This is a genomic window from Pusillimonas sp. (genome assembly GCF_044464525.1).
Classification (GTDB): Bacteria; Pseudomonadota; Gammaproteobacteria; order Burkholderiales; family Burkholderiaceae_B; genus Pusillimonas.
The window spans coordinates 56,916-113,619 of record NZ_JBIQLE010000005.1; the positions used below are offsets into that span (position 1 = coordinate 56,916).

Consider the following 56,704-nt stretch of genomic DNA (forward strand, 5'->3'; position numbering starts at 1 on the left):
CCGCCCACGCCGAGGCGCCCCAACGCGCTGTGGAGGCCATGCATTCCATGGCGCCCGACGCATCGCTATGGACGATCACCCTTCCCGGCCCGCGCAACCCCACTATCCAGGCGCGGTGGTTCGAGCAGGGCGAGCGGCGCAGCAAGTTCGGCGGGCAACGCGCCGTGCTGGACGGAACCACGGCGCGGCCGCTGCCCGTACGTGAATCACGCGGCGGAGACTTTCTGTATCGCTTTCATTTCGAGCTGTATGGCATGCCCCGCGTGGCGGCCCGCTGGATCGTCGGCATCGCCACGATGATGATGCTGGTGGCGATCATCAGCGGGATCATCACGCACAAGAAGATTTTCGCGGACTTCTTCACCTTCCGGCCGCGCAAGGGGCAACGCTCGTGGATGGACGCGCACAACGTCCTGGCCGTGCTGGCGCTGCCCTTTCACCTGATGATCACATACAGCGGCTTGCTGCTGCTGATGTTCATGCTGATGCCCTGGGGCGTGGACAGCGCCTACGGGGGCGACCGGCAGACTTTCTTCTCGGAACGGGGCAATCGAGCGGTTGCCGGCGCGCAAACGCCCGCCACCGAAAAAGTGCCGGCGCCCCTGACCGCCATCGCCCCCCTGGTTCGGCAAGCTCGGGACAGGTGGCCCGGCGGGCTCGAGCAGATTACAGTCACCGACCCGGGCACCAGCCACGCGATTGTCGAGCTGCGTGAACGGGGCGCAAGCAGCCTGCTCGACCGGGGCAGAAGCGAACGGCTGCTGTTCGACGGCGTAAACGGAACGCCGCTGGAGTCGCCCGAACAAGCCGGGCCCGACGCCTTCTCGGCCATCTACAACGTTTTTTCCAGCCTCCATCTGCTGCGCTTTGCCGACACCTGGCTGCGCTGGCTGTTCTTCGTCGGCGGTGTGCTGGGTTCGGCCATGATCGCCTCGGGCATGATCTTGTGGGTGGTCAAGCGCCTGCCGCAGCGCCGCAAGCACGGCAGCCACCTGGGTCACCGCATGGTCGAGGGCTTGAACGTGGCAAGCCTTGCGGGCCTGCCAGTGGCCATCAGCGCCTATTTCTGGGCCAACCGCCTGCTGCCCGTCTCGATACAGGCGCGCGCCGATTCCGAAATTCTGGTGTTCTTCCTGGGCTGGGCAGCCTGCCTCATTCACGCTTTCCTTAGGCCGCATCGCAAGGCATGGCGGGAGCAGCTAAGCATCCTCGCCCTTTTGCTGGCCCTGCTTCCCTTGTACGACCTGCTTCAGGGCGCCGGCCGGCTGTCAGTGGCGCTGTCCAATGGAAGCTGGGTGGCGGCGGGCATGGATCTTACACTGCTAGGTTTTGCAGCGCTGGCGGTTGCAGGCGTCTACTTCATGAGAGCCGGCAGACAAAAACCGGTCCGGCGGCCGTCAAGGTCGGCAGAAGGCATCGAAGGGGCGGCGCCATGAACTGGACCAGTCTGCTTCTGGGATTCTGCGGCTTGACCCTGCTGGCCCTGAGGATGGAGCGGCATCGGGAACAGGTTTGGGGAGATCGGCCGTTGGCGGCCGCGCCTTTCGTCTTCACGAGCGGCGGTTGGCTGCTGCTTGGCCTGGCCGCCATACCGCCCATCAGCCGGCATGGCGCATCCATAGGCCTGGCGGTATGGGCGGGCGAACTGACCATCGCCGCAATGGCGGTGGTGCTCTTGCATACGTACGCACCGCGGCGGGTTCCGTCAGTGCTCGCGGCGGTCGCTGCTGTGGCGCTTGCGGCGACGCTGATTACCGAAAGCCTTATGTAAGCGGCGATCTCGTAGAATAGAGAGCTTTGCCATCTCTCGAGTAGGAACCACATTCATGAACGCCAGCCGGAACGGCTCCATGGTCCTTGTGCTGGGCATGCTTGCCGCCACCGGTCCGATGGCCATAGACATGTACCTGCCCAGCATTCCCGCCATGGCCGGAGCGCTGAACGCCGGCGAAGGGGCTGTGCAGCTTACGCTGATGACTTTCTTCGTCGGCCTTATGCTGGGCCAGCTGGCCTACGGCCCACTGTCGGATAAGTACGGCCGCAAGCCCCTGGCATATCTGGGCCTGACCATCTTCACCCTTGGTTCAGTCGCCTGCGCCCTGGCCACGGACATTTCCCAATTGCTGTGGCTGCGATTTTTGCAGGGCATCGGCGGATCCATCGGCATGGTCATCGCTTTTGCCGTCATCAAAGATCATTTTTCCGGGCCGGACGTGGGAAAGATGATGTCGCTGGTGCTGGCGGTACTGGGGATCACGCCGGTGCTGGCGCCGCTTGGCGGTGACCTGCTTCAGAACATCGGGTCATGGCGCAGCATTTTCTGGTTCATGGTAGCTTTTGGCATCGTGCTCATGGCGATGGTAGCCACGCTGCTGCCCGAAACCCGCAAGCCGGCCGAGCGGCAAAGCTTCGTACTAGGACAAACCTTCCAAAACTACGGCCGCATCTTCATCGACCGGCGGTTCATTCCTTTTACATTGGCGCTATGCACGGCCCAAGCGGGCTTCTTCGCCTACCTTGCCGGGTCGGCCAGCGTGTTTATTTCAGAGCACGGCCTGTCTCCCACACAGTTCAGCCTGATTTTCGGCGTCAATGCCATAGGCTTGATGGCGGCGGCGCTGCTCAATCCCACTCTGCACCGGCGCATGGGCCCGATGGGCACTTTCCGCTACCTGGGTATTTTGTATTTCGCGGTATTGGCGTTGCTGCTTGTCTATCTGCTGCTTGGCGGCGCGAGCATCATCGTATGGAGCGCCGGCCTGTTCGTTGCTGTGGCGTCGCTGGGCTTTCTTATGCCCACGGGCAGCCAACTGGCCTTGATGCAACAGGGCCAATATGCGGGCACGGCCTCGGCGCTGATGGGCTCGATGCAGTTCGGCTTTGGCGCGCTGATATCCGGCGCCTCGGGGGCCCTGGCCCATTTTGGCGGGCTGGGCTTGACGACGATCATGGCCGCCTGCGCCTTAATCTCGATGCTGATCTGCCTGTTCTGGTTTCCGAAAAAACTGGACGCCTCGGCCTAAGGCGTGACGCCGGGCGCGGCCGCAATGCTTGTCAGGCGGGCGCGGCCTCGTGCGCCATCAGCTGCGCGGATATTTCCCGTGTGGCTTGCATCAGGTCGGGCATATGCTGCTTGACCACCTCGGACACCGTGGTGACGTTGTGCATCCAGGTAAGGTTGACCACCGCCACCACTTCGTCACCGGCCCAGATCGGCACCGCGATCGAATCGCGCTTATCGTCCCATTCGCGGCGCGTGTGGTCGAAATGGCCGCCAAAATCCTCGGCCCGTGTTCCGTATCCCAGGCTTCGCGTTTGCTTGAGTATGGCCTGCACGGCCCCAGGGCGATGAGCCAGATAGTTGCCTGGCTCGTTGCTGACCCGCAGCCGCTGCAGCACCGCCTGGCGTTCGGCCTCGCCACAGAAAGCCAGATAAGCGCGGCCGGTGGCCGAGCGCAGCATATTGACCCGAAAGCCGACGGGCCCTAAAGGTATATGCGAAAAATATGACTTGGGGCTGTTGGTTTCGATGACTTCCATATGGGTAAGGCGTGGCACCGCCAAGATCGAAGGCCAGTTCACTTTCTGACATAGGCGCCCCAATATGGGTGATGCCACCTCGACCAGAAACCCTTCGTCGTTAACTTGCGGCGGGCGCGGCTGATACGTGTGGCTGGCCATGAACGCCCCATCGGCCAGGCGTTGCCACACCAGGCCCCGCTCTTCGAGCGTGGCGATAATGCGGGTGAGCGTGGCTTTGGGCAAACCGGTTGCCAGATACAGATCGTGCAGGCTGGCATTACGCGACCTATGTAGGTAGCCAAGCACCTGCAAGCCGCGATCCAGCGCTCGGATCGTCTTTACTTTGTATTCGCGCATAGATGAATTTCACCTGGTGAAAACTTGCTTTTTGATGCTAGCAGTACGACATCGAATGCGCAACACTTTGTTCATTATAAAAATTCGCTTGAGACACGCACTCGACTCAAAGGCGGTTTATTCGCCTTCAGCCCTTGGCGCCGCCGTGTTTCATCTTGCCATTTCTCGCCCGTCGCGCCTCATCGTCGTGGGCGACCCGGAGTTCCTCTCATGAGTTTCACCCACGCAGACGTACAGAACATCATCCAGTTGCTGGACGCATCGCATTTTGACGAACTGGTGCTGGAAATGGACGGCATCAAGCTCGAGCTGCGTCGCGGCGGGGCGGCTGCGCAAGCTGCAGCGCCCACCGCAGCCCCAAGGGCCGAGGCCGCCTCGTTGCCTGCTGCGTCAGCGGCCGACGTTTCGCCGGCGCAAGCCCCGTCCACTGCGGCAACACAGCCAACGGCAGCGACCGCCGGCTTGCAGGAAATCCGCGCCCCGATGCTGGGCACTTATTATTCTGCGCCCAAGCCGGGCGCGGCCCCTTTTGTTTCGGTGGGCGACCGGGTCGAGGCGGACACCGTGGTGGGCATCATCGAGGTCATGAAACTGATGAACTCCACTTCCGCCGGCATTAGCGGCGAAATCGTCGAAGTCCTGGTCAAGGACGGCGACCTGGTCGAGTACGATCAGCCTCTGATGCGGGTACGCGCCTAAGGAGCCGGCATGTCCATACAACGCGTACTGGTCGCCAATCGCGGAGAAATCGCAGTGCGCATCTTGCGCAGCCTGCGCCAGCAAGGCATCGAGTCGGTACTGGCCGTTTCCACCGCCGACCGCGACGGCATGGGTGCGCGCCTGGCCGATCGCGTTGTGTGTATTGGTCCAGGTCGGGCCACCGAAAGCTATCTGCAAATCGGCACTTTGATCCAAGCTGCGCTGGGCACCGGCGCACAGGCCATCCACCCCGGCTACGGCTTTTTATCCGAGCGGGCCGAGTTCGCCCAGGCCTGCGAAGACAACGGCATTATTTTCATCGGCCCCACCGCCGAACAGATACGCCGCGTGGGCGACAAGCTCGAAGCGCGGCTCATTGCTCAACAAGCCAAGGTTCCCATCACGCCCGGCGGCCCGGTCGGCACACTGGATGAAGCGGCGGTCATGGCCGAAGACATTGGCTATCCGGTGCTGATCAAGGCGGTGGGCGGCGGCGGCGGTCGAGGCCTGAAGCGGGCCGATACCCCCGAACAGCTGATCAAGCTGTTCGAGCTGGCCAGCGCCGAGGCGCAAGCGGCGTTCGGCGACGACCGGGTCTACATCGAAAGCTTCGTCACCCAAGGACGGCACGTCGAAGTACAAATACTGGGTGACGGCCAACGGGTCATCCATTTGGGCGACCGCGACTGCTCGGTGCAGCGGCGCTACCAGAAACTGATCGAAGAAGCGCCCGCGCCCAGCCTGCCCGACGATATGCGAGCCGGGCTGCATGAAGCCGCCCTGCGCTTCGCCCGCCACATCGGCTATCGCAACGCAGGCACCATTGAGTTCCTGGTCGACGTGCCCAGGCAGCAATTCTATTTTCTTGAAATGAATGCCCGCATCCAGGTCGAGCATCCGGTCACCGAACAGGTTACGGGAATTGATCTGGTCGCACAGCAGTTGCGCATCGCGAATGGCTTGCCGCTTGACCTGTCGCAAGATGACATACACATACGTGGGCACGCCATCGAATGCCGCATCAACGCCGATGACCCCGACAACGATTTCCGCCCATCGCCGGGCCGCATAAGCGACGCGCACTTTCCTTCCGCCGAAGGAGTGAGGGTCGACACCCACATCGAAGCCGGCGCCTTCGTTCCGCCCTTTTACGATTCAATGATCGCCAAGGTGATCGCCGTGGGCGCCACCCGCGACGAAGCGCGGCGTCGGTTGGCGCAGTCCCTGGCGCAAACCCGGATCGAAGGCGTAAAGACCAATATCCCGCTGCACCGCATGGTGCTGGAAACCCCCGAGTTCATCGAGGGCGGTGTGGACACAAACTTTCTGGGACGCAAGCTGGCGGAAGCCGGCGGCGTCATCGCATAGGCCGCAGCATGAAGCACGACTCCGTACAATTTATCGACACCTCCGTCCGCGATGGCAACCAAAGCCTTTGGGCGGCCACCGGGCTGCGCACCGGCATGATGCTGCCCATCGCGCCCGCCATGGACGAGGCCGGCTACCATTCGATCGATTTCAGCACCAGCACCCACATGGCGGTTACAGTGCGCTACCACAAGGAAGACCCTTGGGAGCGTCTGCGCCTAATGAAGCAACGCCTGAAGCGCACTTCACTTACCTTTCTTTCGACCGGCCTTCGATTCATTTCGTGGGAAACCGCTCATCCGGAATTGATGGCGCTGTCGTACAAGCTTCTGGTAAATAACGGCATCGAGCGCTTCATGGTGATGGACCCCATGAACGCGACCCAGGCCGTCATCGACAATTGCCGGGCCATGCACAAGGCCGGCGCATCTGAAATTGTCGGGGCATTGGTCTATACGGTAAGCCCCATCCACGACGACGCATTCTTTACCCGCATGGCGGCCGACTTGGCCGCCCAGCCCTTCATCGATCGCATCTATCTGAAAGACCCTGGCGGCCTGCTTACCCTCGACCGCGCTCGCACCTTGCTGCCGGCCATCAGGCAGGCCATCGGCGGCAAGCCCCTTGAGCTGCATTCGCATTGCACGATAGGCCTGGCGCCATTCACCTACGCCGAGGCGCCCGATCTGGGCGTGGGTACCTTGCATACGGCCGCGCGCCCGTTGGGCAACGGCACCAGCCAGCCCACCGTGGAAAGCGTGGTCAACAACCTGCAAAGCCGGGGCATTTCGCACAACCTCGACCTGGACGCCGTGGCCCGGGTCAGCGACTGGTTCGAAAAACTGGCCAAGGCCGAGGGCCTGCCCATAGGCGTGCCGCAGCAGTATGACGAGCGCTATTTCTCGCACCAGTTGCCGGGCGGCATGATAGGCACCATGATGCGCCAACTGCGCGAAATCCGGCAAGAACACCGGCTGCCCGAAGTCTATGAAGAGGTTAGCCGCGTGCGGGCCGAACTGGGCTACCCCATCATGGTGACGCCTCTTTCGCAGGTGGTCGGCACGATGGCCGTGATGAACGTGCTGGCGCCGGAGCGCTACGCCAATGTGCCGGACGAAGTCATCCGCTATGTCATGGGCCGCTTCGGCACGCCTTCGGGCGACGTCGACGCCAACGTACGCGATCGCATCGCACAACTTCCGCGCGCCCGCGAACTGATGGCCCAGCCACCCATGCCCGATGTCGCCGAGTTGCGCAAGCGCTTCAGCCCGCATATTTCCGACGAGGAATTCCTGCTGCGTGCCGTCATGCCCGCCGACCAGATAGACGCCATGGTCGCGGCCGGCCCCTGCCGACAAGACTACAACCCCGTGACGGCGCCGATTGAAACGCTGATCAAATCGCTTTCAGAACGGCCCGACCTGACCCACGCACACATCGAACGGGAAGGCTTCAAGATCGATCTTCGCAGCCACGCCCATCGGAATGGAGAATCTGCATGACTCGCGCCAGTTCGCCTTTAAGCCTGGACACCTTGGCAAAAGGCTACATTTTCGACATCGATGGAACATTGGCCCTGGCCGACCGCCATCTCAGCGGCTATGAGGCCTTGCCGGGCGCCATCGAACTTATCGAGCTGCTGCAAGAGCGCAAGACTCCCTTTGTGGCGTTCACCAACGGCTCCACCAAGACGCCGACGCAGTTGTCTTCGGCCCTGAAGGCCGCGGGTTTCAACATTCCGCCCTACCAGGCGCTGACGCCGCCCTCGGTGGCCGTGTCTCTATTCAAAAGCAAAGGGTACAAACGCCTGCTCGTTCTGGGAACCGAGGGAGTCTGGCGCCCCCTGGCCGATGCCGGCCTGGACATCGTGGTCTCGCCTGAGCGGGCCGACGACGCCGACGCAGTGCTTATCGGCTGGTATCCCGAATTTCGCTTGGCCGATCTCGAGGCCGCCTGCCGCGCGGTCTGGAATGGCGCGGGCCTCTACACAGTTTCGACCGCACCATTTCTGGCAAGCCGCGAAGGCCGCACACTGGGAATTTCGGGCGCACTGACGGCCGCTGTATCCAGCGTCACCGGCGCGCAGGCCACGATCGTCGGCAAGCCCGCCGCAGCGGCCTTTGAGGTGGCACGGTCATTATTGGGCCTGCATGCCCAGGAGATCGCCATCGTGGGCGACGACTTATCACTTGAAAACGCCATGGCACACGAAAACGGAGCCATTTCGGTAGGTGTGCACACAGGACTGGCGTCGCCGCAAGAGATCGCCGACCTGCCGGCCAAATTGCAGCCTCACTATTCTTTGGCCGGAGTCAACGAGCTGCTGGCACTGATACGTTGACACGACGCGCCTAAAACAAAACATAGCTTCACAGGAGACAACACATGGAAAGCAAAGCCAGAGTCCTGCTCATAGCCACCCAGGACACCAAATCAATCGAAGCGCGATTCATACGCGAACAGCTCGAAGCGAACGGGGTCGAGGTAATACATCTTGACCCCAGCATCCGCAAGGAAGTCACGCCGGCGGCGGAAATTCCGCCGTCCGAAGTGGCAGCCGGGGCAGGCAAGACCATACAAGAAGTACGCGATCTGAATCATGAGGGTAAATGCCAGGAAGCCATGACTGCGGGAGCCATCAAGGTGGCGCAGGAACTGCACGCTCGTACACCGCTAAGCGGCATCATCGCAATCGGCGGCTCGATGGGCAGCGCCCTGGGCAGCGCAGTGCTGCAGACCTTTCCTTACGGCTTGCCCAAAGTGCTTATCTCGACGATGGCCTCCGGCTTCACGCGGCCATTCATAGGCGCGCGAGACATCATCATGTTCAACCCGGTTACCGATATTGCCGGCCTCAACACCATTACGCGCACCGTGTTTGGCAACGCCGCCATCGCCACTGCGGCGATGGCCAAGGCTTACAAGCCCTACACGCGCGAGCCGCGCCCTGTAGTGGCAATGGGCACCTTGGGCACCATCGACCGTTGCACGGTGCGGGTACGAAAGAAACTTGAAGAACAAGGCTTCGAGGTTCTGGTGTTCCACACCCTGGGCACAGGCGGCATGGCGCTGGACCAGTTTGTGTCCGAGCGCGACAACGTAGTGGCGGTGGTGGAAACCTCGGTGAACGAGCACAACGATTTCCTGAACAACGGTATCACCAGCGCCGGGCCCGACCGCTCTAAGGCCGCACTGAAAAAAGGCCTGCCTGTCATCTTCGCGCCGGGAAACGCCGATTTCATGGTGTCCGGCCCCATCGACATGGCGCGCCAACAGTTTCCCGGGAAGCGGTATCACTTGCACAACTCTGCCTTGACGGCGGTGCGCACCGAGGCCGAAGAACTGCACAAGCTGGCTGCCCACCTGGGCGGCCTGATAGCAGATGCGAAGGGTCCGGTGTCGTTCTTTGTACCGCTGCAAGGGTTCTCGCATCACGACAGCCCTGAAGGCCACCTGCACGACCCATCGTTGTGCCCGGTGTTCTTTGATGGGGTTAAAGCTAGTATGCCCGAATCCGTAAATGTGGCAAAGTTTGACTGCCATTTGAATGACGAGCAGTTTGCCGATGCGCTGGTAGAAGAAGTTCTTCGTCTCGTAGGCCGGCCCGAAACTGTAGCAAGCCAATAAGAATAATATGCATAAAATAGGTTATCATGCTTAAAAATTCACAAAGCATGCTTTGACAAATTGGGCGCCGGGGCAGCGCCTGCATTTGAAACGAATAAAGGCCCACAAACCCAACTGGTTGGAGACTACTTCTATGAAGTTCACAAAATGGACATCCGCCCTAGCCGTCGCGCTAGGTTTCTCGCTCGGGCTTGCCGCCCCCTCGTTCGCTCAAGACAAGGCGCCTGATGTTATCCGCATCGGCTACGCTCTTGCCAAAAGCGGCCCCAACGCTCCCGGCGCTGACACCACTGTAAGACCCAATTACGAAATGTGGGTCAAAGACATCAACGACGCCGGCGGCCTGATGCTTAGCGCCTACGGCAAGCGCGTACCCGTTGAAGTCGTCCAGTACGACGACCGCTCCAGCACCGAAGAAGCCGTTCGCGCCATTGAACGCCTTGTCACCCAAGACAAGGTCGACCTTCTGCTGCCGCCGTGGGGCACCGCCACCAACCTGGCCGTGGCTCCCCTATTCATGAAGTACGGCTATCCGCAGGTCAGCGGCACCAACCTTACCGCCAAGGCCGACCAATTCGCAAAGCGCTGGCCCACGCAGTTCTTCCTGCTGGGCAACGCCGGCACCTACGCTGAAGTGCTAATGGACGTTCTCGATCAGGCCCGCAAAGACGGCAAGATCAACGACAAGGTCGCCATGATCGCCGTCGCCGACGGCTTCGGTGTCGAAACTTCCACTGCCACGCGCAAGGCTGCGGAAACGCATGGCTTCGATCTGGTCATCGATAAATCGTATCCGTTGGGCACCACCGACCTGTCGTCGCTGCTTAATGAGGTAAAAGCATCCGGCGCCGACACCTTCATCGCCTGGTCCTATCCGCCCGACACCATCCTGGTTTCCGACCAGGCCCGCGTGGCCGGCCTGAACCCCAAGGTGTTCTACACCGGTGTCGGCACACAGTTCCCGTTCTTCCTGGGTAAATACGGCGCCGAAGCCATCGAAGGGCAAATGAGCCTTGGCGGCATCGACGGCACCTCGGATAAAGTCAATCAGTATCGCGCCCGTCACAAGGAAGTTACCGGCCGCGACGCCGACTACTGGGGCAGCATCAACAATTACGTCGGCCTGCAAATGCTGCAGCAAGCCATCGAGCGTGTAGGCAAGATCGACCGCGAAGCCATCACCAAAGAGCTTCAGTCGGGCACCTTCGATACGGTACTGGGCGATGTCAAGCTTGAGAACAACCAGATCACAGGCATTTTTGTGGTCGGTCAATGGCAAAACGGCGTGTTCCAAGGCATCGGGCCCACTGACCTGAAGGGCGCCCAACCGGCCATCATTCCCAAGCCGGCCTGGAAATAATCCAACTCCAGGCCGGGCCTGCAAGAACGCAGGCCCGGATGCTGCGCCGGCTCTTGCCGGCGCAGCATGGTTGTCATGTATATGAAGCGCCCGGAAATCTCCGGGCCTACTTCACCGGGGGAATTACATGCTCGTCGTTGAGCTCACCTTAACCGCCCTGACGTTAGGCGGTTTGTACGCGCTGATTGCCATGGGTCTGACCCTGCAATATGGCGTGGCCCGCATCATGAACCTCTCGCACGGCGAGTTCATGGTTGGTGCGGCATTTCTGGCGTACTGGCTGGTCACCAGCCAGGGCGTGCATCCACTGTTTGCTCTGGCCATCGCATTGCCCATCGGGTTTGTGCTGCAGTGGCTGGTCTACCAAATTCTGCTTACGCCCCTTGTCAAGCGCGCGCCGTCGGCAGCAGCGCTCGAGGTGGACAGCATCCTTGCCACCTTCGGCATCTTGTTCGTCGTGCAGGGAATCATACTGGTGCTGTTCGGAGGCGAATACTACAGCTACGGTTTCCTTACCTCGCCCGTCACCATATTGGGGGCCAACGTCGCAGCCAACCGCTTGCTGGCGGCCGGTGCCGCCATCGTCATCGGCTTGCTCGTCTATTTTGTGTTGGTGCGCTCACGGTGGGGCGCGGCGCTTCGTGCCATGGCCAATGCGCCGCAGTTTGCCCATCTGGTGGGCATCAACCCCCGAGCCATGGCCGCGTTTGCATTCGCACTGGGCGGAGCCCTGGTAGTCGGGGCCGGCGTGCTTATCAGCATGTTCCTGTCGTTCAGCGCGTCGATGGGCGTGGCCTTCACCATGAAGGCCCTGGTTATCGTCATCATGGGCGGCGTGGGTAACGTATTGGGCTGCTTGCTGGCCGGCCTGTTGCTCGGCATCGTTGAAACCCTAGTCTCCAGGTTTGTCGACCCGGGCCTGACCATGGCGGCCACTTTCACCATTTTCTTGCTGGTGTTGCTACTTAGGCCCCACGGTATCTTCGGGAGGGCTACACGATGAAGCGAACCACGCTTTCTCCCGGTTTCATCCTTGTCGTCATCGCGCTTGCGGCCGTAGCGGCCTTGCCGTTCTTCGTGCAAAGCGCGTATTTCATATCCTATTCCATCAACGTACTTCAGTACGGCGTGCTGGCAACAGCCTGGACCCTCTTCTCGGGCCCCACGCGCTATATTTCGCTGGCCACCACGGCCTTCTTCGGCATTGGCGCCTACACCGTCGCGGTTTTGTCCGAAACCCTGCCCTGGTTCGCCGTGCTGGGCGTGTCCGGGCTCATCGGCATTGTGCTGGCGCTTATCGTAGGGCTGTCGACACTGCGGCTTTCGGGGGTGCACTTTGTCATCTTCACCTTTGGCCTGGCCGAGCTCGTCCGCCAACTGGTTACCTGGTACGAAGTCAACATCACACGTGTCATTGGCCGCTACATATTCCTGGACATCACCCAGGAACAAATCTATTGGCAACTGGTGGCATTGCTGGCCTTGGTGTTGCTGACCGCCTGGCTGATACAGCGCTCCCGTCTCGGGCTGGCGCTGCGGGTCATCGGCGAAGACGAACTTGTTGCACGCCACCTGGGCATGAACACCACGCGCGCCAAGGTAATGCTGTTTGTCATCAGCGCCACCTTCATGACCCTTGTGGGCGCCGTCATGTCGCCACGCTGGACATACATCGATCCGGGCATCGTGTTCAATCCCACTGTGTCGTTCCAGGTGCTCATCATGGCGCTGCTGGGCGGCGTCGGCCACATCCTCGGGCCGTTGGCGGGAGTCATCCCGCTTACCGCGCTGTTCGAGGTCTTGTCGGCCAAGTTCCCCAACCATTTCTCCATACTGCTTGGCGCGGCCTTCTTGATCATCGTGTATCTGGTGCCCAACGGCATAGTCGAGGTGCTGCGTAAATGGCTGCGGCCGCGCACCCGCAAACAACCCACGCCCGAGGCCACGCCATGACCCTGCTCAAGATAGAAAACCTCAGAAAATCGTTTGGCGGCCTCAAAGCGGTGGATGGTCTCAGCTTCAGTGTCAACGAGGGTGAGGTCCTGGGCTTGCTTGGGCCGAACGGCTCGGGCAAGACCACCGCCATGAACCTCGTCTCGGGCGCCCTTAAGGCCGATTCGGGCAGTGTTCGGCTCGGCTCCGACGAACTGGTCGGCCTGCCCTCATACAAAATCGCCCGCCTGGGCGTAGCGCGCACCTTTCAACTGGTGCGGGTGCTGGGCGGCATGACGTGCATCGAAAACGTACAGGCCGGCATGGCCTTCCGAGCCGATTCCCTGTTTGGCCAGGCGGCCGCCCAAGAGGCGCTGCAACTGCTCGACCTGGTGGGCCTGCGCCACGCCGCCGACATCCCCGCCGGCGACATGACCTACATCGACCAGAAACGGCTCGAGCTTGCCCGCGCCCTGGCGCTTAAGCCGCGCCTGCTGTTGCTTGACGAATGGCTGGCCGGGCTCAACCCGACTGAACTGCAGGTTGGCATCGAGCTCATCCGCCAGTTGCGCGCTCAGGGGCTTACCGTCATCCTCATCGAACACGTAATGGACGCGGTGCGCTCGTTGTGCGACCGCTGCGTAGTCATGTTTGCCGGCGCCAAACTGGCCGAAGGAGAAACCAGCCAAGTTCTGTCCCAGGAAGATGTCATCACCGCCTACCTCGGAGCGCCGCATGCTTGAAGTCAATAATTTATCTGTTCGCTATGGCAAGCACCTGGCACTCGACAACGTCGCGCTACAGGTCAATCCAGGCGAAATCGTCGTCATATTGGGGGCCAACGGGGCAGGCAAGTCGTCAATGTTGCGCGCCCTGGGTGGCATGCTGCGGCCACAAAGCGGGGCGGTGGCCACGCTTCAGGGCGCCGATCTGTTCGGCATGGCGCCTCACCACTTGGTCGAACATGGCTTGGCGGTTGTGCCCGAGGGGCGCGGCATTTTTCCCGAACTTAGTGTGCGCGACAATCTCAAGCTTGGTGCGCTCAACAAGCGCGCACGCGCTCTTGAAGAAGAGAACCTCGCCCGGGTCCTTGAGCTGTTCCCACGCCTGGGCGAACGTCTCGATCAGCGCGTCGGCACCATGAGCGGAGGCGAACAGCAAATGGTGGCGGTGGGGCGCGCCATTATGTCCGCCCCAAAAATCCTGCTGCTGGACGAACCCTCTTTGGGGCTGTCGCCTTTAATGTGCCAAGAGCTGTTCCGCGCCATCGAGCGTGTACGCGAGCTGGGCGTCGGCGTGCTGATGGTCGAGCAAAACGCCAACCTCAGCCTGGCCATATCCGACCGAGGCTACCTGATCGAAACAGGGCGCATCGTCGGCGAAGGCACGGCGGCGCAGCTACGCGAAGACCCTGCGGTGCAACGGGCTTATCTCGGCTCGCATTAAAAGGGGGTTCAAAGTGTATCCCCAGGCGCAAGTGTTAAGCTAAAACGCACTTTTCACTGACCATCGATCGATCATGGCCTCTGACGCCGACCACCATCTGATAGAAACTGCTGTCCAGTCTGAATCCGTCTACGAAGGCCACTTTCTAAAAGTGCGCCGCGACGCGGTTCGCCTTCCTGATGGCGCGACCAGCCACCGTGAGTACATCATCCACCCCGGCGCCGTGGTGGTGATACCGCTTCTGAACGATGGCTCGGTCCTGATGGAAAGGCAGTATCGATATCCTATCGGCCAGGTCATGACCGAATTTCCCGCCGGCAAGCTTGATCCCGGCGAAGACCCGTTGGTTTGCGCGCGCCGCGAACTGCACGAAGAAACGGGCTATACGGCGAGCCAATGGGCCCATGCGGGCGATCTGCACCTGGCTATCTCGTATTCGACCGAAGTGATTCATATCTTTTTTGCGCGGGAACTCACGCAAGGGCGCCAACAGCTTGACCAGGATGAGTTTCTTGAGGTGATCACCATGCCTGTGGATGAACTGCTGCAAGGGTGCCGCGACGGAAGAATCACCGACGCCAAGACCCTCACCTGCACACTATGGTTGCAAAATGTGCTGACGAAAGAATGGAAGCTTGATTGGCGCGATGTAAACGCATGAAACCAGGCGGGCAAGCGCCACAAACGCCCGGCAAAGTGCGTTACTCTGTTAAAACCGCTTGGTAATCCAAGTAACTGCACGCAATTTCAATCCATCAAGGAGCACACTACTTATGGCTCAAGCCTCAGCCCGCCACATCCTCGTCAGCACGGAAGAAAAAGCAAACGAACTCAAGACATCCATTCAAAACGGCGCCGACTTCGGTCAGGTAGCCAAAGAAAACTCAAGCTGCCCTTCCAGTCGCGACGGCGGCAACCTGGGCACTTTCGGCCGTGGCCAGATGGTTCCCGAATTCGACCAGGTCGTGTTCAGCGCCCCCGTCGGTGAAGTGCAGGGCCCCGTCAAGACGCAATTCGGCTATCACCTGGTCGAAGTCACCGACCGCCAGGACTAAACCGGCAACAACAAAAAAACGCCTGCTCAACTGCACAGCCCGGTAGTTGGATATTGATCCGACTACCGGGCTGCAGTTCATTGAGAGGCTTATTGATGTGCGACTCGTTGCCGTCACGCTCATAAGTGATGAAATCCTTGTCGTCGTCCACCTCGGGACGATCACCCGTTACGATGGTCTGGCCACCCCTACACGGAAGCAAGCTCCTTGCCTAGCCAAAGCGCTTGAGCGGATCCTGGCGATAATACTGCGCCAACAGCCCATACCATTCAGGCATGGCATCGGCCAGCGGCTGGGGCTGCACAAAAAACGCCTCGGAACTTACCGCGAAGAATTCCGCTTCATCGGTTGCTGCGTAAGCGTCCAACGGCAAACGGTCATACCAGGGCGCCGCCTCGTCGCTTTCGGGGTCGACATGTGGCGGGATGGCTTCTTCCACCACGTCCAGGGCCCGGTTGAACTGCTCGAACGAATTGTCCAGTATGCGTTTCCAATGTCTGGGATCGATATGGGAGTGTGCTGCCAGGCTGGGCATGCCATCGGCCTGGCCGGCGTACAGATCAAGCTTGTGCGCAAACTCGTGTATGACTACATTGACACCTTCATCGCCGGCGCGCGAAAGATCATCCCACGACAGAATGACCGGCCCGCCTTCCCAGGCTTCGCCGGACGCCTCCATCATGTATTCGTGCACCACCCCGCTTTCGTCCATGTCGCTGCGCGGAATGAGAAAGCCGCCCGGATAGACAATGATCTCCGTCCAGCCTTCATAAAGCCGGGTATCGAGTTGCAGTATGGGAAGCGCTGCCTGGATGGCGATGGAAAGCATCATGGTGTCGGAAACAACCAAGCCGCCCGCGCCGCTGAAAGACTTGCTGGCAAGCAGCCAGGCGCTACGGACACGCAATGCCTCTTCTTCATCGGCCGTCAGGCCGGTCAAAAAAGGCAGGCCCCGGACGACAAGCCGCCAGTCATCGTGAGAGATACCCGCCAAAGTGCGCGCCACATCGCGCTTTCTTGCACCCCGGCCGGCCAGCCATCTGAACATGTCTGATACCAACTGAGTGAACGCGTCGCTGATACTACCATAGGGTCCTTGCCGACCCCGTTGTCTACAATGGCCCAAACCCAACCATTACAGCAAGGAATCAAGCTTATGGACGCCGAATTCTGGCTCGGACGCTGGCGCGAAGGACGCACCCATTTTCATCAGGATCAGGTCATGCCGCTGTTGTGCAAGCACTGGCCAGGGCTACAGATTGCCACAGGCTCGCGCGTGCTCGTACCCCTGTGCGGCAAATCGCTGGACATGCCTTGGCTGGTTTCGCAGGGCTTTCGCGTGCTGGGCGTGGAACTTTCTTCACTGGCCGTCGAGCAGTTTTTCGCAGAGCATGGCCTCAAGCCCGTCACGCATGAATCCAGCCAGGGGCGGCACTACGTCGCCGGCGACCTTGAACTCATCTGTGGCGACATCTTCAACCTTGATGCACAAACACTTGCAAGCTGCCAGGGCGTTTATGACCGCGCCGCTCTTATCGCCCTGCCCGCCGACATGCGGCAGGCCTACGTCGACCACGTGTACAACCATCTGCCCGAAGGCTGCGAAGGCTTGCTGATCACCTTGGACTATCCGCAAGAGCAGATGGACGGCCCGCCGTTCTCGGTGCCCGAGAAGGAGGTTCAGGCTTTGTTCACCGCACGCACTCGGGCCAGTGAAATCGAAAGACGCGACATTCTGCGGGACGAGGAAAAATTCCTGCGCAGCGGCGTGCAGCGGCTCGACACCGTGGTGTATAGATTGCAAACGGGCCGGTGAAAGCGCGACGGAGCGCCTCCTGGCGAGCGTCCGCCGCATGGGTCGTCCTGTGCAGGACGCCAGGCCTGTTCCTGGTCTCTGCGATGGTCTTTCTTGCACCGGCTCCAAGCCTGGCGCAGGCAGCCGGCCCGCCTTCCCAGGTGGACGCAGTCACGCTGGAGACGGTGAAGGTATCGGCCGCCCTGATGGAGCAGCCGCTGTTCGACACGCCGGCCTCGGTCGACCGCATCGACGGCCAATGGCTACGCACCGCCGCCATGCAGGCGGATCTGTCGGAACGGCTTGATCACGTGCCCGGCGTGCTGATCCGCAACCGGTACAACCATGCGCAGGATCTCCAGCTTTCTATACGCGGCTTCGGCGCACGCTCCACCTTCGGCGTGCGCGGCGTACGCCTTTACATCGACGGCATACCCGCCACCATGCCCGATGGACAAGGCCAGACTTCCAATATCGATATCGCTTCGGTCGATCACATCGAGATCATGCGCGGGCCGTTCTCGGCGCTGCACGGCAACTCGTCGGGAGGCATCGTGCAGGTGTTCACCGAGAAGGGCGAGGCTCCGGCCTCCTTGTCCGCCGATTTCGCGGCGGGCAGCCACGGACAGTTGCGATACGGCTTGAAAGCCGGCGGAGCGCCAGACGACGGCGCATTCGACTATCTGGTCAGCGCCAGCCGGTACGAGACCGACGGCTTCCGCGAACACAGCGCCGCGCGCAAGAACATGACCAACGCACGGCTGGGCATGGCTCTGAACGACCGCGACCGGTTGACGCTGTTCGTCAACAGTGTCGACCTGCACGCCGACGACCCGCAAGGCCTGGAATACGACGAAGCCATGAACACGCCGCACAACGCTGCGCCCAGCGCCATGCTCTACAACACGCGCAAGACCGTTCGCCAGTCTCAGGCCGGCCTGCTCTACGATGTCCGGCTGAACGACGACAACGATTTACGCCTGATGGCCTATTACGGCCAGCGCAAGACAATGCAGTTTCTGGGCATCCCGAAAGCAGCGCAAATTCGGCCGACCCACGCCGGCGGCGTGATCGACCTGGAGCGCGAATACGCCGGCCTGGACCTGCGCTGGACCTCTCGCATGACGCTGGCGGGCCGGCCTTTCACCCTTGCGGCCGGCCTTGCCTACGACACCCTGACCGAAGACCGGCGAGGCTACGAGAATTTTGCCGGCGACCGGCTTGGAATCAAGGGCGCACTGCGCCGCGACGAAACCAACAGGCTGCGCAACATCGACCCCTATCTGCAAGCTTCCTGGAACCTCTCGGAAAGATGGGCGCTGGAGGCCGGGGCGCGCTATAGCGACATAAGCTTCCAGTCGCGCGACCATTACGTCACGGGGCATAACGGCGACGACGGCGGCGCCATCCGCTATCAGCGCCTGCTGCCGGTGGGCGCCCTGCGCTACCGAGCGGCCGACAACCTCAATCTGTATTTTGCGGCGGGCCGCGGCTTCGAAACACCCACCTTCAGCGAGGTTTCCTACCGGCCAGGCGGCTCGCCCGGCCTCAACCTCGGGCTTGCGCCTTCGAGCAACACCAGCATCGAGGCCGGCGCCAAGGCCCGCCTGGGCTCCGGCCTGCTTACCGCCGCCCTGTTCCAGACCCGCACAGAGGACGAAATCGTCGTCGCGCAGTCGGAAGGCGGCCGAAGCAGCTATCGCAATGCGGGGCGGACACTTAGAAACGGCTTTGAGATTAGCTGGTCGGCCTCGTGGAAGCGTCATGGCCAATGGCTGGTCTCCTATGCCTGGCTCGACGCAACGTACCGCGACGACGTACCCGGGGCCGAAGCGGACGCCGACAGCATCACGGCGGGCAACCGCCTCCCGGGCATTGCGCGCCATACTGCTTTCGCCTCCCTGAGCTGGGCGCCGCCCATGGGCTGGCGAGCGGGCATCGAAGGCCGTTATGTTGGACGCATCCATGCCAACGACGCCAACACGGCGACCGCCCCCGGCCATTTCACTGCTTCGGCGCATGCCGGCCATGCCTGGCAATTGGATAGCTGGCGCGTCGAGCTTTTTGCCCGCCTGGACAACCTGTTCGACCGGCGCTATATAGGCTCCACCATCGTCAACGCCGGCCAGGGCCGTTATTACGAGCCCGCTCCCGGACGCACGTGGACGGCGGGCCTTTCGGCCGTGCATGAGTTTTAAGGGAAACGGGCCGCAATCGCGAAGACAATATGAAATGAACCGGACGCATACCAGGAGAAGAACATTGATGCGCTCACCGTTGCCCCTGCCGGCATTGCTTTGCCTGGCATTGGCGGGCTGCGCCACCGTGCCGCCTTCGAGCCCCGAAAACCTGTGCCAGATCTTTCGCGAGAAGCCCGCCTGGCACAAGGCAGCCCTTGCCACCGAAAGAAAGTGGGGCGTGCCGCCGCAGGTGCCGATGGCCATGATGTACCAGGAATCGAGCTTCAGGCACGACGCCAAGCCTCCGCGCTATTACTTTCTGGGCTTCATTCCCTGGGGCCGGGTCAGCTCGGCCTACGGCTATGCCCAGGCCAAGGACGAAACCTGGGCCGATTACAAGCGCGAGGCCGGCGGATGGTTCGCCAGCCGCGACAACTTCGGCGACGCCATTGACTTCATGGGCTGGTATATCAGCAAGTCGCAACGCCTCAACGGTGTTTCGAAATGGGATGCATACGGACAATACCTCAATTACCATGAGGGCTGGACAGGCTATCGCAATCGCAGCTACGACCGCAAGGGCTGGCTCAAGAATGTCGCCGGCCAGGTGCAGGCGCGGGCCGAGCGCTTCGGCGCGCAATACCGAAGCTGCAAGAGTTCGCTCGGCCGGGGCGGGCTGTTCGGGCTGTTCTGACTATTTGTCATTACCGGCTTCCCAGCCATTTCCGCTTATTCGAGCCATTCCCAAGTCGGGCCATTTCCAAAGAGACAAGCCATGATCATCGGTACACAGCAAGACGTTACCCAAGCCGTACTCGACGAGCTCAATCGCGCGCCCGACGCTCGTTTCAAAGAGCTGATGTCGGCGGCGGTGCGGCATCTGCATGACTTCGCCCGCGAAACCAGGCTTACCGAAGCCGAGTTCCACAAAGTGTGCGCCTATGTGGCAAGGCTGGGGCAGCTAAGCACTGCGTCCCACAACGAGGTCGTGCTGGCCGCCGGCTCTCTGGGCCTGTCCTCGCTGGTATGCCTGCTTAACAACGGCGACCATGGCAACACCGAAACCACGGCCAACCTCATGGGGCCGTTCTGGCGCATGAACTCGCCCGCTACCGAGAACGGCGGCTCCATCGTGCGGTCTGAAACACCCGGAGCACCCGTTTTCGTCGACGCCTGGGTTCACGATCAAGACGGCAAGCCCGTGGCCGGCGCCGAAGTCGACGTATGGCAGGCTTCGGCCGACGGTTTCTACGAAAACCAGGACCCTACACAGGCCGACATGAACCTGCGCGGCAAGTTCACCACCGATTCCGAAGGCCACCTCTGGTTTCGCACCGTCAAGCCGGTGGGGTATCCCATTCCCGTATCGGGCGTGGTTGGTGAGCTGCTGCGCGCTCAAGGCCGGCACAATATGCGGCCGGCCCACATCCATTTCATGATCCACAAGCCCGGCTTCAAGACGCAGTTTTCGCAAGTGTATTCGTCGGACGACCCCAACCTGGAAACCGATGCGCAATTCGGCGTGACCCGCGCCCTGGTGGCCGACTATGTGCCGCACGAAAACGAGCCGGCCCCCGCCGCCGACGTAACGGGACTGTGGTACACACTGAAGAGGCATTTCATCATCGAGCCAGGCGAAGCAAGCCTGCCCAAGCCGCCCATCACGGGCAAGGCCGAAGGCCCCCGCCCCGAACGCGCGGTGCTGCAGCGGTCGAAATAATTGCAAGTACACAGAGTGCAATATGCACCAATATCCCACGGAGGCGCCCCATGTTGATCCTTATCATCGGCTTGATTATTTTTCTAGGCATACATTCGACAGGCATCGTCAAGCCCCGGCTCGCACCCCGCATGAGCGCACGGCTCGGCGAGCACGGCTGGAAGGGCCTGTACTCGATCATTGCCATCATTGGCCTGCTGCTCGTCATCTACGGATACGGACTTGCGCGCCAAGCGCCCTCGATGGCCTATATTCCCCCCGCCGGGCTGCGCCACCTGACCCACCTGCTGATGCTGCCGGTTTTCATCCTGCTTTTCGCCACATATTTTCCAGGACGGATCAAGTCGGCCGTCCGCCACCCCATGCTGTGGGCGACGATATTGTGGGCAGTGGCACACTTGCTGTCCAACGGCAGTTGGGCCGACGTCTTGTTGTTTGGCGGCTTTCTGGTGTGGGCGATTGCCGATCTCATATCCATGTCGAAGCGGCCGGCCAAGGCCATCCCCTCGGTATCGGCGGGCCGCTTTAACGATGCCGTCTGTATCGTCGGAGGCCTGGTCGTCTACGGACTATTCGTCGGTTTTCTGCATCGCTGGCTTTTTGGCGTCGCGCCGATGTAAGCCAGGCGGGCGATAAAGCGAAGGGCGGTTGGCCGGCGGCCGCCACTTGGCCAGGTATTTTGCGACTTCATGACAACAGTTGGCTACGCGCCTCTTTACAGGCCGCCCTCTTCGGATTAATAATAATTGTTCTCATTCTAATTATAGAATCGAAACACTTTTTCCGCAGACTTCCATACGCCGGTAAAAGTCATGAGGGGACCAACCAATATGTCTAGGGCCACTTATTTTCCGTGGGCTAATCCAATGATGCGTGCGCATTCGCCGCTGCGTTACGCCACCGGCGGCACACTATCCGTGTTACTGGCCTGCTCTTTTCCGGTGCTATTGCAGGCCCAAACGGTCGCCACGCCGCCGACCACGATGCAGGCGATCACTGTTACCGGCTCCGCGCCACTGAACAACGATACCCCGCCAGCCTATGCCGGCGGCCTTGTTGCGCGCGGCGGCCAGGCGGGCGTGCTGGGCAATATGGACTACATGGATATGCCGTTCACGCAGACCAGCTACACCGCCAAGCTGATCGAGAGTCAGCAAGCACGCACGCTGGGGGACGTTCTGAAGAACGATGCGTCGGTCCAGACGGGCCTGGGTTTCGGCAACCAGGCAGAAAGCTTCGTCATACGCGGGCTGCCGCTGTACAACGACGACCTTTCCTTCAACGGGCTGTACGGCATATTGCCGCGCCAGATCCTGCCCACCGAAATGGTCGAACGGGTTGAGGTATTCAAGGGCGCCAGCGCCTTCCTGAATGGAGCGGCGCCTGGCGGCAGCGGGCTCGGAGGCCTGATCAATATCCAGCCCAAGCGCGCCACGGATGATCCACTTACCCGCGGGACACTTGATTACACAAGCCGTGGCCAGGTTGGAGGCGGTGTGGACATCGGGCGGCGCTGGGGCGAAGACAATCGCTGGGGCATCCGCGTGAACGCCGCATACCGCGACGGCGAGACCGAGGTGAGGGATTCCGACATGCGTTCCACAGTCGGCGCCGTGGGGCTGGACTACCGAGGCGACAAGCTGCGGGCGTCGCTGGATGCGGGTTATCAGCGAGTACGTTTCGACCGGCCCCGGCCCAATGTGAACCTGTCCGGCCCCGTCCCCGATGCGCCCGGCACCGACGTCAATTATGGGCAACCCTGGAGCTATAGCGACCTGGAAAGCACGTTCAGCGTTGGCCGCGTCGAGTACGACCTGGCTCCGTCCTGGACAAGTTATGCAGCCATTGGCATAAGCCGCGACAAAGAAGACGGCGTGTATTCCTCCGTGACGGTCGACGGCGCAGGCAATGGCACGGCGGGAATGCTGGAAGTGCCCTACCAGCGCGATACGGTCACAGGTGAAATCGGCTTGCGCGGCGAGTTCGATACGGGCAGCGTGGGCCATCGGGTGAACCTGGCCTATTCGGCCCTGAACACGACTGCACGGCAAGCATGGGAGATGGCATTCAGCGATCTTCCCGCCATCAGCATTTATGAACAAAGCTCGGTTCCCCGGCCGGCGACAGAGCTGTCTGGCGGCGACATGGACGATCCGAACATTTCCCGCCGCACGCAGCTTCGCAGCCTTGCCCTGTCGGACACCTTGTCCCTGCTGGACGGCGATGTCCTATTGACCCTGGGCGGACGCTACCAGGCGATTACCGACAACGGATACGACATCACCACCACCGAGCAGGAAGCCCATTACCATGAGGCCATCGTCACCCCGGCTGTGGGGCTGGTGGTACGGCCGTGGGATACGGTTTCGTTGTATGCCAACTACATTGAAGGCCTGACACAAGGCGGAGTGGCTCCACTCGAAGACACCACCAACCCCGGAGAAGTGCTGGCCCCCTACCGCACCAAGCAATTCGAAGCCGGCGTGAAGGTGGATCTGGACAATCTGGGCGGCAGCCTGGGAGTATTCCAAATTCAAAAACCTGAAGCCTATACTGACCCCGCAACAGGCGTATTCGGGCTCAACGGCAAGCAACGCAACCGAGGCATAGAACTCAATATCTATGGCGAACCGATCAAAGGCTGGAGGCTTACGGGCGGGGTTACCTATATGCAGCCGAAGTTGCGCAATACCGCCGGCGGACTCAATGACGGCAACAATGCAGCCGGAGTGTCCCGCTTTATTGCCGTGATGGGTTCAGAATGGGACGTGGGCGCACTACCGGGCCTTAGCCTTCAGGCCCAGGTCCGCCATCAGGGTGGTCAATACACCAGCGCCTCGAACGAGTACAAGACAGCCAGTTGGACTCGTCTTGATCTTGGCGCCACTTATCGCACCCAGGTCTCGGGGCATAATATGACTTTGCGCGCGGCTGTGGACAACGTTACCGACCGCCGCTATTGGGCTACCGTCGGCACCATAGCCGCAAATGGCTCCCTTACCCAGGGGCGCGGCCGCATCTTCAAGCTGTCGATGTCAGCCGACTTCTAAAGACACACACCCCGTGGCCGGCTCGCGTAAAGCTGCGCGATACCGGCCACGACCCCATTCTTGTAAAGGCTTTTCTCTGAATGCGCGCTGCCTGCATATTGATTCACCGCTGGCTGGGCCTTTTCATCGCCCTGTTCCTAATCGTCGCCGGCCTGACCGGCGCAATCACTTCATGGGACCATGAAATCGACGAGTGGCTGAACGCCGACATCATGAAGGTCGACAGCCGCGGCCCCATGCGTGACCCCATCGAGCTGGCCGCCCTGGTCGAAGCCTCCGACCCGCGCGTGGAGGTAAGCTATATATCGCTTGCGCTGGAAGAGGGGCATGCGGCCAGTTTCCTGGTTCGGCCGCGCATCGACGACACCACCGGACAGCCCTACGCGATCGATTACAACAACATCTTCGTCGATCCCGTCACCGGAGACATCACCGGCCGACGCGACTCTCAAGCAGCTTCTTTTGCCCGCCGCAGCCTGATGCCCTTCGTGCGCAACATCCACGAAAGCCTCCACATACCCGCCTTCTGGGGCACCGACCGCTGGGGCTATTGGCTGATGGGAGGCATCGCCCTGATCTGGCTGCTCGACAGCATGGTGGCGTTCTACCTTACCTGGCCGCGCCGTCTGCGCGACACCGCCACGCAGCACCATCGCCATCGCAAGCCCGGACATTGGTTCGCCCGCTGGAAACCCTCGTGGCTGGTGCGCTGGACAGCGGGCGGTTTCAAGCTGAATTTCGACCTGCATCGCGCGGGCGGGCTTTGGGTATGGGGCATCATACTGGTGGTGGCGTTCACGTCCTTCTCGCTCAACCTGTACAAAGAAGTGTTCTACCCCGCCATGTCGCTGGTTTCACAAACCACCCCCGGCCCCTACGAAACACAAACGCCCGCGCCCTACGGCACGCGAACAGTTCCCAAGCTGAGCTTCAAGGAAGCGGTGGACATCGCGCGCGACGAAGGCCGGCGGCGCGGATTCGAATTTCCGCCGGCCGGAATCTACTATGGCGGCGGCTACGATTTCTACAACGTATCGTTCTTCGACCCCTCCGACGAGCTGGGAGCGTCGGGCATGGGCCTGTCAAACCTGTACATAGATGCCCAAGATGGATCGGTACTGGGCCAGCACCGGCCGTGGCACGGCACCACGGCGGACGTCTTCGTCCAGTTGCAGCTTCCGCTGCACTCCGGGCGCATCCTGGGCATGTCTGGACGCGTCATGATGTCAATCATGGGGCTGATCGTGGTGATGCTGTCCATCACGGGCATCATCGTCTGGGACCGCAAGCGCCGGGCGCGCCGCGCCGCAAGGCTGCAGGGCGGCCACCACTGAAACCCCGGCGCAAGCCTTAAAACTGATAGGTATACGAGGCTTCGATCAGGTCTAGCCCCGGATTGGGCGTCTTGATGCTGGCGTTCGAGACATGGGTGTAGCGCAAACCGAAGCGATGCACCTCGTCGACCACGATGCCGCCGCCGATATGCGAGGTGAACTGGAAGCGGGTGCTTAGCTCTTTGCCGGCAAAATGCGCACGGCTCAGCAGCGAGGGCCCGACCCCCAGCTCAAAATAATAGGTGTCGCCCGGCCACCAGCGCACCACGGGTACGACAGCGACCTGCCACATGCTGTCGGGGTCTCTTCGGTCGGCCTTCCAGTATCCGGCGCCCAGCTCAACGCTAAGATCGAGCCGGCCGCTGTTTTCAAACGGATAAGTCCACAGAGGCGGGGTCTCGTACGCCAAACCGAAGCGCTGGTACTTGGAATGGTAGCCGTATTGCAGGGAAAATCCCTGGCCCGGCGTGGCGGTTGCACTATGCGATGTGCGGGCATCGCGCACGGATTGCGCTTGCGTTGGAGAGGCGGCAAACAGGCAAAACGCCAATGCCGCCGAAATAGAACCCGCCCGCTTCCACGCGAAGCAAATAGGCGTATTGATGTCAACCATTGTTGTTCTTCCTGGAATTGGGGCCTGAAACCGTAGCAAACAATGTGCCACTGTCGATTCCCAGCAATCGTTCCCGGTACTGCGTAGGCGTTTAGAACGCGTCGACCTCCCATTCGTACTCGACGGCCACTTGGCCCAGGACGCGCAAGCGCGCCAGCGGTTCCATGCCGAGTGCTTCAAGCAACCGGCGATTGAAGCCTTCAAGCGTGGCCTTGGCCCGATCGGCGAATTCTGGATCGACCGCCTGGTCTTCATATTTGATCACGTACGTTTGCGCCGCGACACCCACGACGAAATAGAGACCCGCATTATCGGGGTCTGATTTCATGAGCTCGAACGCCTCTTTGAAAAAGAGCTTGAACGAGTCGCTGCCGGACTCGGAACGCGCAAAACGCTCGGTGATTTCTTTGAACGTCATGTAATGATGGCTCCATCAGGACTAACTGAAAAACGACGGACGCAAAGTGCCGCGCTCGTACTTGAATGATAAACCTCTTATCGGCAAACCGCTTTCCGGCCGGTCGGCGGCCTAGCGGCCGGCCAACAACTGCCTGAGGCGGCGAGCGCCGGATTTTCCCTTATAGGCATGCCGCCACAGTTTGGAGATCATATTCTCGTATAAACGCAGGGCCTGCGGCGATTCAATGACGGTGGCGATGCCATTGCGTACGTTGGGCAGTTCCCCCAGCCTGAAGGGGCTGACCGCCAACGCTTTCTTGCGGCCCATGGTGAACACCTGGAAGGTCGAGGCCGGCATCGAGTCGTCAACAAGGCCGATCTGCACATGCAAGGGCTCGCTTTCCATTAGTTCGGCCATATGCTCGACTTCGGCGCGCGCCGCCTGCTGACGAACCGTGCGCGTATGGGCCGGTAAATCAAGGCGGCCCACCAGGCCGTTCTGCAAGAATCGCTCGAGCTCGCGCAGCCCGACCAAACTGATCAAATGCGGTTTTCGTTGCTCGAACGACGCCTTGCGTTCGGCAATCAGGCGTATCAGTTCATCCACTTCTTTTTGCTTGAGAACACCGCCGGTTTCACGCGGAGTCGCCTCGAGCAACATCGAGCGCATGTGTTCCAGATACTGATCGGTGGTAAGCAGCAGGGATACGGGCTCGAAATGTGCGAAGATTCGGTCGGACCTTTGCTCGAGCTGCCTCATTCGCTCGAACAGGCCCATGGCGTTCGAGTAATACTCGATTTCAACCCCGATCAAGGACGCCAACGAAGTATTCAGCAAGTGCGCCAGGCGCTCCAGCATCTCGATCTTGACGATTTCGCCTTTTTCCATCCGGTAGACGACAGCCCGCGAGACGCCCAGGCTTTGGGCGACATCGGCGGCCTGAAGGCCCGCACCAACGCGATAGGCGCGAAGCCGGTTGCCCAGCGATGCGTAGTCGATGGAAGACTTGAATGTACGTCTGGAACTCATGTGCCCATTTCTGGATAAGAAGCGCGTCCGCCACGATCACGAGACCAAGAGGCGGGGTCGTGCAGAAAGTCGGCCAACTCGTCAAGCACACGCGGTGGAAAGTCTTCCCGCTCGACCGCCACCGCCAGCACATCGCGCCATGTCGCCAGTGCATGTACCCTTACGCCCAGCGGCCCCAGCAGTTTTCCGGTGGGAAAGGTGTCGTAATCGAAAACGATGAACAAGTCTTCGACATGTGCGCCGCCGGCTGCCAAAGCCTGGCAGAACCGAAGTTTTGACTGCCCTCCAGCCATCATGTCGTCGACGAGCAACACCTTGGAACCCGGTTCGAGGACGCCCTCGACCTGGCTTTGCCCGGCCTGCTTCTTGCGAACGTACTGCATGGGAAGATCGAGCGCGTCGGCAAGCCAGGCAGCCAGCGCGATGCCGCTGGCCTCGCCGCCCACCACCGAGGCGATACCATCGACAGCCCCTTTGGCCGACAGCAGCGATATCGCGCGCGCAACCAGATCGCGGCGCAAGGCCGGGAACGAGATCAGGCGACGGCAATCGATATAGACAGGGCTGGCCCACCCCGAGGGAAGCCGAAAGGGCTCGTCTGTGCGCGCCGTGACGCACCCCGCGTCCAGCAAGGCGGCCGCAACGATCTTGGAGTCGGCGTCGGGCGTATGCTGTATGGTCACGATTTCTCCAGTTTGCGGAAATGACTTGCCGCCATTCAGCTAATGTCTTCCCCGATATGGGGCTGACTGGGTCGCGCCCTGTTGACCAGTTCGTAGACTCGCGGCTGCGTCAGCACTTCGTGGCACAGCGCGTCGTCCAGCTCGCTTTCCGTCATCAATTGGCGTCGCAGGATGACGTCTCGCACATTGGTGCCATTGGCGTAGGCTTCGGCAGCAACGGCCGTGGCGGCTTCGTACCCGATAAACGGATTAAGCGCCGTCACCAGCGAGATGGAGCGATCAAGGTTTTCCTTGAGACGATCGGGGTTGGCTGTAATTCCTCGCACGCATCGGTCGGCAAGCGTGGTGCATCCATTGGTAAGGTGCTTGAAGCTGCGAAACAGCGCATTGGCGATAATGGGTTCGAAGGCGTTGAGCTGTAACTGGCCGGCCTCGGCCGCCATGGTAATCGTGAGGTCGTTACCAATCACCTCGAAGGCGATCTGGTTCACCACCTCGGGAATGACAGGGTTTACCTTGCCTGGCATGATCGAAGACCCCGCCTGCATGGGCGGCAGGTTGATCTCGCCCAAGCCCGCGCGCGGGCCGCTGGACAGCAGCCGCAGATCGTTGCAGGTTTTGGACAGTTTTACGGCGATCCGCTTGAGGATACCCGACAATTGCACGAACCCCCCGCAGTCTTGGGTGGCTTCGATCAAATTGGGAGCGGTATGCAGCGACAGCCCGGTAATGCGGTTCAACGAGGCCACCGCTTTGGATGCATAGTCGGGATGAGCGGTAATCCCCGTGCCGATGGCGGTAGCACCCAGGTTGATCTCGCTGATCAGGCGCTTGGCCTCGTCCAGCCGGATGATGTCTTCTTCGAGCATCACGGCATAGGTGGAGAACTCTTGGCCTAAGGTCATGGGTACCGCATCTTGCATTTGCGTGCGGCCGATCTTCAGCATGGGCGAGAACTCTGCCGCCTTGGCATCGAACGCTTCGCGCAGGTGGCGCATGGCGGCCAACAGGCCATCCATGAAAAACAAGGTGGCAATACGCAAGGCCGTGGGATAGACGTCGTTGGTGCTTTGCGCCATATTGACGTCTTCGTTCGGATGCAGATGCATATACTGCCCCCGTTCGTGCCCCATAAGCTCGAGCGCCCGGTTGCAAATAACCTCGTTCGCGTTCATGTTGGTCGACGTACCCGCCCCGCCCTGGATCACGTCCACCACGAACTGCTCATGCAGCGCGCCTTGGCGAACTTCTTTGCACGCGGCCGAAATCACGTCGCATTTTTTTGTTGCAAGCAGGCCAAGGTCGGTATTTGCTTCGGCCGCGGCCTGTTTCACCGCGGCAAGCGCCACCACCAGTTCCGGAAACACCGATACCGGCGTGCCCGAAATCTGAAAATTCTCACACGCTCGCAGCGTATGTACACCATAATAGGCATCGACAGGAACTTCGCGCTCGCCCAATAGGTCGCGCTCGATGCGGAATGCACTCATAATTAAAAAACCTTCAGGATAATTGGTACAGGGCGTCCGCCAACACCTGGACGCCCAACATGAAATCGTCGATCTCCATCGCTTCGTGAGGGTTGTGGGAACCGTTCTGATTACGCACGAACAACATGCCGCTGGGTATGCCGATGTTGGCAAACAGCGACGCATCATGCCCCGCGCCGCTAGGAATCACCTCAAAGGGCACGCCGCGTTTTTCACTTGCATCGGACAGAATATCGCAGATTCGAGGGTCCATAGTAGCCGGTTCACTGAACACTCGTCGATCAAATTCGAATTTCACACCTCTTTCGCGGCTGATCGCCGAGCATTCCGCACGCATCAGTTGGTAAAACGCTTCAAGCGTATCGTTGCTTTTGCTGCGCACCTCGAAACTGAAACTGACCCGCCCGGGAATACGCGAAATAGAGTGTTCGGCCGGGTCGGTCTGGACGACGCCCACAGTTACCACAAGATCAGTGCCGCGCTCGAGCAGCACGCGCCAATGTTCGTCCAGCCGCATGATCAGGTCGGACACCGCAAACATGGCATCATGGCGCAGCCAGCGCGGCACCACTCCCGAATGTTGGGCGTCGCCCAGGCACTCGATGCGATTGTGCCGAATATTGCCGCGTATGCCCGACACCACCGCCACCGGCAGGTCTCGAGCCACCATGACCGGACCTTGCTCGATATGCAATTCCAGGTAAGCCAGGATGCTATCTATATCGACCAGAACCTCTTGCTCGCGAATGGCCGGGACATCGGCGCCCGCTTGCTCCATATACTGGGCCAGGGTGTCGCCGGTACTGCGGTGGACCAGTTCAAGGTCGGTGCTGCTTAATTTTCCCAACAGTGCGCTGGAGCCCATGTAGGCTTTGCCGAACCAGGCGCTTTCTTCGCCCCGAAAGGCAGCCACTCGCAATACAGGCAGTTGTTCTCCCCCCTGGCGTTGCCGCGCGATCAAGCACAACAGACCGGCCACGACCCCGGCCAGGCCGTCGTAGTTGCCGCCTTGGGGAACCGAATCGATATGAGAGCCCACCCATACGGCGGGCCGGCCGGCTGGGGTATCGGGCGGGCTGAACACTATATTGGCGGCCCGATCCACGTCGACCACGAGGCCCTCGGCCTCGGCCAGCCGGCTAAGATAATCGCCGGCGGCAGATTCGCCGCTTCCATAGCTTTCGCGCGTCACGCCCACGCCGTCGAACGACATTTCGCGGATGTCGTGAAAGATTTTTTCTGCCAGATCGCGGTACTGCATGATGTCCATCAGGTCTCCCAAGCGGCGGTTAGCCCGATTGTTGCGCGAAACGCAGCCAGCGATCGGTAAGCTGACGATCAAGCTTGACTTGGCCGGTAAGCTCGCTGATGGCTTCGACACCCATTTCGGCGCAATACGCGCTTAGGCCGTCGATGATTTTCTGCATGATGCCCGGATCGATGAAAGAGGCTGTGCCAACCTGCACGGCCGTCGCTCCGGCCAACATGAACTCTATGACATCCTCGGCGCAGTTGATGCCGCCACAACCAATGATGGGAATTCGCACGCTGCGATAGCATTGATGCACCATTCTCACCGCGATCGGCTTGATGGCCGGCCCGGACAGCCCTCCCATGACATTGCCCAGGCTGGGCTTGCGTGAACGCACGTCGATGGACATGCCCAACACCGTGTTCCCCATGACAATGCCGTCGGCGCCGGCCTCTTCGGCCGCCTTCGCCACCACGGCGACGTTGGACGCATTGGGCGTGAGCTTGGCCCAGAATCGATGATCGGTATTGCGGCGAATGGCGCTTACCGCCTTATAGGTGGTTTCAGGGTCCATGGCGAAAGCCATGCCGTCGGCCTCTAGGTTGGGACAAGAAATATTCGCCTCGATAACCGCCACTTCGGGCAGAGACATCTGGGCTACCGCTTGTGCGAACTCGTCAACCGTGTCGGCCGAAATGGACACGACCACGGGCGTGTCGAAGCGGGTATAGGGCGGCAAAACCTCGCGGCGATAATAATCCAGGCCCTTGCTGGGAATGCCGATGGAATTGAGCATGCCGCTGGGCGTCTCGGAGACGCGCGGCGTGGGGTTTCCCGCACGGCTTTTGGGGGAAACGCTTTTGATGACCAGGGCGCCCAAATTGTTGAAATCAAGCGCCTCGGCATATTCGATGGCGAAGCAACCCGACGCCGGCATTACCGGGTTGCGCAGGGTCAGGTCGCCCACCTTGACATTGAGCTTAGCCAAATTCCACCTCTCCCACCACGTCGCGTATGGAGAACACCGGTCCTTCGCGGCAAACTCGTAAAAACTGCTTGTCGCCTTCGGGCGTGTCGAACAAGCGCACGCATGACAAGCAAACACCCATTCCGCAAGCCATGCGCTGCTCCATCGCCACCTGGCCGATAAGGTCGGGGTGATCGGCAAGCAAGCGCTGAAGCAGCATCAAAAGGCGATGCGATCCACAGGTATAGACGGCGTCGTGACGACATTTGGCGAGTAAATCGCGTATCAGGGCCTCGACCGCCTCTACGTCGGAAGAGCCGTCGCTGTCGTAGACGCAGTGCACGTCGGCCTGGACGCCTCGCAAGAATTCGTCGCGCATCAGATCTTTGGGCGCCCGCGCCGACATAATGGCCGTGATGACAATGCCACGCTCTGCCGCCTTTTTCACCAGCGGCGCCATGGTGGCCAACCCCACTCCGCGCGCCACCACCATGATGCGTTCAAAGCCGTCATCAAGTCGAAACGTATTTCCCAAGGGGCCGACAATATCCATATGCCCGCCGGCAGGCAGCTCGGACACCGCGCGGGTTCCCAGCCCCGTCACGTTGTACAGAAACTCCAGCACGTCGGGTTCGGGCCCCATGCCATATACGCTCATGGGCCGCAGCAGGAAGGGCTGCAAATCGTCGCTGACCGGACACTTCAGTTGGTAGAACTGCCCCGCCCGCGTGGTTTGCCCCAGATTCGACGGCGTCCGCAATCGAAGGTATTTGTAGCGGTCGTTGACCCAGCGATGCTCGAGCACTTCGCAACGATGCGAAGCCACTTGCTCGGAATTACGTTGAAATCCCTCAGCCTGCTTCATCGATCCTCCCGCCGGGTTTGGCGGCCGCCGTGGCCGCCCTGCTGCCATGGACATTACTCAAGCTCCACGCCCTTGAGCTCGGGGATGAGGAAGATGGTTGCCAGCATGTCGATGACATAAATAGCGGCCAATAGCCCGATGGCCACGTGGAACGAATACGCCATGGCCAGAGCGCCGATTACAACGGGCCCAAAGCCGCCTATCCCCCGGCCGATATTGAACAGCACATTCTGTGCCGTGGCTCGCGCGGTGGTGGGATAGGCCTCGGAGATCAAAGCCCCGTAGCCGCCCAGCATGCCGTTGACGAAAACACCCATGACTGCGCCGGCCCACAACATGGTGGTGGGATCAGTAAGCGTCGAGTAATACAAGACCATGACCACCGCCCCGGCCTGGAACAGCAGGAAGCTGGGCTTGCGGCCGATGCGGTCGGCCAACTGGCCAAACACCCAGATGCCGATAGCCATGCCGACAATCGTGACGGACGTCCACATGGCGGACTTGGTCAAGCTGAAGCCCAGCTCGGTGGACAGGTAGCTGGGCATCCAGATCATGATGCCGAAGTAGCCGAAGTTCTGCACCCCACACAAAATAATGATGCCTATGCTGACCTTGGTGGTGGCGCGGTCTTTCACCAGCAACTTGAATGACCGGCCCAACGCGCCTTTTTCCTTGGCTTTACGTACAAAAACCTCGGGCTCATGAAGGCGGCTTCGGATATACCAGGCAACGAAAGCCGGAATTACGCCGACTATGAACATGCCCCGCCATCCAATGTGCGGAAGCAGCAGCGGTGTAAGCAGGGCGGCGCCCAGCACACCGGCCTGCCAGCCCAATGCCACGTATGAAGAAACCCGTGCGCGGTGCTTAGCCGGCCAGGCTTCGGCAGCCAGCGCCATGCCGATACCGAACTCGCCGCCCAGGCCCACACCGGCGATGGTGCGGTAGATGAGGAGATCCCAATAGCCCTGCGCAAATGCACATAAGCCGGTAAAGACAGCGAACAGCACGATGGTCCAGGTAAGCACCCGCACACGCCCGTAGTAGTCGCTAAGCGAACCAAAAATGATGCCGCCGGCCACGGCGCCGATCAGCGTCCATGTAACCAGCGAACCAGCCTGGCTAGGGCTCAGCACCAATTCGGCCGAAATGGCCGCCAGCATGAAGCCCAGGATGAGCAGATCGAAACCATCCATGGCATAGCCGACGGCGGAACCCGCCAGGGCTTTCCAGCCATAGCGGGTGACTTTGTCTTTGTCGACGACGGGGCTCGCCGTTTGGGTATGTGCTTGCACGGTGCGACTCCTGTATTGATTATTCCGCAAGGGAAGCATGCGCTTTATCGCACCCGCCCGGCGTCTAGATTTCGATATTAGTCTATTTATTGAGATTTATATATCAAAAAAAACCAGGGTAAACACTGATAATTCGATGTTTCCCTGGTTCAGCAGCGTCCTGATAATTAACCGAAGAGCTCTATCGCCTTGGTAATGACCGCGTAGACAATCGCCAGAAAGCCGATGCCCAAAAGCACCAGACCCAGATTGCGATCTCGAAGCCCGAAGCCGATGAACGTGACGATGATGCCCAACACGACAATCAACAACAAGGTGGTATTGTGGAAAAACACAGTATTGCTCCATCCGGCTATTTGAAGTGGGAATCGTACCAAGCCATGAGAGACGAGTCTTGATTTCGCTCAAGCCCTAGTCAGTTGCCGGCGCCACAGAAGCAGCCACGGAACGCCCGGCTGGCTCAGTCGGCAAAAACCTCGACCACCAAGTCGCGGAACCATTGAATGGCAGGGTCGGATTCGAAGCGTTTGCTCCAGTGCAAAGACACCGTGAAGTCGCGCAAAGGAAACGCCGGTTCGATGATGGCGTAAGGCCCCTCTTGAGCGAATGCCCGCGCAATATTGCGCGGCATGACCACGCCAAGGTCGGTGGCGCGCACTATCGAAGGCAGCACGGTGAAATGTTCGGTGGTCAGACGCAACCGATCTTCAAGGCCCAGCAAATGCAGGATACGCAATGTTTCGCGATGAGTGCGCACCGCCACGAACTCCAGTTCGCGAAGCTCTTCAACCGCGACTTCGCTGCGGCCTTGCAAAAACGGGTTGCCGCTGCGCAGCAGCACGATATACCGGTCTTCGAACAGCTTGCTGCGGCGCGTCTCTCGTACTTGCGGAAGAAAGCCGAATGCGAAATCCAGCCGGGCATTATCCAGCGCCTCGGTGATTTCAGCCGCAGCGACGGGCCGGGTGTCGACCCGCACGCCCGGGGCGCGCTCACGCAACGCCACCAGCAGGTCGGGTAGAAAGCGCCCCTCACCGATGTCGCTCATATGAATATGGAAGACGCGACGCGATTGCATCGGGTCAAAGGAGGCCGCCTCGGTAAGGGCGCGCTCGAGACCGCCCAGCGATTGCCGTACCGCCACGGCCAGGCGATCGGCGCGCGGGGTGGGCCGCACGCCCGCGGCATGGCGTACAAACAAGGGGTCTTCAAGCACAGCGCGCAAACGCGCGAGCCCCTGGCTGGCTGCGGGCTGGCTGACATCCAGCGACTCGGCGGCGCGGCTGACGTTGCGCGTGCGGTAAATTGCATCGAACAGGCGCAGCAGGTTCAGGTCGATTTCTTTGATATTCATATATCTAATAACGTTTATTACTTTTATCTTATTGGATTATGACGTTGCGCGCCACATAATCATTAGAATAGCCGGGCCTTCGCCCTCCCTTCGCAACATTGCTTCAAGGATCTCCACATGTCTGGCCAGCCGTCCCCTCTTCCCGTCAACCTTGCACACCACGATCAGCGACCCACAGTGCGCGACGCGGTCATCGACCTGTTGCGTTCGCTGGGAATGACCACCATCTTTGGCAACCCGGGTTCCACCGAATTGGCGCTATTCCTCGATTTCCCAGACGATTTCAGCTATCAGCTCGGCCTGCAAGAGGCCGTGGTCGTGGGCATGGCCGACGGCTACGCCCAGGCCACCCGCAAGGCCGCCTTCGTCAATCTGCACTCGGCGGCCGGGGTGGGCAACGCCATGGGCGCCATCTTCACGGCATACAAGAATGCCACGCCCCTGGTGATTTCGGCCGGCCAGCAGGCGCGCTCCATCTTGCCCTATGACCCCTTCCTGTCATCGGCCGACGCCACGCATCTGCCCATGCCTTACGTCAAGTACAGCGTCGAGCCGGCTCGAGCCGAAGACGTGCCGCAAGCCATTGCGCGCGCCTACTACATGGCCACCCAGGAACCTTGCGGCCCCGTCATGGTGTCCATCCCCGCCGACGACTGGAACAGGCCAAGCGAGGGCTTCGTGCAAGCCCGCACCGTCAGTACCACCAGTCTGCCGCAACCCGGCATCTTGGCCGAAGTGGCACAACTGCTCAACACCTGCGAGCGACCCGCGCTGGTCGTTGGCACCGGCGTCGACCGCAACGACGCCTGGGAAGCCACCGTCCAGCTTGCCGAGCGCCACAACGCCCGTGTCTGGATCGCCCCGATGTCGGCTCGCTGCGGCTTTCCCGGAGACCACCCGCTCTTCGCCGGCTATCTGTCGGCCGAGCGTGAAAAAATCGTAGGCGCCCTGGGGGGCCACGACGGCATCGTGGTCATCGGCGCGCCGGCCTTTACCTATCATGTCGAAGGCGAAGGCCCCCATTTGCCTGAAAACGCCAGGCTGGCGCAAATTATCGACGACCCCGCCATCGCCGCGTGGGCGCCGGTCGGCACCGCCATGGTGTGTGGCATCAAGGCCGGGGTAACGGCATTGCTGCAAGCCTCGGAGCCGGCCAAGCGCCCTGCGCCCGAACCGCGCCAAAAAGCGCCGCGCGCCGAACCCTCCATCCCCATGTCGGTGGCCTATATGCTGCAAACGCTCGACGAAGTGCGCGACCCGGGCACAATCATCGTCGAAGAGTCGCCCAGCGCACGGCCGGTCATGCACCGCTACATGCCCATCTACCAAAGTGAAACCTTCTACACCATGGCCAGCGGCGGCCTCGGCTTCGGCATGGCCGCCACTGTAGGCGTCGCGCTGGGTAAGCCAGGCCGGCGCATCATCGGGCTGGTCGGCGACGGCTCCAGCATGTATTCGATTCAAGCGCTCTGGAACGCCGTACAACTCCAGCTTCCCATCACCTTCATCATAATCAACAACCAGCGCTACGCGGCGCTGCAAGAGTTCGCCCACACCTTCGGCTTTAAAGAGGGCGACTACCTGCATGGCTCCGACCTGCCCGGGTTAGATTTCGTAGCGCTGGCCAATGGGCACGGCTGCCCTGCGGTACGCGTGGAAGACCCGGCCGAACTGGCCGACACCTTGAAAAGCGCGCTTCAGTCCGAAGGGCCCATCCTGGTCGAGGTGCGGGTAGCCTGACACGAGGCGTCCCACAAGGAACTGACACCCTTTTGGCGTGCGCCTACGGAAACAACGACAAACCAAGCAATACGACTTGAAGTTGAAGCACTCTATAACCACAGGGAGACAAACATGAACATCAATTCATCACCACGCCGGCGCACGCTGCTCGGACGCGGCATGGCGCTGGCCGCCATGACCACTGCCCTTCTCGCCCTTAGCCCCCTCACAGCATCCGCCCAGCAATGGCCCGAAAAACCCGTTACCGTCATCGTCAATTTCCCGGCCGGGGGCGCGGCTGACAGAATCGCACGGGCCATTACCCAGCCCCTTGGCGACGCGCTGGGCCAATCGTTCGTCGTCGAGAACAAGGGCGGCGCGGGTGGCAACATCGGAGGCGATGCAGCCGCTAAATCCAAGCCTGACGGCTACACCTTCTTGATGTCCTCCGGCGGCATGGTGTCAGTCAACCCCCAAATCTACGACAACATGACCTTCGACCCCATGAAGGACCTGGTCCCCGTTGCCGCCGCCGCGCGCGTGCTGGTGTTCCTCGAAACCACGCCCGAGGTGCCCGTCAAAAATATCCAGGAATTTATCGACTACCTTAAGAAAAACCCCGGCAAGCTCAACTACGGCTCGCCTGGCAACGGCTCGTCGCCCCACCTGGCCGGCGAACTCTTCAAAGAGCTGGCCGATGTTGACGCTGTACATATTCCGTACCGCGGCGCCGCGCCGGCAATGCGCGACCTTCTGGGCGGGCAGATCGACTTCATGTTCGACCCCGGCATTGGCCTGTCCAGCGTCGAGGCCGGCAAACTCAATCTCCTGGCCATCGGCAGCATGAAACGCTCCAGCCGCTTTCCCGACATACCCACCCTTGATGAAGCCGGCCTGACCAACTTCGACGCTGACACCTATTTCGGCTTTTACGCCCCCGCCGGCACACCGCCCGAAATAATCCAGAAAATGAACACCGAGATCAACAAGATCGTGAAGTCCGAAAAATTCAAGGAAACCTTGTCTGCCATAGGCGCCGAGCCAGAGCCGATGACACCCGACGAATTCCATCAGAAGGCCGTCGATGACGCCGAACGCTTTGGAAAACTGATCCGCGATCGCAACATCATGAGCAGCTAACCCCGCATCCGGGCATATCCCGCCCCGAAGGCCGTCGGGCCTCGCGGCGGGCGCCCGTCGCGGCACGCCCGCACACATCACTTTTGCCTACACTTGCCGCCGCCATCGGCCTGCCTTGTTCATTCAGTTCGCTGAAATCCACCGCACCATGAGTTATGCTTTGATTATTGCCTGACACCAGCCAAAAGCACGCAGCCGCCAAAGATCGCGTCTTGCGTGGCGGGGCGCGTGCTTCGACCTCGGTTCGTCCCCGACGTTTCGTAAAAACATCCGGGTACGCCCCCTTCCAAGAAACCATATAAGCCCTGGAGAGAAAAAATGTCTTCGATTTCCCTGCTCATCAATGGCCAGAAAAAGGCGGCCGGCAACGGCGCCACCTTCGAGCGCCGCAATCCCCTGGACGGCAAGGTGGCCACCACCGCACCGGCCGCCACGGCCGAAGACGCGGTCGCCGCTGTCGAAGCGGCCTCCAAGGCTTTCCCGGCTTGGGCCGCCATGGGTCCCACCGAGCGTCGCGCTCTTCTCATCAAGGCGGGCCAGGCGCTGAAGGCCAAAGAAAAAGAATTCATCGAGGCGGTCGCCAACGAAACCGGCGCCTCTGCGATGTGGGCATCGTTCAACGTGCAGCTCGCCTCAAACATGCTGGTCGAGGCAGGCTCGCTCACCACGCAAATCCACGGCGAAATCATCCCCTCCGACGTGCCGGGCAGCCTTTCGATGGGCGTGCGTCAACCGGCCGGCGTGGTGCTGGGCATGGCACCCTGGAACGCGCCCGTCATTCTGGGCGTACGCGCCGTCGCGACGCCTTTGGCTTGCGGCAATACCGTCGTTCTCAAGGGCTCGGAAATCTGCCCGGCCACCCACGGCCTCATCATCGAAGCGCTGAGCGAAGCGGGCTTGCCCGAAGGCGTGGTCAACTTCATCACCAACGCCCCTGAAGACGCCGGTGAAGTCGTCGAGGCCATGATCGCCCACCCCGCCGTGCGCCGCGTCAACTTCACCGGTTCCACTCGTGTCGGAAAGATCATCGCCAGCACTTGCGCCAAATACCTCAAGCCAGTCGTGCTCGAGCTGGGCGGCAAGGCTCCACTGGTCGTTCTCGACGATGCCGACATCGATGAAGCAGTCAACGGCGCGGCCTTCGGCGCGTTCGCCAATTCCGGCCAAATCTGCATGTCCACCGAGCGCATCATCGTCGACGAAAAAATCGCTGATGAATTCGTTGCGCGTCTTACCGAGAAAGCCAAGAACCTGCCCCTGGGCGACCCGCGCGAAGGCCCCGTGGTTCTGGGCTCGGTGGTCGATATGGCCACGGTCGAGCGCTGCAACGACATGATCGACGACGCCCTGGCCAAGGGCGGCAAGTTGCTGTGCGGCGGCAAGGCTGAAAACACGCTGATGCCCGCGACACTCATCGACAATGTCACGCCCGACATGAAAATCTACAGCAACGAATCGTTCGCCCCGGTCAAGGGTATTGTCCGCGTCAATGGCGTGGAAGAAGCCATCGCGGTTGCAAACGACAACGACTATGGTCTTTCAGCCGCCGTATTTGGCAAGGACACGGCACGGGCTTGGCAAGTCGCCTCACGCATCCAGTCGGGCATCTGCCATGTGAACGGCCCCACCGTGCACGATGAGGCGCAAATGCCCTTCGGTGGTGTCAAGGGCAGTGGCTACGGCCGCTTTGGCGGTAACGCCGGTATCAACGAGTTCACCGAACTGCGTTGGGTGTCCATCCAGACCACACCCCGCCACTACCCGTTCTAAGCCTGTACAGCGCCGGCCTTGGCAAGGACTTGGCAAGGATGCAGCGAAGGTTCCAAACCTCAGTTTAGAACCGATCGAGCACGGCTCCGGTGCTGGCGCTGGAGCAGTTCTGCGCAAACTTCGCCTGCACCCCTCGCGTATAGCGAGGCGCAGGCGCGGTCCAGCGCTCGCGACGGCGCTCAAGCTCGTCGTCGGGCACGTTAAGCTGCAGCAACTGCTGATGAGCGTCGATGGTAATTGTGTCGCCCTCTTCAACCAGGGCAATACACCCGCCCACCGCAGCTTCAGGCGCCACATGTCCTACCACCATGCCCCAGGTTCCGCCCGAGAAGCGCCCATCGGTGACAAGGCCCACAGACTCGCCCAAACCCTCGCCGATAAGGGCGCTGGTCGGCGCCAGCATTTCGGGCATGCCTGGCCCGCCCTTGGGTCCGAGATAGCGCAGCACCATGACGTCGCCGGCCTTGATCTTGCCCGCCAAAATGGCCGCAAGCGCCGATTGCTCGTCGTCGAAGACCCGCGCCGGACCGGTCATGACCGGCGTTTTCAGGCCAGTGATCTTGGCCACGCAACCTTCGGTGGACAAATTGCCCTTGAGAATGGCCAGGTGCCCCTCGGCGTACAAGGCCTTGTCCAGCGTTCGAATTACCTCTTGATCGGTTGAGGGCTCGGAGGGCAGGCCTTCGAGCTGCTCGGCAATGGTCTGCCCGGTAATTGTCATGCAGTCGCCATGCAGCAGGCCGGCATCAAGCAGCAGCTTCATCACCATGGGCACGCCGCCGGCCCGGTGGAAATCAACCGCCAGGAAACGCCCGCTGGGCTTCAGGTCGCAAATTACCGGCACCTTTTTCCGTACGCGCTCAAAGTCGTCGATAGACCATTCGACCTCTGCGGCATGGGCAATGGCCAGGAAGTGCAGCACCGCATTGGTGGACCCACCAATAGCCATGATGACGCTGACCGCATTCTCGATCGATTTGCGCGTGACGATGTCGCGCGGCTTGATGTCGTTCTTGATGGCTTGCAACAGCACCCGCGCCGACTCGGCCGTGGAAACGGCTTTTTCGTCGTGGACATTGGCCATGGTGGAGGAATACGGCAAGCTCATGCCCATGGCTTCAAAGGCCGAGCTCATGGTGTTGGCGGTATACATGCCGCCGCAGGAACCCGGCCCGGGTATGGCATGCAGCTCTATGCGCTTGAGCTCTTTATCGCTAAGCCGGCCGGCGGCGTTTTCGCCCACGGCCTCGAAGACGCTGACGATGTTCAGGTCTTTGCCGTCGAGCCTGCCCGGAAGGATTGTGCCGCCGTACACATAAATACCCGGGACATTGGCGCGCAGCATCCCCATGATGCCGCCCGGCATGTTCTTATCACAGCCGCCAATTACCAGCACGCCGTCCATCCACTGGCCCTGCACGCAGGTCTCGACACAATCGGCAATTACCTCGCGCGACACAAGCGAATACTTCATGCCTTCGGTGCCCATGGCCATGGCGTCGGAAATGGTGGGCGTACCGAACACCTGCGGGTTGCCGCCCTCGGCCGCAATGGCTGCTACGGCCGCGTCGGCCAGCTTTTGCAGGCCGCTATTGCATGGGGTGATGGTGCTGTGCCCATTGGCGACGCCCACCATGGGCTTGGAGAAATCCTCTTCGGTATAGCCCAGCGCGTAGAACATGGACCGGTTGGGCGCGCGCTCGGCCCCTTGGGTGATGTTCGAGGAACGCAGGCGGCGTTTTTCTTGTGGCATGGCGAGCTCCGGGGTGCAAAAAATCAGGTCTCAACGGCGAATGGCAAGTGCAAGCACACGCTATCGTACCGCTGATTGACGACCTTGCACCTAGAAACAACATTGCCCGTGCTGACATGCCCGGCGTACGGCAGGCGTTAGGCTGTTTTCTTCTGGTTGCTTGCATTCATGAATTGCGCGCTTTCAAGTACACCGCGCTCGGTGCCGACTATATGCTTGCGCAACAAGGTGACCGCCGTGCGTTTGTCACGCTCTAAAACTGCCTTCATGAGTTGCTGGTGTTCTTGATTTTTCTTTCGGCTGACAGTGCGAAACCGGGCCGAATAACGGCGGTAGCGCTCGGCGTTGTCGGACAACTGCTCGATGAGATTGAGCATGAGGGGCGACTGGCACGCGGCATAGAGCGCCATATGGAATGCGCGATGGCGCTCGGACCAAGCCTCGTCCAGCGCAATGGGGCCCTCGGCCAGGCGCTGCTCGGCCAGGCGTAAGCTGTGAGCCGCAGCGACAATGCCTTCTTCCCATTGGTCGTCGCCATTGTCGATGGCGGCGCGCAAGGCATCGGTTTCGATCAGCAAACGAACGCGCGTTAAATCAACAATGCCTTCGCTGGTGATAGGCGCCACACGAAAACCACGATTTTCAATCGAACGAACAAAACCCTGCTCGGCCAGCCGGGCTAAAGCCTCGCGCACCGGGCTGCTGCTGAAGCCATATCGCGTACTGATGTCGTCGACGCGAAGCCGCTCGTCTGGGACGAACTCGCATCTGACTATCGCACGACGCAGTGCGCGGTATGCCTGCTCGCTGACAGGGAAGTTCGTAGTGTTTTCTAGTGACATCGCGTTGTGACCCACTGATCAAGTAATACATTGTTGATACGATTTTAGTTGAACCCACACAATTCAGCTCTCAAACCTAGGGTTTTCCTGCATAACGTTTTCCCGCGTGCCTAAACTATCATTTTATGCATAAAATCTAAGTACTGATATTATTCAGCATTACTGCACAGTAAAAGTACTGTGCGAGCACCATGGAGAACACACGTGAAATTATTGTCTTTTCTGAGAGACGGAACGGAAACCTGGGGCGCGGTCCTTGACGACGGTGTAGTCGATCTGGGCAAAACCACCCAGTACGCTAGCTTAGCCGAATTCATCGGCAGCGCCGACTACGCCCGTCGCGACGAACTTGTCGCGGGCAAGAAAGCCGATCTCCCCCTTGAAGGCCTGCACTACCTGCCTGTCATTACGAAGCCGGAAAAGATCGTTTGCGCCGTGCGCAACTACATGGACCACCACCAAGAGGTATTGGCCGCAGGCATGCAGCGCGAGCTGTCCGACTTTCCGCCTATCTTCCTGCGCGTCTGGCGCTCGCAGATCGGCCACGACCAGCCCATCATCCGCCCGCGCGTGTCCGAAACCCTCGACTGGGAAGGCGAGATCGCCGTCATCATCGGCAAAGAAGGCCGCGACATCCCCGAAGAGCAGGCCTACGACCATGTGGCCGGATACGCCGTCTACAACGACGCCAGCGTGCGCGAATGGCAGTTCCATGCCAAGCAGATCGCCTCGGGCAAGAACTTCGAGGGAACGGGCGCCTTCGGCCCCTGGATGGTCACGGCCGACGAAATCGACCCCAAGCGCGAGCTCAAGCTCGAAACCCGTCTCAACGGCGAAGTCGTGCAATCCAGCCACAGCGGCTACATGATCTTCTCGATCCCGCGCCTGATCAGCTACGCCTCGACCATCTTCACGCTGGTTCCCGGCGACGTCATCGTCACGGGCACGCCCGGCGGCGTGGGCTTCAGCCGCAAGCCTTCGCGCTACATGAAAGCCGGCGACGTGGTCGAAGTCGAAATCGAAGCCTTGGGCGTGCTGCGCAACCCAATCGAAAACCAGAAATAAGCAACGCAAAAGGAATCACCATGGCAGAAGAAGGCTTTACTCCCGCCTTGTCCCACTTCGGGATATCGGTGTTCGACATCGAACTCATGAAAAACTTCTACACGAAAGTTTTCGGGTTCAAGGTCAACGACGAAGGTCCGGGCGTTACCTTCAATTTCCGCCTGGTGTTCCTCAGCAGTCGGCCAGACGTGCACCATGAGTTGGTCCTTGCCGAAAATCGTCCGGCCGACTGCTCTTTCAGTACTGTGATGCAGCTTTCGTTCAAGGTTCAAACCCTTGACCAATTGCGCTCGGTTCGCAAGACCGCACTTGATAACGGCGCACAGAAAATGCGCGGCCTCAATCACGGCAACGCGCTTTCCATCTATTTCAGCGACCCCGAAAACAACACCATCGAAGTCTATCTGGATACTCCGTGGTATGTGCCTCAGCCGCACGGCGACCCGCTGGATCTCAACTTACCCGATGACGAGATCTGGAAGCAGACCGAAGCGGCGGTACGAAAGGATCCGGGCTTCATGCTCGAAGCAGATAGACAAAAGCAATTCAGCAGCCGAGCGCCAAGCTGAAGCAAGAATCATCGACCCAAATGACAGGAACAGGGAAAAGGCTCGCACCGGCGAAACCCTGAAGGAGACACCACATGGCTTTACCCAGCACAATGAAAGCGGCCCGCATGCACGATGTGGGCAGCCCCATGCAAATCGAAGACGTTCCACTGCCCACGCTCAACTCCAACGACGTGCTCGTGCGCGTGCGCTCTTGCGGCATTGTGCCCAACCTGGGCAACGTGCTTCAACACTGGACCACCTGGTTCCCCGAGCGCCCGCTGCCGCCGCTTCCAGCCATCTTCGGCCTGGATCCGGCGGGCGAGATCGCGGCGGTGGGGTCGCAGGTGCATGCCTGGAAGCCGGGCGACCGGGTCTACGTCAACCCGGGCCGCTTCTGCGGCGGCTGCCGCGCCTGCCGCGACGGAGAGCACAACCACTGCGAGTACTACACCTTCAACGGCTACTTCGGCTTTACCGAAAAGTCGCTGAAGATCTTTGAAAACTATCCCTACGGCGGCCTGGGCGAATACATGAGCGCCCCGCAATACTCGCTGGTGGGCCTGCCCGACAATGTCAGTTTCGATGAGGGCGCCCGCCTGGGCTACCTGGGAACCGCCTACGCCGGCATGCGCAAGGCCAACGTCGGGCCAGGCAAAACAGTGATGATCAGCGGAGCCAGCGGCACGCTGGGGCTTGGCGCAGTATTGCTGGCGCTGGCCATGGGCGTTACACGCATCCTGGGTGTGGCGCGCAATCAAGAACTGCTCGACCGCGTGAAGGCGCTTGCACCCGAGCGCATCGAGGTCAAATCCACCAACGACGCCGAAAGCGTCGAAGACTGGGCGAACCGACTTACAAAAGACGAAGGCATCGACATCTACGTCGACTGCATTGGCCCTGGCGGCGGCCATGAACTCTTGCTTTCCGGTATGCGGGTGCTGAAACGAGGCGGCCGCGCTGTGAACATCGGAGCCATCGCCGGTGACGTGCCCATCGACCTGCACACCACCATGGACCTAAACCACCGCATTATCGGCTCTTGCTGGTTCACCGCCGGCGAAGGTCAGGACATGGCCGACATGGCCGGCGCCGGCACGCTCAACATGGGTGCATTCGAACATGTGGGCGCGCCGCTGGCGGACATCAACGCAGCCATTTCGGGCATCGAAAACCGAAACGGCGGCTTCAGCAACTTCGTCATCCATCCTTGAGCACAGCTTATGCGCGCCAGCGTAAAAAGTGTGCCTTAAGAGGATATAAAAAGGAAGCAGCCGTTCAAAGACGGCTGCTTGTTCATTTGAAATCAAGCCTCGCGCTGGGCTCCGATCAAGACGAACAGCATCGTTACCGACGCATTGCCTTTATTGCGCCATCCGTGACGTGCGCCATTCTGAATGACGATATCGTGTTTCTTCAAGTGAACTTCTTCTCCTGCCAGGTCGAGCCAGATTTCGCCTTCCAGAACCACGCCGTAGTCGACCGTGTCGGTGGTGTGCATGGCCGGGTCTTCGGGCTCGAAGGTTTGCGCCAGGCCCGGCACTTTGCGGCCCACCTCTTCGCCAAAGGCCGCGCCATCGAAACCAGGCTGGCCCATCTGGCTGTCGGGCGGGAAGTTGACGATCATGAAGCTGGTTCCGCCCACTGGCGGAAGAAAATTACTGACTGTGGGAACTGGGTCATGCGCCAACTCGTGCGAGCCCACCTTTGGCGCCGACGGAGTCTGCCACATCAGAGTATTGGAAAAATCGGGGTGGTTCTCGTACCGCGTGCAGTGACGTTCGTCGCTAAGCACAGTGGGCTTGCCATTTTTACTGCCGACAACAACTCGACGGAATTCTTTGGGGCCAAGCGCCTGTGCAAGGTTAGTCGACGCTGCTGGGATTGACGTCATGAATGAGTCTCCGTTTTCTGGATGGTTTTCAAGAAAGAGTTTTTATGCGTATTTTTATAAATTATGTATATTTTGAAAGAATCCAGCCATCCATGAAAACCCTTCATCTCCCTGCCTAACCGGCTCATCACTCCTTTGCTGAAAATTTACTTTACCAAGGTATGAACATGTCGCTCATCGAAATCCGAAAACGCAGCCTCAACATCGAGACCACCTATCACGAAGGTGGCCCAGCCGCCGATACTCCCGTCAAGATTGCCGCGGCGGCGGCGGTCATTCGCAACCCCTATGCGGGAAAATATCAAGAAGACCTGATGCCCTTCATGGCGGAACTGCGCGAACTGGGAGCCACACTTGCCGCTGAGCTGATCGACACTCTCGGCGCGGCGAACATCGAGGTCTACAGCAAGGCAGCCATCGTCGGCGTGAACGGAGAAATCGAGCACGGCGCCGTGTGGCACGAAGCGGGCGGGTGGGCGTTGCGCGCCGCACTGGGCGAACCCAAGGCTATGGTGCCGTCGGCCAAGGCGGTCGCCACCGCCGGCTTTCGCCTGATCGTGCCGCTGCACTACATCCATGCCTCCTATGTGCGCAGCCATTACACGGTGGGCGAAGTAGGCATCCAGGATGCGCCGCGCCCCAACGAGATTCTGTTCGCGCTTCTGGCCGGCACCGGAGGCCGCATCCATGCAAGGCTGGGCGGGTTGAGCAAAGAACAAGTCAGCGTGCACGACGGCCAGCGATAACGGCCGCCGCGTCGATCTCCTTCCAAAAAACAATCACGCCCATGAAACGATACGACGTCCTGATAGCGGGTCTGGGGCCCACCGGCATCACACTCGCTGCGCTGCTGGCACAGCGCGGCCTCAGGGTCGCGGCGTTCGACAAACTGCCCGGCCTCTATCCGCTACCCCGCGCCATCGGCCTCGACCACGAAGCCATGCGTCTGCTGCAGCAACTGGGCTTGGCCGAAGCAATCGCGCCCCATGTCGCGCCATATCGACCCAGCGAGTACCGCGGTATGGACGGCGATCTGATTCGCCGGCTGGATGCCGCGCCCGCTCCCTACCCGCTGGGCTGGGCGCCCAACTATGTCTTCAACCAGCCCGCGCTGGAACACGCGTTGCGCGACCATGTCGCCAACGAATCCGACGCGCTGATTCAAACCAACTGCGAGATAACGGACTTCGGCCAGGATGATCAAGGAGTCTGGGTACAAGCCAGCGCGGTTGGCGGCGGGCAAAAGCAACGTTTCGAGGCCTCGTACCTGATCGCCTGCGATGGGGGCTCAAGTCCTATCCGCAAGCGTCTGGGCATCGCCTTCGAAGACCTGGGCTTTGACGAAGCGTGGCTGGTCGTAGACTCGATTGTGCCTGACGACAAGTTGGCCGATCTTCCCCAGACCCAGGTTCAATATTGTGACCCAGTCAGGCCGGCCACCTTTGTTGTCGGCCCGGGCAACCATCGCCGCTGGGAGATCATGCTTCAGCCGGGAGACAGCACGGTCACGCCCTTTCCCGAAGACGAGATCTGGAAGCTGCTCGATCGCTGGGTGAAGCCAGGCGAGATCACACTCTGGCGCTCGGCGGCTTACCGCTTTCATGGCCTGGTCGCCACGCAGTGGCGCGATAGACGCATCCTGCTGGCGGGCGATGCCGCTCACATGACGCCGCCCTTCATGGCACAAGGCATGATGCAAGGCCTCAGAGATGCGCTGAATCTTTCCTGGAAACTGGCCCGTGTGCTTTGCAACGAAGCCGACGACACGCTGCTGGACAGCTACGAACAAGAACGCCGCCCGCACACGGTGGCCACAACCCGCGCCGCCATAGAGCTGGGACGCATCATTTGCGAACGCGACCCCGCCAAGGCGGCCGAACGCGACACAAGCCTGCGTGAAAAATATAAGGGTGAAACCACCATCAGGCAAAACATGATCCCCAACCTTGACGCGGGACTGCTCGATACCACCCCAGGACACGGCCAATTATTTCCGCAGCCGCATTTGGCTGCCCCGGTGCCAGGCGTCTTGCTGGACGACCTGACCGGACCGGCATTTCTCTTGGTCGCGCTGCATCAGCCTGCGGCCGCCGAACAGGCCGAGTTGCTCACGGCCCTCAGGCCACTGCGCGGCGTGCTGGTTCATTTGGGTAGCAGCCAGGCTGGCTCTGGCAATAATGCCAAAGCCCCGTCCAAGGTCAGCTCTGACTGCCAGGCCAACACCGCCCTAAGCGAGACCGAGTTGAAACAGGAAGAGTCCACCGATGGCATTGTTCTGGGCATTGTGGAAGCCGGTGCGGTCATCGAGCCGTGGATGCGATCACTGGGCGTTGGCTATGCAGTAGTGCGACCCGACCATTACGTGTACGGCACAGCCCTGAACGTAGACGATGCGCTGGCGTTGCTGCATCACCTCGCCGGCCAACTACGCCGCTTCAAGCCGGCTCACTAAGCTGCTACTTGCCCGACGCCCACACTTTCTGCCGGCGTCGGGCCGGCGGCAGCGCCTTACCACCACGCCAATGTCGCCCATACCACCACGGGTATGGTCACAAGCGCCATCACATTACCCAATAGCACCACGCTGGCGACCACGCGCGGATCGGCGCGATACTGCTCGCAAAGCAAGTAATTGAGTACGGCCGGCGGCAGCATGGCCGACAACACAACAAGGCGGCTCCATTCCGGCGTAAGCGGCAACATCCATAAGACGATGGGCACAGTGACCGCACCGGCCAACAGATAAAGCACATTGATACGCAGGGCGAGGCCCAACTGTTCAATGCGGTCCTGCGAAAGCCGCACCCCCAGTGAAAATAGCATCAGCGGGATGGCGAGCTGTCCCAGCATTTCCACAAACGTGGACACAAAGCCTGGGAAGCTTTGTCGGTACGGCGCCAATATCAAGCCTAGCACCGCCGCCCAGATATTGGGGTTGCGCAACCACAGCCAACGATTGCTGGTGCGAGACAACAGGAAAATACCCAGCGAAAAGTGCAGCAGGCTCGACAGCACGAACAGCACGACGATGTCGCCAAGCAGATGCTGGCCATATGCCAACATCATCAGGGGAATGCCGACGTTACCGGTATTGCGGAACATCCCCGAGACGAGGAAGGCGCGGCGAACCAGACCAGGTCGCGGAACTAGCGCCAGCAGAAGCCCCGGAACGACAATGATCAAGACGCCCGCGGCCACCAGGGGCCAGCTATGTGCCAGGTCGACGGGGTTGTCGAGCAGAGCCGAGAACACCAACGCCGGGCAGAACACCATCACGTTGGCGTGATTGATGAAAGCCATGTCAGGCGCACGCGCCTGCAGTCTGCCGAACGCATAGCCCAGGGCGGCCACGGCCGCCACGGGCAAGACGATGTTCAGCAGCGTGAGCAGCATGCCCGGACCGGCCTGGTCTTAACGTTTGCGCAGTTGACTGACATCGCGCACAGCGCCCCGGTCGGCCGAGGTGGCCAATGCCGCATAGGCTTGCAAGGCCTGCGAAACATAACGCTCGCGATCAACCGGCTGCCAGGCCTTGTCGCCGCGCGCCTCCATGGCTGCCCGTCGGTCGGCCAGTTCTTCATCGCTGATCGCCAGATGTATGCGGCGGTTGGGGATGTCGATCTCGATGGTATCGCCATCATTGACCAGGCCAATATTGCCGCCTTCGGCCGCCTCGGGCGAGGCGTGACCAATGACCAGGCCGGAAGAGCCGCCCGAGAATCGGCCGTCGGTAAGCAGCGCAGAACTTGCACCCAGCCCCTTCGATTTCAGGTAAGAGGTGGGATAAAGCATTTCCTGCATGCCAGGGCCGCCCTTGGGACCTTCGTAGCGGATGATGACTACGTGCCCCGCCTTCACCTCGTCGCCAAGAATTCCCTCTACGGCCGTATCCTGGCTTTCGTAGACTCGGGCCGTGCCGGTAAAGGTAAGTATGCTGTCATCCACCCCCGCCGTCTTCACGATGCAGCCATTAGGCGCCAGGTTGCCGTATAGCACAGCCAGGCCGCCGTCCTGCGAATAAGCGTGTTCGCGCGAACGTACGCAACCGCCCTTGCGATCAAGGTCGAGGGTATCGAAATATTTATCTTGGCTAAAAGCCACCTGGGTGGGCACGCCCCCCGGAGCCGCCTTGTAGAAATCGAGAACTTCCTGGGAGGCATGCCCGCTATTGATGTCCCACTGATCGATGGCCTGGCGCAACGTGCCCGCATGGACGTTGCCCACGTCCAAATTCAGCAAGCCCGCGCGAGCGAGTTCGCCCAGAATGGCGAATATGCCACCGGCACGGTGCACGTCTTCCATGTGGTATTTGTCGGTAGCCGGCGCCACCTTGCTCAAGCAAGGCACATGACGCGAAATGCGGTCGATGTCGGACATTGTGAAATCGACCTCGGCTTCTTGGGCCGCCGCCAGCAAGTGCAGCACGGTGTTGGTCGACCCGCCCATGGCCACGTCGAGAGTCATGGCGTTTTCGAAGGCCTGTACCGTGGCGATGTTGCGCGGCAAAACAGAAGCGTCGTCCTGCTCGTAGTAGCGCTTGCACAGATCAACCACAAGCTTGCCCGCGTTCTCGAACAGCGTCTTGCGCCGTGCGTGGGTAGCCAGCAACGAACCATTGCCCGGCAAGGCCAGGCCCAGGGCTTCGGTAAGACAGTTCATGGAGTTTGCAGTGAACATGCCCGAACACGAGCCGCAGGTAGGGCAAGCGCTGCGCTCAATAGTCTGCACTTCGGCATCGCTTACCTGTGCGTCGGCCGCCTTGACCATGGCATCGACCAGGTCAAGCTTCATCAATATTTTTTTGGTGCCGGCCTCGACAACCTTGCCGGCCTCCATGGGCCCGCCCGACACGAAGACCACGGGTATATTGAGGCGCATGGCGGCCATCAGCATGCCCGGAGTGATTTTGTCGCAGTTGGAGATGCACACCATGGCGTCGGCACAATGCGCATTGACCATGTACTCGACCGAATCTGCAATAAGCTCGCGCGAAGGCAACGAGTACAGCATGCCGCTGTGGCCCATGGCGATGCCGTCATCGACGGCAATGGTGTTGAATTCTTTGGCAACGCCGCCCGCCGCCTCGATCTGACGCGCCACGAGCTGGCCCATGTCTTTGAGGTGGACGTGTCCCGGCACGAACTGTGTAAAGGAGTTGACCACGGCAATGATGGGTTTGCTGAAGTCGTCGTCTTTCATGCCGGTGGCGCGCCAAAGCGCGCGGGCGCCGGCCATGTTGCGGCCGTGGGTTGAAGTGCGGGAACGATATTGCGGCATCTGAAGCCTCTAAGCAAGTTGCGGGTTGCCGTTGCGTGGACACAGGCTGGGCCGGTAATCGGCAAGCAGAAATTCGCCAACCACCGGCCCAGCAAGGGGCGCACGTAACAAAAACTAGGGTGACCCCAAGTTTACCAAGTTACATTCACACCATTTCATCGCCGCTGCGGCGGGCCGCGCGCAAGTCGCGGATAAGGGCGACGACCAGCATTATCAGGATTCCGGCCGAGATGACCGGCCAGATCAGGATGTAGGCGCTTAAAGCGAATATATTCATAACTGCTCTCCTTTGGCTCAAATAGATTGAGTGGTCATCTTGTCTGAAGGCTTGCGCACAGAGTCTTTCTGACGACCCGGCTTACCAGATGGCTTTCCTGCGGAAGCGGGTACTGCATCGTATTGAAACGCCACCACTCTTTCGTTGAGCAGATCAAAATCGAAACGCTCGTTCGACCGAAGGCTGACCGCCACGCACACAATAGCGCTGACGCCGTACGAGGTGAGCGAGCTTAGCAGCACCACGTAATCCCTCATGAAGCCGACGCTGAACGGAGCCAGTACCACCATGGTCAGACCGCCAAGCACCAGACCGGCTGTCTTGCCAAGGAAGCCAAAGGCCATCAGGCCGATGACAATGCCGCCGCCAACCGAAGCCAGCAGCTCGAACAGCACGGCCGGCGCACCATCCAATGGAACCAGTTCGAATCGCAGCAGCGTGAACAGCACCACTGCGCAGATAACGGCGCTGGTAAAAGCCTTATTTGTGATGCGGTTCCAGTAGAAGCTCATGATCACGGGAAAGACGATGGCGCCCCACAGCGCGCCGACGAACACCAGCATCACCAGGATGTCCATGCGCAAGCTGGCGAAAACCACCCCCAGCATGGTTGCGACAATCATCGTCATGCGGCCCCAGAACAGCATGCGCTTCGGGTCGGGCCTGCCCTTGGCCAGGTTCTTGCCATAGATGTCGGTCATCACGATTGCCGACAACGCAGACAGATCGGAATCAGCCGTGGACGACAACGAACCCACCACCAGGATGAAAAACAGGCCGATGGCGAAGGGCGGCAGATAGGCCGAAGCCATTTGCGGAATGATGTTGTTGAGGTTGCCGTCAACCGGATCGAGTCCGATGAACAATGCAAGCAAGCCCAGCATTCCCAATCCGATAACGATGGCGCCATAGCCTACCGTGGCCGCAATGAAGGTTGGTTTGATCAGGTCTTCGCGCACTGCAAACAGGCGCTGCGCAATTGTCTGGTTGCCGATGGCGTACGCCAATACGGCGACCAGGTACGGCGCGCCCTGGTTCAAGAAGGCCTCCGAAGAAAAAAACGTTGCCTGTTGAGCGGTAAGCGTCGACATATTGGCCGCCAGCATCTCGGTGCCGCCGACATTGAAGAAGATGATCGGAATGATCACCACGGCAGACAGGATCATGGCCGCAAGCTGCGCAAAGTCGGTCATGACCGAAGCGCGAAAGCCGGACCAGATGGTATACGACAGCACGCCTGCTCCGGCAATCAGGACACCCTGCACGAAGCTCAATGGGCTAAGTATCGACACCAGGGCGCCCGCGGCAGTGAAGTTGACCATAAGGCTGATACAGCTTCCGACCAGGTTGGACGCAGCCATGATCAGCTGGCTGGATTTTCCGTGGCGCGCATGCATCACCTCAGCCAAGGTGTGAGCTTTCGGAGCAAGCTGCCGAAAACGCCGACCGAAGGGGTAGATGAACAAGATCATCAGCGCCCCCCAAAGCCCGTAGTGGATCGGGCCAGAGATGCCATATCGGTAACCCGCGCTGGCGCTTGCGTAAAATGACGCCGCCCAGATCCAGGTGGCGATCATGCTTGCCGCCGATAGCCCGAAGCCGATGGCGTTGTTGGAGACCATGTAGCCGTCAACGTTCTCATTCTTCTGCCTGATGGTCAGCGACATCAGAAAGGTAACCGCATAAAAGCCCACCAGCAGCAATACGGCTGTCAGCCCGGATAACTGAAATAACTCTGTGTCCTGCATGAAACAAGATCCTTTTATGATTAATTCTTTATGGACGACCCAACGCAAGGGCCGGCACGCTGGCGCCGTAACATCCATAGGGCTCGTCGTGGACGGCCATAACATCATTGAACGCGCACGCATGTAACGCGCGCGGCACAAGGCGCCGTGCGTTGCACGTTTCCGCTATATTGAGTACTTGTTCGTACTTTGACCGTACGTGATTCGTACGTTTGTGCGGTTCGAAGAACCGTTGAAATCAACCCATAGGGCCGAGCCACCGCGTGATGGCATTTGACAGGGTCTTGCGAAACTCGCGAAATTAGACCCGGGTAATAGCGTTCAAGCGACATAAGCCGCCCAACGACCAAGCAGCAAGTATAGGGCAAGGCAGGCGTTATGTCTACTTAAAGAGACGTACACGCTCGTTTTTGTAAGGTCGCAGTCGTAAGCCGCAGTTCGACTATACTGGCAGGCCCGCTATTCTCCGCGCCCGCATGAGACGAACTTTCGTCCTCGCCCACATACATCCGGCATTGCCTCCGGTACCCGGCCTGTCCGCCCGCGACCATGCCCGGCCCATGGCGCTTTCCGCCCTCCCACTTCTTTCGAATCCCCATGGAACTGCTATTTGATCCCCACATCTGGATCGGGCTGCTGACGCTAGTCGTGCTTGAGATTGTCCTGGGAATCGACAACCTGATCTTCATCGCCATCCTGGCCGAAAAGCTGCCGCCGGCGCAACGCGACAAGGCGCGAGTCGTCGGCCTTTCGCTGGCGCTGTTCATGCGGCTGGGCCTGCTGTCCATCGTTTCCTGGCTGGTAACGCTCACCGCCCCGCTGTTCTTCGTCGGGGACCACGGCTTTTCGGGTCGCGACCTGATCTTGTTTCTAGGCGGTCTCTTCCTGCTCTTCAAGGCTACTACTGAATTGCACGAACGGCTCGAAGGCAAGACTCACACTCACACCAAATCCAAGGTGTATGCGGGCTTCGGCGTTGTGATCGCACAGATTGTTGTGCTGGACATGGTGTTTTCGCTGGATGCCGTCATTACCGCCGTCGGCATGGTGGACGAACTGCCGGTGATGATGGCCGCCGTGATCATTTCCATCGGCATCATGCTGTGGGCCTCTAAGCCCTTGACCAAGTTCGTCAGCGCCCACCCGACCGTGGTGGTGCTGTGCTTGAGCTTTCTTCTGATGATCGGCCTGAGTCTTACCGCAGAAGGTTTGGGCTTCAAGATTCCCAAAGGCTATTTGTATGCCGCCATCGGGTTTTCGATCTTGATCGAGTTCTTCAACCAGGTGGCGCGCCGCAGCATGCTTCGCAATGAGGCGCGGCTACCTCTGCGCGACCGTACGGCAGAGGCTGTGCTTCGCATACTTGGCGGCAACCGGACCGAATCGGAAACCGCAGGCGAAGGCTCAAATGCGGACGAAGGGCACGAGCCCGCCTTCGGCGCTGAAGAGCGCAATATGGTCAGCGGTGTGCTGACGCTGGGCGAGCGCACGGTTTGGTCGATTATGACGCCGCGTTCCGACATCTCGTGGGTCGACATCGAAGACGACCCGCAGGACACCATCAAGATGTTGCGCGAAACACCGCACAGCTTTTTCCCCGTGGGCCGCGGCGACCTGGATACGCTTCTGGGCGTGGTTCGCGCCAAAGATCTGCTGGCGGAGCTGCTGGACACTGGACGGCTCACCATCAAGCCTTGGCTGCGCCAGCCTATCGTCGTCAGTGAACTGGCCGGTGTCATCAAGACGATGGAGACGCTGCGCGGCTCGCGCGGGCAGCTTGCACTGGTTGCAGACGAGTACGGCACGATACAAGGCCTTGTGACCCCAATCGACATTCTGGAAGCGATCGCCGGCGAGTTTCCGGACGAGGACGAACAGCCGGCCATTCAAAGGCTGGAGGAAGGGCATTGGCGCATCTCGGGTTCGGCCGACCTGCATCACCTGGAGCAAGAACTGGGAAGCACCGGCCTGGTCGATGACGAACTTGATGTGTCCTCTATTGCGGGGCTGGTGCAAGCGCATCTGGATAGCCAGCCGCAAATCGGTTCACGCGTGACGATCGACGCCTTCGCCTTTGAAGTGACCGAATTGCAAGGCCGGCGCATCACCATACTGGACGTTCGGCGCGTCGAACCGTCGTAACCCGCGTGAAGCAAGGGATATCACCGATGCGCATCTGTCCGTTCATATGCCATCCTAGAAGTATTGAATCCGAAACGCATTTTTACACCTTCGGCATCAATAGTCGCAGTAGCACGGGTGAAACATGCATGTGCAATCATAGTGACTCCAGCAACGCCGGGGTTCGTCATCATTGATGGGCGCCGGAGTGTTCAACCAGGAAACTCAATGTCCGCAACAAACAAAACTCTTGCTCCGTACCGCACCTGGAAAGTCAAGCCTTACGCTCTTTCAATGGAAGCTCGCATTGTCCGCGAACGCGCTGAACAAGCCCAACCGCCAATGATCTCCCTGCACACCAGCAAGCACAGCGAAAAGCCCAGCAAAGAAGAAGACGCGGCCACAACGTAGATGCCGGGGCGACGCCGCCCCTATTTCCTCACAAGCCCGCACCGTCATCCCAAATCGGTTCGCGTGGCATCCGCCCAGACGGCAACCGCTTTTGCGTCGCGCTTTTATAACGTGCCTGCCAACTGATACCGGCTTCCCGGATACCACATGGTCGCCACCGACGCCACTTGATCCTGCGACAGCGTCGTGCGTTTAAGCACCAGGCACGGCTCGCCTTCCGGAATATGCAGCATTCGCGCTATTTCGTGCGGTGCGCTCATCGCCTCGACGCTATACCGCACACCCTGAAGCGGCGCCACGACCATTAGATATTCGTTCGGTGTGGTGGCCGCGAAGTCTTGCTCCAGATAGTCGGGAGCCACTACGGCATTCACCCACCGGTCTTCCACTTGTATGGGCACGCCGTTGTCCAAGTGCACGATTACCGAATGGAATAAAGCATGACCCGCCGAGACGCCGAAGCGATGGGTGAAAGGCTCTTGCGCATTGTGTTGTTCGAGCAAATGCACTTCACAACTATGCTCGTGGCCCCGATCACGCACCTCATCGGCAATGCTCTTGATGGCTATCAGGGTGGCCTGATACTTCTGTTTTGCCACGAAAGTTCCTGAGCCCTGCACCCTCGTCAAGACCTCTTCGGCGGTCAGCTCTTTTACGGCACGATTGACTGTCATGCGCGATACGCCGAATTTCTTGACCAGCGCCTGTTCGGTCGGAACCACGTCCCCTTCTTTCCAGCGGCC

At 60.3% G+C, this 56,704-nt stretch carries 54 protein-coding genes (2 of these 54 only partly in view); 32 read left to right on the forward strand and 22 right to left on the reverse strand.

From position 1 onward, the window contains the following. The 3 genes in view from ACIY1O_RS04260 to ACIY1O_RS04270 are tightly spaced (at most 55 nt apart) and all read left to right on the forward strand, a layout consistent with a single transcriptional unit that may run on beyond the window. A protein-coding gene (locus tag ACIY1O_RS04260; RefSeq protein WP_397473841.1) for a PepSY-associated TM helix domain-containing protein crosses the window boundary here: on the forward strand, positions 1-1,436 show its 3' portion. The gene continues 157 nt to the left of window position 1, outside the view; only the last 1,436 of its 1,593 coding nucleotides appear in the window; its start codon lies beyond the left edge, outside the window; it ends in the stop codon at positions 1,434-1,436. Then, on the forward strand, positions 1,433-1,771 hold the full coding sequence (locus ACIY1O_RS04265) for a DUF3325 domain-containing protein (protein ID WP_397473842.1): 339 nt from the start codon (positions 1,433-1,435) through the stop codon (positions 1,769-1,771). The genes ACIY1O_RS04260 and ACIY1O_RS04265 overlap by 4 nt, the downstream gene beginning before the upstream one ends. Before the next feature lie 55 nt (positions 1,772-1,826). Then, entirely contained in the window at positions 1,827-3,023 is a 1,197-nt protein-coding gene (locus ACIY1O_RS04270; RefSeq protein WP_397473843.1) for a multidrug effflux MFS transporter, read from the forward strand. Between the two features lie 31 nt (positions 3,024-3,054). On the opposite strand, the gene ACIY1O_RS04275 is transcribed toward ACIY1O_RS04270, so the two are convergent. Continuing rightward, positions 3,055-3,879, reverse strand: a complete 825-nt coding sequence (locus tag ACIY1O_RS04275; protein ID WP_397473844.1) for a helix-turn-helix domain-containing protein — start codon at positions 3,877-3,879, stop codon at positions 3,055-3,057. A 210-nt stretch (positions 3,880-4,089) separates the two neighbouring features. On the opposite strand from ACIY1O_RS04275, the gene accB reads away from it, so the two are divergent. The 12 genes from accB to ACIY1O_RS04335 all read left to right on the forward strand — a co-directional run bounded on the left by accB (position 4,090) and on the right by ACIY1O_RS04335 (position 15,366). Then, positions 4,090-4,578 carry an acetyl-CoA carboxylase biotin carboxyl carrier protein gene (accB, locus tag ACIY1O_RS04280; protein ID WP_397473845.1) on the forward strand — a complete coding sequence of 163 codons (489 nt, stop codon included), beginning with the start codon at positions 4,090-4,092 and terminating at the stop codon, positions 4,576-4,578. 9 nt (positions 4,579-4,587) lie between these two features. Then, on the forward strand, positions 4,588-5,946 hold the full coding sequence (locus ACIY1O_RS04285) for an acetyl-CoA carboxylase biotin carboxylase subunit (protein WP_397473846.1): 1,359 nt from the start codon (positions 4,588-4,590) through the stop codon (positions 5,944-5,946). Between the two features lie 8 nt (positions 5,947-5,954). After that, positions 5,955-7,448, forward strand: a complete 1,494-nt coding sequence (locus ACIY1O_RS04290) for a hypothetical protein (protein ID WP_397473847.1) — start codon at positions 5,955-5,957, stop codon at positions 7,446-7,448. Then, positions 7,445-8,287 (forward strand): HAD-IIA family hydrolase, encoded by an 843-nt coding sequence (locus tag ACIY1O_RS04295; protein WP_397473848.1) that lies wholly within the window; start codon positions 7,445-7,447, stop codon positions 8,285-8,287. The genes ACIY1O_RS04290 and ACIY1O_RS04295 overlap by 4 nt, the downstream gene beginning before the upstream one ends. 44 nt (positions 8,288-8,331) lie before the next feature. Beyond that, complete coding sequence (locus ACIY1O_RS04300) at positions 8,332-9,573, forward strand: Tm-1-like ATP-binding domain-containing protein (RefSeq protein WP_397473849.1); 1,242 nt, start codon at positions 8,332-8,334, stop codon at positions 9,571-9,573. Positions 9,574-9,706: 133 nt separating this feature from the next. Further along, positions 9,707-10,933 carry an amino acid ABC transporter substrate-binding protein gene (locus ACIY1O_RS04305; RefSeq protein ID WP_397473850.1) on the forward strand — a complete coding sequence of 409 codons (1,227 nt, stop codon included), beginning with the start codon at positions 9,707-9,709 and terminating at the stop codon, positions 10,931-10,933. Between the two features lie 127 nt (positions 10,934-11,060). Then, complete coding sequence (locus ACIY1O_RS04310; protein ID WP_397473851.1) at positions 11,061-11,936, forward strand: branched-chain amino acid ABC transporter permease; 876 nt, start codon at positions 11,061-11,063, stop codon at positions 11,934-11,936. Continuing rightward, positions 11,933-12,886 (forward strand): branched-chain amino acid ABC transporter permease, encoded by a 954-nt coding sequence (locus ACIY1O_RS04315; protein WP_397473852.1) that lies wholly within the window; start codon positions 11,933-11,935, stop codon positions 12,884-12,886. Before ACIY1O_RS04310 ends, ACIY1O_RS04315 begins: the two co-directional genes overlap by 4 nt. Further along, positions 12,883-13,608, forward strand: a complete 726-nt coding sequence (locus ACIY1O_RS04320) for an ABC transporter ATP-binding protein (RefSeq protein WP_397473853.1) — start codon at positions 12,883-12,885, stop codon at positions 13,606-13,608. Before ACIY1O_RS04315 ends, ACIY1O_RS04320 begins: the two co-directional genes overlap by 4 nt. Then, a complete protein-coding gene (locus ACIY1O_RS04325; protein ID WP_397473854.1) occupies positions 13,601-14,311 on the forward strand; it encodes an ABC transporter ATP-binding protein in 711 nt (236 codons plus the stop codon). The genes ACIY1O_RS04320 and ACIY1O_RS04325 overlap by 8 nt, the downstream gene beginning before the upstream one ends. Positions 14,312-14,384: 73 nt before the next feature. Further along, complete coding sequence (locus ACIY1O_RS04330; protein ID WP_397473855.1) at positions 14,385-14,972, forward strand: NUDIX domain-containing protein; 588 nt, start codon at positions 14,385-14,387, stop codon at positions 14,970-14,972. A 112-nt stretch (positions 14,973-15,084) separates the two neighbouring features. After that, positions 15,085-15,366: a peptidylprolyl isomerase gene (locus ACIY1O_RS04335; RefSeq protein ID WP_397473856.1), complete on the forward strand. Its 282-nt coding sequence runs from the start codon at positions 15,085-15,087 to the stop codon at positions 15,364-15,366. Here ACIY1O_RS04335 and ACIY1O_RS04340 read toward each other — a convergent pair. Together ACIY1O_RS04340 and ACIY1O_RS04345 are read right to left on the reverse strand one after the other, a co-directional pair. Further along, positions 15,347-15,568 (reverse strand): DUF903 domain-containing protein, encoded by a 222-nt coding sequence (locus ACIY1O_RS04340; RefSeq protein ID WP_397473857.1) that lies wholly within the window; start codon positions 15,566-15,568, stop codon positions 15,347-15,349. The genes ACIY1O_RS04335 and ACIY1O_RS04340 overlap by 20 nt on opposite strands. A 9-nt stretch (positions 15,569-15,577) precedes the next feature. After that, positions 15,578-16,414 (reverse strand): M90 family metallopeptidase, encoded by an 837-nt coding sequence (locus ACIY1O_RS04345; RefSeq protein WP_397473858.1) that lies wholly within the window; start codon positions 16,412-16,414, stop codon positions 15,578-15,580. A 108-nt stretch (positions 16,415-16,522) separates the two neighbouring features. Here ACIY1O_RS04345 and ACIY1O_RS04350 point away from each other — a divergent pair, with 108 nt between their 5' ends. From ACIY1O_RS04350 to ACIY1O_RS04380, 7 genes are all read left to right on the forward strand, one after another. Further along, positions 16,523-17,182, forward strand: a complete 660-nt coding sequence (locus tag ACIY1O_RS04350; protein ID WP_397473859.1) for a thiopurine S-methyltransferase — start codon at positions 16,523-16,525, stop codon at positions 17,180-17,182. A gap of 83 nt (positions 17,183-17,265) precedes the next feature. Continuing rightward, complete coding sequence (locus ACIY1O_RS04355) at positions 17,266-19,359, forward strand: TonB-dependent receptor domain-containing protein (protein ID WP_397473944.1); 2,094 nt, start codon at positions 17,266-17,268, stop codon at positions 19,357-19,359. Between the two features lie 67 nt (positions 19,360-19,426). Then, a complete protein-coding gene (locus tag ACIY1O_RS04360; RefSeq protein WP_397473860.1) occupies positions 19,427-20,035 on the forward strand; it encodes a transglycosylase SLT domain-containing protein in 609 nt (202 codons plus the stop codon). Between the two features lie 81 nt (positions 20,036-20,116). Then, a complete protein-coding gene (locus tag ACIY1O_RS04365) occupies positions 20,117-21,061 on the forward strand; it encodes a dioxygenase family protein (RefSeq protein WP_397473861.1) in 945 nt (314 codons plus the stop codon). A 50-nt stretch (positions 21,062-21,111) separates the two neighbouring features. Beyond that, the gene (locus ACIY1O_RS04370; protein WP_397473862.1) at positions 21,112-21,681 is read left to right on the forward strand and encodes an NnrU family protein; all 570 of its coding nucleotides are present in this window, start codon (positions 21,112-21,114) and stop codon (positions 21,679-21,681) included. Between the two features lie 210 nt (positions 21,682-21,891). After that, positions 21,892-24,111 (forward strand): TonB-dependent receptor, encoded by a 2,220-nt coding sequence (locus ACIY1O_RS04375; RefSeq protein ID WP_397473863.1) that lies wholly within the window; start codon positions 21,892-21,894, stop codon positions 24,109-24,111. A gap of 80 nt (positions 24,112-24,191) precedes the next feature. Further along, complete coding sequence (locus ACIY1O_RS04380; protein ID WP_397473864.1) at positions 24,192-25,445, forward strand: PepSY-associated TM helix domain-containing protein; 1,254 nt, start codon at positions 24,192-24,194, stop codon at positions 25,443-25,445. Between the two features lie 16 nt (positions 25,446-25,461). Here ACIY1O_RS04380 and ACIY1O_RS04385 read toward each other — a convergent pair whose 3' ends face one another. The 11 genes from ACIY1O_RS04385 to ACIY1O_RS04435 all read right to left on the reverse strand — a co-directional run bounded on the left by ACIY1O_RS04385 (position 25,462) and on the right by ACIY1O_RS04435 (position 35,393). Continuing rightward, a complete protein-coding gene (locus tag ACIY1O_RS04385; RefSeq protein ID WP_397473865.1) occupies positions 25,462-26,058 on the reverse strand; it encodes an acyloxyacyl hydrolase in 597 nt (198 codons plus the stop codon). 91 nt (positions 26,059-26,149) lie between these two features. After that, positions 26,150-26,476, reverse strand: coding sequence for a hypothetical protein (locus ACIY1O_RS04390; RefSeq protein ID WP_397473866.1), 327 nt, complete (start codon positions 26,474-26,476; stop codon positions 26,150-26,152). Between the two features lie 111 nt (positions 26,477-26,587). Beyond that, on the reverse strand, positions 26,588-27,487 hold the full coding sequence (locus tag ACIY1O_RS04395; protein ID WP_397473867.1) for a helix-turn-helix domain-containing protein: 900 nt from the start codon (positions 27,485-27,487) through the stop codon (positions 26,588-26,590). Further along, positions 27,484-28,170, reverse strand: coding sequence for an orotate phosphoribosyltransferase (locus ACIY1O_RS04400; protein ID WP_397473868.1), 687 nt, complete (start codon positions 28,168-28,170; stop codon positions 27,484-27,486). Before ACIY1O_RS04400 ends, ACIY1O_RS04395 begins: the two co-directional genes overlap by 4 nt. Positions 28,171-28,205: 35 nt before the next feature. After that, entirely contained in the window at positions 28,206-29,660 is a 1,455-nt protein-coding gene (locus ACIY1O_RS04405; protein WP_397473869.1) for an aspartate ammonia-lyase, read from the reverse strand. 13 nt (positions 29,661-29,673) lie between these two features. Then, a complete protein-coding gene (locus ACIY1O_RS04410; protein ID WP_397473870.1) occupies positions 29,674-30,930 on the reverse strand; it encodes a hydantoinase/carbamoylase family amidase in 1,257 nt (418 codons plus the stop codon). A gap of 19 nt (positions 30,931-30,949) precedes the next feature. Continuing rightward, the gene (locus ACIY1O_RS04415) at positions 30,950-31,900 is read right to left on the reverse strand and encodes a dihydroorotate dehydrogenase (protein ID WP_397473871.1); all 951 of its coding nucleotides are present in this window, start codon (positions 31,898-31,900) and stop codon (positions 30,950-30,952) included. Beyond that, on the reverse strand, positions 31,893-32,744 hold the full coding sequence (locus ACIY1O_RS04420; protein ID WP_397473872.1) for an iron-sulfur cluster-binding protein: 852 nt from the start codon (positions 32,742-32,744) through the stop codon (positions 31,893-31,895). Before ACIY1O_RS04420 ends, ACIY1O_RS04415 begins: the two co-directional genes overlap by 8 nt. Before the next feature lie 53 nt (positions 32,745-32,797). Then, the gene (locus tag ACIY1O_RS04425; protein WP_397473945.1) at positions 32,798-33,940 is read right to left on the reverse strand and encodes an MFS transporter; all 1,143 of its coding nucleotides are present in this window, start codon (positions 33,938-33,940) and stop codon (positions 32,798-32,800) included. Positions 33,941-34,206: 266 nt separating this feature from the next. Next, on the reverse strand, positions 34,207-34,374 hold the full coding sequence (locus ACIY1O_RS04430) for a hypothetical protein (RefSeq protein ID WP_397473873.1): 168 nt from the start codon (positions 34,372-34,374) through the stop codon (positions 34,207-34,209). A gap of 125 nt (positions 34,375-34,499) precedes the next feature. Continuing rightward, positions 34,500-35,393: a LysR family transcriptional regulator gene (locus tag ACIY1O_RS04435; RefSeq protein ID WP_397473874.1), complete on the reverse strand. Its 894-nt coding sequence runs from the start codon at positions 35,391-35,393 to the stop codon at positions 34,500-34,502. A 117-nt stretch (positions 35,394-35,510) separates the two neighbouring features. Between ACIY1O_RS04435 and mdlC the strand changes: the two genes are divergently transcribed. From mdlC to ACIY1O_RS04450, 3 genes are all read left to right on the forward strand, one after another. Then, the gene (gene mdlC, locus ACIY1O_RS04440; RefSeq protein WP_397473875.1) at positions 35,511-37,133 is read left to right on the forward strand and encodes a benzoylformate decarboxylase; all 1,623 of its coding nucleotides are present in this window, start codon (positions 35,511-35,513) and stop codon (positions 37,131-37,133) included. A 114-nt stretch (positions 37,134-37,247) separates the two neighbouring features. Next, positions 37,248-38,255, forward strand: coding sequence for a Bug family tripartite tricarboxylate transporter substrate binding protein (locus tag ACIY1O_RS04445; RefSeq protein ID WP_397473876.1), 1,008 nt, complete (start codon positions 37,248-37,250; stop codon positions 38,253-38,255). Between the two features lie 318 nt (positions 38,256-38,573). Beyond that, a complete protein-coding gene (locus tag ACIY1O_RS04450; protein WP_397473877.1) occupies positions 38,574-40,025 on the forward strand; it encodes an aldehyde dehydrogenase in 1,452 nt (483 codons plus the stop codon). 64 nt (positions 40,026-40,089) lie between these two features. Here the strand turns inward: ACIY1O_RS04450 and ilvD (ACIY1O_RS04455) are convergent, their stop codons facing one another. Both ilvD (ACIY1O_RS04455) and ACIY1O_RS04460 read right to left on the reverse strand, forming a co-directional pair. Then, positions 40,090-41,778, reverse strand: a complete 1,689-nt coding sequence (gene ilvD, locus ACIY1O_RS04455; RefSeq protein WP_397473878.1) for a dihydroxy-acid dehydratase — start codon at positions 41,776-41,778, stop codon at positions 40,090-40,092. Positions 41,779-41,915: 137 nt separating this feature from the next. Continuing rightward, complete coding sequence (locus ACIY1O_RS04460) at positions 41,916-42,620, reverse strand: GntR family transcriptional regulator (protein ID WP_397473879.1); 705 nt, start codon at positions 42,618-42,620, stop codon at positions 41,916-41,918. 204 nt (positions 42,621-42,824) lie between these two features. Between ACIY1O_RS04460 and ACIY1O_RS04465 the strand changes: the two genes are divergently transcribed. The 3 genes from ACIY1O_RS04465 (at position 42,825) to ACIY1O_RS04475 (ending at position 45,447) form a co-directional block, all read left to right on the forward strand. Next, entirely contained in the window at positions 42,825-43,685 is an 861-nt protein-coding gene (locus tag ACIY1O_RS04465; RefSeq protein WP_397473880.1) for a fumarylacetoacetate hydrolase family protein, read from the forward strand. A 20-nt stretch (positions 43,686-43,705) separates the two neighbouring features. Beyond that, the gene (locus ACIY1O_RS04470; protein WP_397473881.1) at positions 43,706-44,254 is read left to right on the forward strand and encodes a VOC family protein; all 549 of its coding nucleotides are present in this window, start codon (positions 43,706-43,708) and stop codon (positions 44,252-44,254) included. 74 nt (positions 44,255-44,328) lie between these two features. Beyond that, entirely contained in the window at positions 44,329-45,447 is a 1,119-nt protein-coding gene (locus ACIY1O_RS04475) for an alcohol dehydrogenase catalytic domain-containing protein (RefSeq protein WP_397473882.1), read from the forward strand. Positions 45,448-45,539: 92 nt separating this feature from the next. Here ACIY1O_RS04475 and ACIY1O_RS04480 read toward each other — a convergent pair whose 3' ends face one another. Next, a complete protein-coding gene (locus tag ACIY1O_RS04480; RefSeq protein WP_397473883.1) occupies positions 45,540-46,127 on the reverse strand; it encodes a cupin domain-containing protein in 588 nt (195 codons plus the stop codon). A gap of 167 nt (positions 46,128-46,294) precedes the next feature. Here ACIY1O_RS04480 and ACIY1O_RS04485 point away from each other — a divergent pair, with 167 nt between their 5' ends. Both ACIY1O_RS04485 and ACIY1O_RS04490 read left to right on the forward strand, forming a co-directional pair. Further along, entirely contained in the window at positions 46,295-46,873 is a 579-nt protein-coding gene (locus ACIY1O_RS04485; protein ID WP_397473884.1) for an amino acid synthesis family protein, read from the forward strand. A 41-nt stretch (positions 46,874-46,914) separates the two neighbouring features. Continuing rightward, the gene (locus tag ACIY1O_RS04490) at positions 46,915-48,579 is read left to right on the forward strand and encodes a bifunctional 3-(3-hydroxy-phenyl)propionate/3-hydroxycinnamic acid hydroxylase (RefSeq protein WP_397473885.1); all 1,665 of its coding nucleotides are present in this window, start codon (positions 46,915-46,917) and stop codon (positions 48,577-48,579) included. A 56-nt stretch (positions 48,580-48,635) separates the two neighbouring features. Here the strand turns inward: ACIY1O_RS04490 and ACIY1O_RS04495 are convergent, their stop codons facing one another. From ACIY1O_RS04495 to ACIY1O_RS04510, 4 genes are all read right to left on the reverse strand, one after another. Beyond that, complete coding sequence (locus ACIY1O_RS04495; RefSeq protein ID WP_397473886.1) at positions 48,636-49,520, reverse strand: AEC family transporter; 885 nt, start codon at positions 49,518-49,520, stop codon at positions 48,636-48,638. An 18-nt stretch (positions 49,521-49,538) separates the two neighbouring features. After that, entirely contained in the window at positions 49,539-51,404 is a 1,866-nt protein-coding gene (ilvD, locus tag ACIY1O_RS04500) for a dihydroxy-acid dehydratase (protein ID WP_397473887.1), read from the reverse strand. A gap of 145 nt (positions 51,405-51,549) precedes the next feature. Beyond that, positions 51,550-51,681, reverse strand: a complete 132-nt coding sequence (locus ACIY1O_RS04505; protein WP_397473888.1) for a putative transporter small subunit — start codon at positions 51,679-51,681, stop codon at positions 51,550-51,552. Positions 51,682-51,698: 17 nt separating this feature from the next. Next, complete coding sequence (locus tag ACIY1O_RS04510) at positions 51,699-53,429, reverse strand: sodium:solute symporter family protein (RefSeq protein ID WP_397473889.1); 1,731 nt, start codon at positions 53,427-53,429, stop codon at positions 51,699-51,701. A 597-nt stretch (positions 53,430-54,026) separates the two neighbouring features. Here ACIY1O_RS04510 and ACIY1O_RS04515 point away from each other — a divergent pair. Together ACIY1O_RS04515 and ACIY1O_RS04520 are read left to right on the forward strand one after the other, a co-directional pair. Then, a complete protein-coding gene (locus tag ACIY1O_RS04515; RefSeq protein ID WP_397473890.1) occupies positions 54,027-55,571 on the forward strand; it encodes a TerC family protein in 1,545 nt (514 codons plus the stop codon). Positions 55,572-55,778: 207 nt separating this feature from the next. Beyond that, a complete protein-coding gene (locus tag ACIY1O_RS04520) occupies positions 55,779-55,961 on the forward strand; it encodes a hypothetical protein (RefSeq protein WP_397473891.1) in 183 nt (60 codons plus the stop codon). Positions 55,962-56,065: 104 nt separating this feature from the next. Here ACIY1O_RS04520 and hutC read toward each other — a convergent pair whose 3' ends face one another. Continuing rightward, positions 56,066-56,704, reverse strand: the 3' portion of a protein-coding gene (gene hutC / locus ACIY1O_RS04525; RefSeq protein ID WP_397473892.1) for a histidine utilization transcriptional repressor HutC. 75 nt of this gene lie beyond the right edge of the window; the window shows 639 of its 714 coding nt (coding positions 76-714); its start codon lies beyond the right edge, outside the window — the gene reads right to left on this strand; the stop codon is at positions 56,066-56,068.

What these genes read in the sequence shown, in the direction of transcription:
- ACIY1O_RS04265 (WP_397473842.1), top strand. Translation starts at nt 1,433, where the DNA reads ATGAACTGGACCAGTCTGCTTCTGGGATTCTGCGGCTTGACCCTGCTG.
- ACIY1O_RS04270 (WP_397473843.1), top strand. Translation starts at nt 1,827, where the DNA reads ATGAACGCCAGCCGGAACGGCTCCATGGTCCTTGTGCTGGGCATGCTT.
- ACIY1O_RS04275 (WP_397473844.1), bottom strand. Translation starts at nt 3,879, where the DNA reads ATGCGCGAATACAAAGTAAAGACGATCCGAGCGCTGGATCGCGGCTTG.
- accB (WP_397473845.1), top strand. Translation starts at nt 4,090, where the DNA reads ATGAGTTTCACCCACGCAGACGTACAGAACATCATCCAGTTGCTGGAC.
- ACIY1O_RS04285 (WP_397473846.1), top strand. Translation starts at nt 4,588, where the DNA reads ATGTCCATACAACGCGTACTGGTCGCCAATCGCGGAGAAATCGCAGTG.
- ACIY1O_RS04290 (WP_397473847.1), top strand. Translation starts at nt 5,955, where the DNA reads ATGAAGCACGACTCCGTACAATTTATCGACACCTCCGTCCGCGATGGC.
- ACIY1O_RS04295 (WP_397473848.1), top strand. Translation starts at nt 7,445, where the DNA reads ATGACTCGCGCCAGTTCGCCTTTAAGCCTGGACACCTTGGCAAAAGGC.
- ACIY1O_RS04300 (WP_397473849.1), top strand. Translation starts at nt 8,332, where the DNA reads ATGGAAAGCAAAGCCAGAGTCCTGCTCATAGCCACCCAGGACACCAAA.
- ACIY1O_RS04305 (WP_397473850.1), top strand. Translation starts at nt 9,707, where the DNA reads ATGAAGTTCACAAAATGGACATCCGCCCTAGCCGTCGCGCTAGGTTTC.
- ACIY1O_RS04310 (WP_397473851.1), top strand. Translation starts at nt 11,061, where the DNA reads ATGCTCGTCGTTGAGCTCACCTTAACCGCCCTGACGTTAGGCGGTTTG.
- ACIY1O_RS04315 (WP_397473852.1), top strand. Translation starts at nt 11,933, where the DNA reads ATGAAGCGAACCACGCTTTCTCCCGGTTTCATCCTTGTCGTCATCGCG.
- ACIY1O_RS04320 (WP_397473853.1), top strand. Translation starts at nt 12,883, where the DNA reads ATGACCCTGCTCAAGATAGAAAACCTCAGAAAATCGTTTGGCGGCCTC.
- ACIY1O_RS04325 (WP_397473854.1), top strand. Translation starts at nt 13,601, where the DNA reads ATGCTTGAAGTCAATAATTTATCTGTTCGCTATGGCAAGCACCTGGCA.
- ACIY1O_RS04330 (WP_397473855.1), top strand. Translation starts at nt 14,385, where the DNA reads ATGGCCTCTGACGCCGACCACCATCTGATAGAAACTGCTGTCCAGTCT.
- ACIY1O_RS04335 (WP_397473856.1), top strand. Translation starts at nt 15,085, where the DNA reads ATGGCTCAAGCCTCAGCCCGCCACATCCTCGTCAGCACGGAAGAAAAA.
- ACIY1O_RS04345 (WP_397473858.1), bottom strand. Translation starts at nt 16,414, where the DNA reads ATGTTCAGATGGCTGGCCGGCCGGGGTGCAAGAAAGCGCGATGTGGCG.
- ACIY1O_RS04350 (WP_397473859.1), top strand. Translation starts at nt 16,523, where the DNA reads ATGGACGCCGAATTCTGGCTCGGACGCTGGCGCGAAGGACGCACCCAT.
- ACIY1O_RS04355 (WP_397473944.1), top strand. Translation starts at nt 17,266, where the DNA reads ATGGTCTTTCTTGCACCGGCTCCAAGCCTGGCGCAGGCAGCCGGCCCG.
- ACIY1O_RS04360 (WP_397473860.1), top strand. Translation starts at nt 19,427, where the DNA reads ATGCGCTCACCGTTGCCCCTGCCGGCATTGCTTTGCCTGGCATTGGCG.
- ACIY1O_RS04365 (WP_397473861.1), top strand. Translation starts at nt 20,117, where the DNA reads ATGATCATCGGTACACAGCAAGACGTTACCCAAGCCGTACTCGACGAG.
- ACIY1O_RS04370 (WP_397473862.1), top strand. Translation starts at nt 21,112, where the DNA reads ATGTTGATCCTTATCATCGGCTTGATTATTTTTCTAGGCATACATTCG.
- ACIY1O_RS04375 (WP_397473863.1), top strand. Translation starts at nt 21,892, where the DNA reads ATGTCTAGGGCCACTTATTTTCCGTGGGCTAATCCAATGATGCGTGCG.
- ACIY1O_RS04380 (WP_397473864.1), top strand. Translation starts at nt 24,192, where the DNA reads ATGCGCGCTGCCTGCATATTGATTCACCGCTGGCTGGGCCTTTTCATC.
- ACIY1O_RS04385 (WP_397473865.1), bottom strand. Translation starts at nt 26,058, where the DNA reads ATGGTTGACATCAATACGCCTATTTGCTTCGCGTGGAAGCGGGCGGGT.
- ACIY1O_RS04390 (WP_397473866.1), bottom strand. Translation starts at nt 26,476, where the DNA reads ATGACGTTCAAAGAAATCACCGAGCGTTTTGCGCGTTCCGAGTCCGGC.
- ACIY1O_RS04395 (WP_397473867.1), bottom strand. Translation starts at nt 27,487, where the DNA reads ATGAGTTCCAGACGTACATTCAAGTCTTCCATCGACTACGCATCGCTG.
- ACIY1O_RS04405 (WP_397473869.1), bottom strand. Translation starts at nt 29,660, where the DNA reads ATGAGTGCATTCCGCATCGAGCGCGACCTATTGGGCGAGCGCGAAGTT.
- ACIY1O_RS04410 (WP_397473870.1), bottom strand. Translation starts at nt 30,930, where the DNA reads ATGGACATCATGCAGTACCGCGATCTGGCAGAAAAAATCTTTCACGAC.
- ACIY1O_RS04420 (WP_397473872.1), bottom strand. Translation starts at nt 32,744, where the DNA reads ATGAAGCAGGCTGAGGGATTTCAACGTAATTCCGAGCAAGTGGCTTCG.
- ACIY1O_RS04425 (WP_397473945.1), bottom strand. Translation starts at nt 33,940, where the DNA reads ATGGATGGTTTCGATCTGCTCATCCTGGGCTTCATGCTGGCGGCCATT.
- ACIY1O_RS04435 (WP_397473874.1), bottom strand. Translation starts at nt 35,393, where the DNA reads ATGAATATCAAAGAAATCGACCTGAACCTGCTGCGCCTGTTCGATGCA.
- mdlC (WP_397473875.1), top strand. Translation starts at nt 35,511, where the DNA reads ATGTCTGGCCAGCCGTCCCCTCTTCCCGTCAACCTTGCACACCACGAT.
- ACIY1O_RS04445 (WP_397473876.1), top strand. Translation starts at nt 37,248, where the DNA reads ATGAACATCAATTCATCACCACGCCGGCGCACGCTGCTCGGACGCGGC.
- ACIY1O_RS04450 (WP_397473877.1), top strand. Translation starts at nt 38,574, where the DNA reads ATGTCTTCGATTTCCCTGCTCATCAATGGCCAGAAAAAGGCGGCCGGC.
- ilvD (WP_397473878.1), bottom strand. Translation starts at nt 41,778, where the DNA reads ATGCCACAAGAAAAACGCCGCCTGCGTTCCTCGAACATCACCCAAGGG.
- ACIY1O_RS04460 (WP_397473879.1), bottom strand. Translation starts at nt 42,620, where the DNA reads ATGTCACTAGAAAACACTACGAACTTCCCTGTCAGCGAGCAGGCATAC.
- ACIY1O_RS04470 (WP_397473881.1), top strand. Translation starts at nt 43,706, where the DNA reads ATGGCAGAAGAAGGCTTTACTCCCGCCTTGTCCCACTTCGGGATATCG.
- ACIY1O_RS04475 (WP_397473882.1), top strand. Translation starts at nt 44,329, where the DNA reads ATGGCTTTACCCAGCACAATGAAAGCGGCCCGCATGCACGATGTGGGC.
- ACIY1O_RS04480 (WP_397473883.1), bottom strand. Translation starts at nt 46,127, where the DNA reads ATGACGTCAATCCCAGCAGCGTCGACTAACCTTGCACAGGCGCTTGGC.
- ACIY1O_RS04485 (WP_397473884.1), top strand. Translation starts at nt 46,295, where the DNA reads ATGTCGCTCATCGAAATCCGAAAACGCAGCCTCAACATCGAGACCACC.
- ACIY1O_RS04490 (WP_397473885.1), top strand. Translation starts at nt 46,915, where the DNA reads ATGAAACGATACGACGTCCTGATAGCGGGTCTGGGGCCCACCGGCATC.
- ACIY1O_RS04495 (WP_397473886.1), bottom strand. Translation starts at nt 49,520, where the DNA reads ATGCTGCTCACGCTGCTGAACATCGTCTTGCCCGTGGCGGCCGTGGCC.
- ilvD (WP_397473887.1), bottom strand. Translation starts at nt 51,404, where the DNA reads ATGCCGCAATATCGTTCCCGCACTTCAACCCACGGCCGCAACATGGCC.
- ACIY1O_RS04505 (WP_397473888.1), bottom strand. Translation starts at nt 51,681, where the DNA reads ATGAATATATTCGCTTTAAGCGCCTACATCCTGATCTGGCCGGTCATC.
- ACIY1O_RS04510 (WP_397473889.1), bottom strand. Translation starts at nt 53,429, where the DNA reads ATGCAGGACACAGAGTTATTTCAGTTATCCGGGCTGACAGCCGTATTG.
- ACIY1O_RS04515 (WP_397473890.1), top strand. Translation starts at nt 54,027, where the DNA reads ATGGAACTGCTATTTGATCCCCACATCTGGATCGGGCTGCTGACGCTA.
- ACIY1O_RS04520 (WP_397473891.1), top strand. Translation starts at nt 55,779, where the DNA reads ATGTCCGCAACAAACAAAACTCTTGCTCCGTACCGCACCTGGAAAGTC.